General features: G+C 51.9%; 45 protein-coding genes, 1 tRNA gene and 1 pseudogene. 26 read left to right on the top strand and 21 right to left on the bottom strand.

The window, feature by feature from the left end:
* The first annotated feature begins 752 nt into the window (after positions 1-752).
* Positions 753-1298, top strand: a complete 546-nt coding sequence (locus VB741_RS03505) for a late competence development ComFB family protein (protein WP_323363757.1) — start codon at positions 753-755, stop codon at positions 1296-1298.
* Between the two features lie 96 nt (positions 1299-1394).
* Here the strand turns inward: VB741_RS03505 and VB741_RS03500 are convergent, their stop codons facing one another.
* The 3 genes from VB741_RS03500 to rlmD all read right to left on the bottom strand — a co-directional run bounded on the left by VB741_RS03500 (position 1395) and on the right by rlmD (position 5821).
* Positions 1395-2984, bottom strand: coding sequence for a glycoside hydrolase family 57 protein (locus tag VB741_RS03500; RefSeq protein ID WP_323363756.1), 1590 nt, complete (start codon positions 2982-2984; stop codon positions 1395-1397).
* Between the two features lie 301 nt (positions 2985-3285).
* A complete protein-coding gene (gene lpxD / locus VB741_RS03495) occupies positions 3286-4371 on the bottom strand; it encodes a UDP-3-O-(3-hydroxymyristoyl)glucosamine N-acyltransferase (RefSeq protein WP_323363755.1) in 1086 nt (361 codons plus the stop codon).
* A 43-nt stretch (positions 4372-4414) separates the two neighbouring features.
* A complete protein-coding gene (gene rlmD, locus VB741_RS03490; protein WP_323363754.1) occupies positions 4415-5821 on the bottom strand; it encodes a 23S rRNA (uracil(1939)-C(5))-methyltransferase RlmD in 1407 nt (468 codons plus the stop codon).
* Positions 5822-6157: 336 nt separating this feature from the next.
* On the opposite strand from rlmD, the gene VB741_RS03485 reads away from it, so the two are divergent.
* The 4 genes from VB741_RS03485 (at position 6158) to purF (ending at position 11870) form a co-directional block, all read left to right on the top strand.
* A complete protein-coding gene (locus VB741_RS03485) occupies positions 6158-6646 on the top strand; it encodes an allophycocyanin subunit alpha-B (RefSeq protein WP_323363753.1) in 489 nt (162 codons plus the stop codon).
* A 264-nt stretch (positions 6647-6910) separates the two neighbouring features.
* Positions 6911-7543, top strand: coding sequence for a hypothetical protein (locus tag VB741_RS03480; RefSeq protein ID WP_323363752.1), 633 nt, complete (start codon positions 6911-6913; stop codon positions 7541-7543).
* A gap of 309 nt (positions 7544-7852) precedes the next feature.
* Positions 7853-10192 (top strand): phosphoribosylformylglycinamidine synthase subunit PurL, encoded by a 2340-nt coding sequence (gene purL / locus VB741_RS03475; protein WP_323363751.1) that lies wholly within the window; start codon positions 7853-7855, stop codon positions 10190-10192.
* 187 nt (positions 10193-10379) lie between these two features.
* Positions 10380-11870, top strand: a complete 1491-nt coding sequence (purF, locus tag VB741_RS03470) for an amidophosphoribosyltransferase (RefSeq protein WP_323363750.1) — start codon at positions 10380-10382, stop codon at positions 11868-11870.
* A 108-nt stretch (positions 11871-11978) separates the two neighbouring features.
* Here the strand turns inward: purF and VB741_RS03465 are convergent, their stop codons facing one another.
* The 4 genes and pseudogenes from VB741_RS03465 to VB741_RS03445 all read right to left on the bottom strand — a co-directional run bounded on the left by VB741_RS03465 (position 11979) and on the right by VB741_RS03445 (position 16866).
* On the bottom strand, positions 11979-13349 hold the full coding sequence (locus VB741_RS03465) for an iron uptake porin (RefSeq protein WP_323363749.1): 1371 nt from the start codon (positions 13347-13349) through the stop codon (positions 11979-11981).
* A gap of 502 nt (positions 13350-13851) precedes the next feature.
* Positions 13852-15231 carry an iron uptake porin gene (locus VB741_RS03460; RefSeq protein ID WP_323363748.1) on the bottom strand — a complete coding sequence of 460 codons (1380 nt, stop codon included), beginning with the start codon at positions 15229-15231 and terminating at the stop codon, positions 13852-13854.
* An 894-nt stretch (positions 15232-16125) separates the two neighbouring features.
* Positions 16126-16277, bottom strand: a pseudogene (locus VB741_RS03450) (transposase); the annotation flags it as partial.
* A 304-nt stretch (positions 16278-16581) separates the two neighbouring features.
* Positions 16582-16866 (bottom strand): 4a-hydroxytetrahydrobiopterin dehydratase, encoded by a 285-nt coding sequence (locus tag VB741_RS03445; RefSeq protein ID WP_323363747.1) that lies wholly within the window; start codon positions 16864-16866, stop codon positions 16582-16584.
* Between the two features lie 708 nt (positions 16867-17574).
* Here VB741_RS03445 and VB741_RS03440 point away from each other — a divergent pair.
* The 5 genes from VB741_RS03440 to VB741_RS03420 all read left to right on the top strand — a co-directional run bounded on the left by VB741_RS03440 (position 17575) and on the right by VB741_RS03420 (position 20636).
* Entirely contained in the window at positions 17575-17847 is a 273-nt protein-coding gene (locus VB741_RS03440) for a hypothetical protein (RefSeq protein WP_323363746.1), read from the top strand.
* A gap of 76 nt (positions 17848-17923) precedes the next feature.
* Complete coding sequence (locus VB741_RS03435; RefSeq protein WP_323363745.1) at positions 17924-18598, top strand: energy-coupling factor ABC transporter ATP-binding protein; 675 nt, start codon at positions 17924-17926, stop codon at positions 18596-18598.
* Positions 18599-18713: 115 nt separating this feature from the next.
* Positions 18714-19265, top strand: a complete 552-nt coding sequence (locus VB741_RS03430; protein ID WP_323363744.1) for an NYN domain-containing protein — start codon at positions 18714-18716, stop codon at positions 19263-19265.
* 118 nt (positions 19266-19383) lie between these two features.
* Positions 19384-19455: transfer RNA gene (locus VB741_RS03425), tRNA-Asn, on the top strand.
* A 446-nt stretch (positions 19456-19901) separates the two neighbouring features.
* Entirely contained in the window at positions 19902-20636 is a 735-nt protein-coding gene (locus VB741_RS03420; protein WP_323363743.1) for a response regulator transcription factor, read from the top strand.
* Between the two features lie 315 nt (positions 20637-20951).
* Here the strand turns inward: VB741_RS03420 and chlP are convergent, their stop codons facing one another.
* Both chlP and VB741_RS03410 read right to left on the bottom strand, forming a co-directional pair.
* Positions 20952-22214, bottom strand: a complete 1263-nt coding sequence (gene chlP / locus VB741_RS03415; RefSeq protein ID WP_323363742.1) for a geranylgeranyl reductase — start codon at positions 22212-22214, stop codon at positions 20952-20954.
* Between the two features lie 257 nt (positions 22215-22471).
* A complete protein-coding gene (locus VB741_RS03410; RefSeq protein ID WP_323363741.1) occupies positions 22472-23695 on the bottom strand; it encodes an MFS transporter in 1224 nt (407 codons plus the stop codon).
* A gap of 194 nt (positions 23696-23889) precedes the next feature.
* Here VB741_RS03410 and ligA point away from each other — a divergent pair, with 194 nt between their 5' ends.
* The 4 genes from ligA to VB741_RS03390 all read left to right on the top strand — a co-directional run bounded on the left by ligA (position 23890) and on the right by VB741_RS03390 (position 30222).
* Complete coding sequence (ligA, locus tag VB741_RS03405; RefSeq protein WP_323363740.1) at positions 23890-25935, top strand: NAD-dependent DNA ligase LigA; 2046 nt, start codon at positions 23890-23892, stop codon at positions 25933-25935.
* Between the two features lie 52 nt (positions 25936-25987).
* Entirely contained in the window at positions 25988-27832 is a 1845-nt protein-coding gene (locus tag VB741_RS03400) for an alpha/beta hydrolase (RefSeq protein WP_323363739.1), read from the top strand.
* Between the two features lie 76 nt (positions 27833-27908).
* Positions 27909-28808 carry a tRNA pseudouridine(55) synthase TruB gene (truB, locus tag VB741_RS03395; RefSeq protein WP_323363738.1) on the top strand — a complete coding sequence of 300 codons (900 nt, stop codon included), beginning with the start codon at positions 27909-27911 and terminating at the stop codon, positions 28806-28808.
* Positions 28809-29004: 196 nt separating this feature from the next.
* The gene (locus VB741_RS03390) at positions 29005-30222 is read left to right on the top strand and encodes an EAL domain-containing protein (RefSeq protein ID WP_323363737.1); all 1218 of its coding nucleotides are present in this window, start codon (positions 29005-29007) and stop codon (positions 30220-30222) included.
* On the opposite strand, the gene VB741_RS03385 is transcribed toward VB741_RS03390, so the two are convergent.
* The 3 genes from VB741_RS03385 to VB741_RS03375 all read right to left on the bottom strand — a co-directional run bounded on the left by VB741_RS03385 (position 30201) and on the right by VB741_RS03375 (position 34785).
* Positions 30201-32450: a hypothetical protein gene (locus VB741_RS03385; protein WP_323363736.1), complete on the bottom strand. Its 2250-nt coding sequence runs from the start codon at positions 32448-32450 to the stop codon at positions 30201-30203. The genes VB741_RS03390 and VB741_RS03385 overlap by 22 nt on opposite strands.
* A 91-nt stretch (positions 32451-32541) precedes the next feature.
* A complete protein-coding gene (locus VB741_RS03380; protein WP_323363735.1) occupies positions 32542-33765 on the bottom strand; it encodes a glycosyltransferase family 4 protein in 1224 nt (407 codons plus the stop codon).
* Between the two features lie 21 nt (positions 33766-33786).
* Positions 33787-34785 (bottom strand): glycosyltransferase, encoded by a 999-nt coding sequence (locus tag VB741_RS03375; RefSeq protein WP_323363734.1) that lies wholly within the window; start codon positions 34783-34785, stop codon positions 33787-33789.
* Between the two features lie 530 nt (positions 34786-35315).
* Between VB741_RS03375 and VB741_RS03370 the strand changes: the two genes are divergently transcribed.
* Positions 35316-36308 (top strand): glycosyltransferase family 2 protein, encoded by a 993-nt coding sequence (locus tag VB741_RS03370; protein ID WP_442786280.1) that lies wholly within the window; start codon positions 35316-35318, stop codon positions 36306-36308.
* A gap of 138 nt (positions 36309-36446) precedes the next feature.
* Positions 36447-37403 (top strand): phosphodiester glycosidase family protein, encoded by a 957-nt coding sequence (locus VB741_RS03365; RefSeq protein WP_323363732.1) that lies wholly within the window; start codon positions 36447-36449, stop codon positions 37401-37403.
* A 33-nt stretch (positions 37404-37436) separates the two neighbouring features.
* On the opposite strand, the gene VB741_RS03360 is transcribed toward VB741_RS03365, so the two are convergent.
* Entirely contained in the window at positions 37437-37910 is a 474-nt protein-coding gene (locus tag VB741_RS03360; protein WP_323363731.1) for a hypothetical protein, read from the bottom strand.
* Between the two features lie 393 nt (positions 37911-38303).
* Complete coding sequence (locus VB741_RS03355; protein WP_323363730.1) at positions 38304-39752, bottom strand: site-2 protease family protein; 1449 nt, start codon at positions 39750-39752, stop codon at positions 38304-38306.
* Between the two features lie 116 nt (positions 39753-39868).
* Between VB741_RS03355 and VB741_RS03350 the strand changes: the two genes are divergently transcribed.
* The gene (locus tag VB741_RS03350; RefSeq protein WP_323363729.1) at positions 39869-40642 is read left to right on the top strand and encodes an MBL fold metallo-hydrolase; all 774 of its coding nucleotides are present in this window, start codon (positions 39869-39871) and stop codon (positions 40640-40642) included.
* A 198-nt stretch (positions 40643-40840) separates the two neighbouring features.
* Here VB741_RS03350 and VB741_RS03345 read toward each other — a convergent pair whose 3' ends face one another.
* On the bottom strand, positions 40841-42130 hold the full coding sequence (locus VB741_RS03345; RefSeq protein ID WP_323363728.1) for an HD domain-containing protein: 1290 nt from the start codon (positions 42128-42130) through the stop codon (positions 40841-40843).
* Between the two features lie 15 nt (positions 42131-42145).
* Positions 42146-43381, bottom strand: a complete 1236-nt coding sequence (gene ctpA, locus VB741_RS03340) for a carboxyl-terminal processing protease CtpA (RefSeq protein WP_442786279.1) — start codon at positions 43379-43381, stop codon at positions 42146-42148.
* A gap of 405 nt (positions 43382-43786) precedes the next feature.
* Here ctpA and petB point away from each other — a divergent pair, with 405 nt between their 5' ends.
* The 5 genes from petB (at position 43787) to VB741_RS03315 (ending at position 47540) form a co-directional block, all read left to right on the top strand.
* Positions 43787-44455: a cytochrome b6 gene (petB, locus tag VB741_RS03335; protein WP_323363726.1), complete on the top strand. Its 669-nt coding sequence runs from the start codon at positions 43787-43789 to the stop codon at positions 44453-44455.
* 163 nt (positions 44456-44618) lie between these two features.
* Positions 44619-45101, top strand: a complete 483-nt coding sequence (gene petD, locus VB741_RS03330) for a cytochrome b6-f complex subunit IV (RefSeq protein WP_323363725.1) — start codon at positions 44619-44621, stop codon at positions 45099-45101.
* Positions 45102-45289: 188 nt separating this feature from the next.
* Positions 45290-45712, top strand: a complete 423-nt coding sequence (locus VB741_RS03325; protein ID WP_323363724.1) for an ATP-binding protein — start codon at positions 45290-45292, stop codon at positions 45710-45712.
* Positions 45713-45858: 146 nt separating this feature from the next.
* Positions 45859-47043 carry a glycosyltransferase gene (locus VB741_RS03320; protein WP_323363723.1) on the top strand — a complete coding sequence of 395 codons (1185 nt, stop codon included), beginning with the start codon at positions 45859-45861 and terminating at the stop codon, positions 47041-47043.
* 59 nt (positions 47044-47102) lie between these two features.
* Positions 47103-47540 (top strand): hypothetical protein, encoded by a 438-nt coding sequence (locus VB741_RS03315; RefSeq protein WP_323363722.1) that lies wholly within the window; start codon positions 47103-47105, stop codon positions 47538-47540.
* 129 nt (positions 47541-47669) lie between these two features.
* Here the strand turns inward: VB741_RS03315 and VB741_RS03310 are convergent, their stop codons facing one another.
* The gene (locus VB741_RS03310) at positions 47670-48071 is read right to left on the bottom strand and encodes a hypothetical protein (RefSeq protein WP_323363721.1); all 402 of its coding nucleotides are present in this window, start codon (positions 48069-48071) and stop codon (positions 47670-47672) included.
* 275 nt (positions 48072-48346) lie between these two features.
* Between VB741_RS03310 and VB741_RS03305 the strand changes: the two genes are divergently transcribed.
* Both VB741_RS03305 and VB741_RS03300 read left to right on the top strand, forming a co-directional pair.
* Entirely contained in the window at positions 48347-50668 is a 2322-nt protein-coding gene (locus VB741_RS03305; RefSeq protein WP_323363720.1) for a pentapeptide repeat-containing protein, read from the top strand.
* Positions 50669-50744: 76 nt separating this feature from the next.
* Positions 50745-51077, top strand: a complete 333-nt coding sequence (locus VB741_RS03300; RefSeq protein ID WP_323363719.1) for a DUF565 domain-containing protein — start codon at positions 50745-50747, stop codon at positions 51075-51077.
* On the opposite strand, the gene VB741_RS03295 is transcribed toward VB741_RS03300, so the two are convergent.
* From VB741_RS03295 to cax, 4 genes are all read right to left on the bottom strand, one after another.
* Positions 51018-51767, bottom strand: coding sequence for a bifunctional 4-hydroxy-2-oxoglutarate aldolase/2-dehydro-3-deoxy-phosphogluconate aldolase (locus VB741_RS03295; protein ID WP_323363718.1), 750 nt, complete (start codon positions 51765-51767; stop codon positions 51018-51020). The two genes, VB741_RS03300 and VB741_RS03295, sit on opposite strands and share 60 nt — an antisense overlap.
* Positions 51768-52086: 319 nt before the next feature.
* Positions 52087-53931 carry an ATP-dependent zinc metalloprotease FtsH3 gene (gene ftsH3, locus VB741_RS03290; protein WP_323363717.1) on the bottom strand — a complete coding sequence of 615 codons (1845 nt, stop codon included), beginning with the start codon at positions 53929-53931 and terminating at the stop codon, positions 52087-52089.
* Between the two features lie 82 nt (positions 53932-54013).
* Entirely contained in the window at positions 54014-54868 is an 855-nt protein-coding gene (locus VB741_RS03285; protein ID WP_323363716.1) for an aminotransferase class IV, read from the bottom strand.
* Between the two features lie 130 nt (positions 54869-54998).
* Complete coding sequence (gene cax, locus VB741_RS03280) at positions 54999-56093, bottom strand: calcium/proton exchanger (RefSeq protein ID WP_323363715.1); 1095 nt, start codon at positions 56091-56093, stop codon at positions 54999-55001.
* A 175-nt stretch (positions 56094-56268) separates the two neighbouring features.
* On the opposite strand from cax, the gene VB741_RS03275 reads away from it, so the two are divergent.
* Both VB741_RS03275 and VB741_RS03270 read left to right on the top strand, forming a co-directional pair.
* Positions 56269-57270, top strand: a complete 1002-nt coding sequence (locus tag VB741_RS03275) for an endonuclease/exonuclease/phosphatase family protein (protein WP_323363714.1) — start codon at positions 56269-56271, stop codon at positions 57268-57270.
* A 74-nt stretch (positions 57271-57344) separates the two neighbouring features.
* A complete protein-coding gene (locus VB741_RS03270; protein ID WP_323363713.1) occupies positions 57345-57557 on the top strand; it encodes a hypothetical protein in 213 nt (70 codons plus the stop codon).
* Positions 57558-57671: the final 114 nt, after the last annotated feature.

Below are 57671 nucleotides of genomic sequence, written 5' to 3'. Positions count from 1 at the left end.
ATGGCATGAGCGCCATTATTCAGAGCATCCGGACATCCAGTCAGGACATCCAACAATATGCCTGCCCATGCCCCATCGGACAGGCGCTATATTCCTATTTCACCAAATATATTTCACCTACCCTAAAGTCATCTAAATACCGCTAAATACGGCCAGATATTCCTAAGAACCGGTTTTTCTAGCTACCAGTACAACAACATAAAATTGAGTTCTATATAGAGTTAAAAATCGAACATTTTTTAACCAACTAAACTATGCATTTTTATCCGAGCACAATACGCCATAGACCATACCAATCAATCATCTAAAAAGTATGGGTTTCATCATGAAACAAATTTATTAACCCCTTTAAATGCAGTACCTATACCCTTACTTACTAAGTTTAATCAATGGGTTACTCGTACTTTTATCCAGTTAGTGTGCTTGCTTCGTCACCTGCGGGAACAATAACACCAAGACAATCCCCGGAGACATTTTCCAGGGTTTAGTAAGGGTTGCGAGTCGCTGACAAAACAAATTTCCTAGTTAGTTAGGACATTTGTATAGTCCATTGTTGCTATAACCCATGGCTTCTGGAAATATGTTTTTCCAAAACAATGGAGCTAATGCGATAAAAGCTATCTTTTCATGGGTGAATAGGGCATTCATTGAACATATTCACCAGTTTCCTGAAAGTTAGCCAGCATTTTAACTAAGCAATCAGCAACATCTAAAACTGTTTACAGAGATATGCAACGGAGCCATTGGACAGGATGAGCAGTATTGAAAAAATTGTTGAACAAGCATTGCAGGATGGTTACTTAACCCCAGCAATGGAAGCAGAAGTTGGTCGCATCTGCGACACAGCATCGGAACTTTCTATTGAAGAATATATGGCCCTTGATCGACTCATGGGCTCGCTCTTAACTGGCGAAGTTGTTGCTGTTCCCCGCAAGCAATTTATCAATGTAATGGAAGAGTTGGTGCTCACTGAGGCCATTGCCCGGGTTGCTCAAATTGAAGCCAGTAATGACTGTAGCCTCGATCTAGGCGATATTGCAGCCTACGCGCTCAATCGGCTGCCCCCCCTCTATGCCACCTCCGAAGAAGGGGCTGCCTATCAACGGGAGAAGGCCCAAGAAGAACTCGCTGGGCTGATTTCCGACCAGGTTAAGGATGCCATCTCCCATAGCCTGGACCGCCCTGACTTCTTCCCTGAACGCCAAAGCATTAAGCGTTCTAGCGATAGCTTCCTAGGTCAAATGAACGAGCTACTCAACGACTATGCCCACAAGTTTGAGCCTGCCCAGGTCGCTTAGTATCCAAAAGATTCAAGCAAAAACTTAAGGACACAGACACAAAAAAGCGCCGTTGAATCCAGCGGCGCTTTTTCTTAAGTCATCCCCTGCCATGCCCTACATCGGGCGATATACCCGATAGTTAACGTTGGGGAAGATATTGTCAATTTCCTCAACCTTCTCTAACCAGCCAGAGTCAATTTTACCCGCCATAATATCCTCCCGCAGCTTGTCGAACCGCAGCAGATGAGAGCGCGTACGCCGCACAGCATAAGGCACCATGGTGCCCGTGCGCATAATAAATGCCCAGTCAGACGACTGCGCCAGTAACAGCTCCCTGGCCGCCTGGTTGAGGGCACGCCACTCTAACTCATCGGCCGGTTCACGCCGGGCCAACTCGATCATGCGCTCCGCTGCTTTATGCAGGTGCGGATAAATCCAGGCATTGGTCTCATTCAGCCAATACTCGTGGAAGCCCTTGTAGCCCCAACTCGACTGGGATGGGCGACAGACCTGCTGGGTGGGATTTTCCCGCAGATAATCGGCCAGATGGGTCATTTCGTAGGTGTCTTGGTCGAACCAAGTTTTTCGGAAGAGGTAGTCAATGAACCAAGGCCCCTCATACCACCAGTGGCCAAAGAGCTCAGCATCGTAGGGAGAGACCACAATGGGCTTACGCTGCATCATGCCGTGGAGGTTAGCAATCTGCTGACCTCGGTTGTGCATGAAATTACCCGCATGCTCTGCTGCTTTTTCCTTGGCCCAATAGGGATCGTACAAGTCCTTATCTGACAGACCTAAATTTTTACCCGTAATCTTGTGATACTTGATACCCACGTTCTTTCGCTGACCGTTGGGCATGATGTAGGGCTTGATGTATTCGTAGTCCGCATCCCAACCCAAGTCACGATAAAACTCACGATATTCTGAAGCGCCTGGATAACCGACCTTAGACGACCAAACCTGCTGGGAGGACTCATGGTCACGACCAAATGCCGCCGCACCGGTTTCGGTGTAGATCGGTGCATAGGCCCCAAAACGGGGACGGGGACGGGCGTAAAGAATGCCATGGCCATCGGTGAGGAAGTACCGTAGACCTACATCGGCCACCATCCGTTCTAAGCCTTCATAGTAGGCACATTCCGGTAGCCAAATGCCCGTGGGGGCACGGCCAAAGTTTTCTTCGTGGCTTTCCACCGCCACCTTTAGCTGGGCCCAGACAGCCTCTGGGTACATTTTCATCAGCGGCAGATAGCCATGGGTAGCACCGCAGGTGATGATGTCTAGATTATTGCTGTCGACATATTGCTTAAAGCCAGAGACCAGGTCCCCTTTCAGGTCCTCCCACACGTTACGGGTGTGGTTAAACTCGTTGGCGTAATATTCCGCTAAATACTTGACGTGACCGTTGTGTTCATTGCGTTCAATTTCCCGCTCGGTCAGTTCCTCCAGGTTGGTCAGATGTTCGTCGTAGCGTTCTTGTAGCAGCGGGTCCTTGAGCATCGACACCAGGGGAGGGGTCATGCTCATGGTCATTTTGAAATCCACCCCATCCTGCTTCAGACCCTTGAACATGGTCAACAGTGGAATGTAGGTTTCAGTAATAGCCTCAAACAGCCATTCTTCCTCTAGAACAAAGTCACTCTCTGGGTGCCGAACAAAAGGTAGGTGAGCGTGGAGAACCAGGGCAAGATATCCGAGAGACATAGGGCAACCTTTGTTGATGGAAAAGTGAGCTTCTTAGGGAGAATGGCTAGGACCGCACCAAACTGAAAACTTCGAACTTCGAAAAAATAACGCGGCAGACTACTAGCCTGACTTGCATGGTCTATGACTTCAGCAACAAAAAAACTGAAGGGACTACTCAACCCAGGGACTAAACCACCGCTGGGGAAAAGTCCTGGAGATGGATAAGGATGAAAACCCTGTCATCAATTCTAAACTGAATCTTTAGACTAATTTAAGCATTTCCTGAGCCCGGTAGAGCAAACGAAATCAAGCTAGGGGATCATTCTTGATGGTTGGACTGTTCTAGCTGGAGCAGCTGCTGTTCGAGGTCAGCCACTTGTTTTTGTAGCTGCTTGAGGGTGCGGTGCATCTCAGGCAGTCGATTATAGATGGCTGAGGATTTTAGATAGGTGCGATAGGGACTAGCAGGGCTCCCCATCATGACGCTCCCAGGGGGCACATTGCTGTGGAGACCGGCTTTAGAACCGGCCTGGGCCCCCCGGCCAATCTTGGCATTGTTCGCCACGCCCACTTGGCCTCCTAGCACTACCAGAGAGTCTAGCTCCACTCCACCGGCTAGGCCCACCTGGGCGGCGAGGACACAGTTGTCGGCCAGCTGACAGTTGTGGGCCACATGGACCAAGTTGTCCAGTTTGCTGTTGCGGCCAATGCGGGTTTCTCCCACAGCAGGGCGATCCACCGCTGCATTGCAGCCCACTTCCACATGGTCCTCTAGGACGACGATGCCCGACTGGTGCATTTTTTCCCAGCCTTGGGCGGTGGGAACAAAGCCAAATCCTTCGGAGCCAATCACGGCTCCGGCGTGAATCACGCAGTGGGCTCCCACTTGGGCCCGTTCGTGAATGACGCAGCTGGCGTGGAGGGTGGTGTGGGCCCCCACTTGGGCCCCAGGATAGACCACCACCTGGGGATGGATGCAGACGTTATTACCAATGGTGGCTCCGGCTTGGATGACGACGTGGGGACCAATGGCGACATGCTCGCCGATGGTGGCGGTGGGGTCAATGATGGCGGTGGGATGGATGCCAACGGCGAGGTGAAATGGTTGATAGAAAAGTGCGATCGCACGGGAAAACCCTAGCCTGGGCTCCCGCATACTCACCCAGGCCAGACCCCGCTCCCTGGCTTGGGCCTGCAGTGCTCCATCAACGGGCAAAATCAGAGCGGCATTGGCGGTGGTTTCGATGTGGTGAGCAAACTTTTTACCCTCCACATAGCTAATGGTGTCGGGCAGTGAGTCCTGGACAGCACTCACACCAACGATGTCAGGATCCAAGTCTGGCTGAGATGCCAGGCTCGATGTCTCAGCCATCCCGAGCTGCTCCACGATGTCGCTAAACTTCATACGGGTCTCCCTAGGTTTCCAGGGTCAGGCTATCAAAAAACATCTAGGGTTGCGGCTCCTTGACCCCGACCATGCCAGTCTGCTCCAAAAACGCCACACATTCAACATGGGCGGTCTGGGGAAAGAAATCCGCTGGTTGGACCATCGTCAGGGCATAGGCCTGGTCACATAGCACTTTCAAGTCTCGGGCCAGGGTGGCTGGGTTGCAACTCATGTAGACAATGCGGGCGGGGCTGATCTCTAGCAGGGCGTCTAGGACGGTGCGATCGCAACCCTTCCGAGGAGGGTCCAAAACCACCACATCCACAGGCTGCTGCCGACTAATTTCCAGCAACACATCCTCCACTGCCCCCACGAAAAATTCCGTATTTTGTAAACCATTCAGCGCCGCATTTTGCCTCGCCTGAGCCACCGCCTCCGCCTGGGATTCAATCCCTAAGCAACGGGCCGCATGGCGAGCCAAGGGTAACGACAGGGTGCCAATGCCACAATAGGCATCAATTACCGTTTCATTCCCCTGCAGATTCAGCTGCTCCAACAGGACGGACACCAGCGCTTCCGCCTGGGCCGTATTCACCTGAAAGAACGTAGCGGGCTGAATCCGTAACCGCAACCCCAAAAATGTCTCTTCCAAGTAGGGCTGCCCCGCCAGACAACGAGTCTCATCCCCAAACACCGCATTCGTCTTTTTCCCATTCACATTAAGGCACACCCCCACCAAATCGGGATGCTCCGATAGCCACTGCTCCGCCTGTTCGTCCACCCCAGGCAAAGGGCCCGTCGTCACCAGGGTGAGCAATGTCTGCCCCGTATGGTGACCCACACGTAAGGCCAGGTGCCGCAAACGTCCTTGGTGTTTTTTCTCGTCATATAGGCTCCATGCCCGGGCCTGAATCACCGCTTTAGCATCCACCAGTAAAGGGTTTAGGGCCTCATGCTGAATAGGACAACGATTCAAATTCACAATTTGGTGAGTCCCCTGCCGGTAGTAGCCCGCTTTCACTCCCCCTTCAGCCCCCCGCGCCAGGGGATAGGTGGCCTTATTGCGATAGGCCAAGGGCTGGGGTGCCCCCAAAATAGGCGCCATGGGAACCGATACAAAGCCCCCCAAACGCATCAGAGCCGACTGCACCTGATGTTCCTTAGCCTGTAGCTGACGAGCATAGGAGACCGGCTGCCACTGACAACCCCCACATTTATCCGCCACGATGCAAGCTGGACGTACCCGATGGGGGGAAGGCTCAAGTATCGTCAGCCATTGACCAAAGCCATGGGTGGGCTTAACCCGCGTCAGCCGGACCTGCAATTTATCCCCAGGGACGGCATTGGGCACAAACACCACCCGTTCTTGCCAACGCCCCACCCCATCGCCACTGCTACTCAAGTCATCAATGGTCAGGTCGATCACCTGTCCCTGCTGCCAATGGGGGGCATTTACGAGTGAAGTCATGGTGAAGTCTGCGATGGGGACCGCCTGGATAAGAGATCGAGGTAGTATGTGCTACCGGTGGGCTTCAATTCTAGGACAACAGCTTCAAGTCCGTAGTTTTTAAAATCCGCAGTTATCTTAAAAGTCCGCAGCATTTGAAAGCCATCAACATGCGCAGGCAGGGTAGTAGCTTTGTAAACTCTCTTAACATAGCTCTCAGACCCAGAACCATAACCAGTTATTATTCAGAAGATAAAAATCTCCAAGTCAGGACTAAGTAGGGCCAAGATATTCTTTCCTTCGGTGCCCTAGAGTCGTTACACTGAAGTTACTACGAGTCACCGAATTCACTAAGCTATGTCTGTCGTTAGCCAAGTAATCCTCAATGCCGATGATGAGCTGCGCTATCCTACCAGCGGCGAGCTCAAAGGCATCCAAGATTATCTCCAGACGGGCCCCCAGCGCCTGAGCATCGCCCAAAGTCTGGCAGAAAATGAGAAAAAGATTGTCGATCAGGCCAGTAAAGCCCTGTGGCGTCGCCGTCCAGACTTCATTGCCCCCGGAGGCAATGCCTTTGGCCAAAAGGAACGGGCCCTTTGCTTAAGGGACTATGGCTGGTATTTACGGCTAATTACCTACGGTATCATCGCTGGAAATCAGGACCCCATTGAAGATATTGGCATTCAAGGCGTAAGGGAAATGTATAACGCCCTTAACGTACCTGTACCTGGCATGGTGGCGGCCATTGAATGTCTCAAAGATGCGTCCCTGGCGCTATTGACTGAGTCCCAAGCGTTGGAAGCAGCCCCCTACTTCGACTACATCATTCAGGCCATGGCCAGTTAGCCATAGGTCCCTACCCACTGGCTATGGTCAATAACTAGTGGTCCATAACCAAGTAAGAACTAAACCTTAAAGACATTGAGTCCAGGATGAATTTAGTTTAAAAATAGGGCAAAGGGAGTACATTTGATCTTACTCCCTTTGCCCTATTTTTTATCCTTAAACCGAAACCCCATCCAGAACGGTCATTTTACCGTGGGAGAACTGACCAGTTTCAACTGGAACATGGTTTAGGTCTGCTCAATTCGCCCTTTACCCAGGTTAGGTATGGTGTCCCCTAAACAAAGTCACCGAGGCTGCAAACTAGGCACGGTGGTGAAATCTAATTCCCACTGCGACTATGTGATTCAGTTGGATACGGAGCGGGATGTAATTGCGCCGCCCGCCGTCAACGATTACGGCTTTGGGCAGTTTGTCACCCTCGACACCGATCAGCAACATTGGGCCGTGGGCATCATCTACAACTCCCAGCTGTTCAACCCAGCCTTTTTAAACAGCGGCCCCCAACTCACCAGTGCCCCCGACCCCCTGTTTACCCCCGACCTCATTCAAGAAACTAAAACCCTTTTGAATGTGGTGCTGGTGGGCAATTTAGAGTACCAGGGCAGTCACATCTACGGTCACCATGGAATTCCCCGGCATGTCGTACCTGTCAACACGCCAGTGTATGCCATGGATACCCAAAGCCGTCATCACTTCCACCTGGACTCTGAGCACCGGCCTCAGTTTAAATACTACGGACATCTGCTGAACGGCGGCGGCACCTTTGCCAACCAGCTGACCCAGCAAGTCCTGACTGAGCTGGGGACCTCTGACCTATTCAACGACAATGAGCAACGGGCATTACAGGTGCTCTGCAAAGAACTCACCTGGAAAAATACCTTGGGAGTCATGGGATAGGGGCCAGGGTTCCCCCCTGTAGCCACTTGTCACCATTCACGGCCAACGGCCAGCAGTGATCCACATCAAGCAAAATGTGATCAAATGTGATCAGAATCACAGGTTAACCATGATTTGGATCGCTATCCCCCCTGGGTAAATTCAGCATACTAAGGATGACTCAACTCTAGCCGAGTCATCTACAGGGAACACACAACCAGCCGATAGAACTCGCGGGAGTTCTGTCGGTTTTTTTTTACAAGATGAGTGATGCGCAGTGGGAGGGTTTAAAATCAAGCCTTGTCCACCCCCGCCAACTCATCCCTATTAATGTCTACGACTGCATCCACCCAAATTCCGTGTTCTGAGGAAGAAATTTCTTCTGAGGGGCTAAAACCAGGCGAATATGCTGAAATTGTTCAGCGATTAGGGCGTCATCCCAACCGAGCTGAGCTAGGCATGTTCGGGGTGATGTGGTCAGAACATTGCTGTTATAAGAATTCTCGACCATTGCTCAAACAGTTTCCCACCGAGGGACCACGCATTTTAGTGGGGCCGGGGGAAAATGCTGGCGTGGTCGACGTGGGCCACGGCCAGCGGCTGGTGTTTAAGATTGAATCCCACAATCACCCGTCGGCGGTTGAACCGTTTCAAGGGGCTGCCACCGGGGTGGGGGGCATTCTGCGCGACATCTTTACCATGGGGGCACGGCCCATTGCTGCATTGAACGCATTGCGGTTTGGCCCCCTGGATGACCCCAACACGCGGCGAATTTTCTCAGGTGTCGTCTCCGGGATTTCCCACTATGGCAACTGTTTTGGGGTGCCCACCGTAGGGGGGGAAATTTATTTTGATGCCGCCTATGCGGGCAACCCCCTGGTGAATGCCATGGCCATTGGCCTGATGGAAACCACAGACATCGTCAAGTCTGGCGCGGCGGGCATTGGCAATCCGGTGCTCTATGTGGGCTCCACCACCGGGCGGGATGGCATGGGGGGAGCCAGCTTTGCCAGTGCCGAACTGACCGATAAGTCGGAGGCTGATCGCCCGGCGGTCCAAGTGGGGGATCCGTTTTTAGAAAAATCCCTGGTGGAGGCCTGTCTAGAAGCGTTTAAAACCGGGGCAGTGGTGGCAGCTCAGGATATGGGGGCCGCAGGTATCACCTGTTCCACCTCTGAAATGGCTGTGAATGGAGGGGTGGGGATTGAACTAGACCTAGATAAGGTACCGGTACGGGAAACGGGCATGGTGCCCTATGAGTATCTGTTGTCAGAGTCCCAGGAACGCATGCTGTTTGTGGGGCACAAGGGCCGCGAGCAGGAATTAATTGATATTTTTGAGCGCTGGGGCCTACATGCCGTGGTAGCTGGGGAAGTGATCCAAGAGCCCGTTGTGCGGATTTTATTCCAGGGGGAAGTGGCGGCGGAGGTACCAGCGGCGGCCTTGGCGGATAATACACCGCTGTATGAGCGGGAGGTGTTGGCAGAGCCCCCGGCCTATGTGCAAACGGCCTGGGCCTGGCAGGAGAGCAGCCTAGGGGATTGTTCGACGGCGGGGATTAACCAGCAGTCATGGAATGAGGTGATGTTGGCCCTGCTAAGCACACCGACCATTGCGTCCAAACAGTGGGTCTATCACCAATATGACCACCAGGTGCAAAACAATACGGTGATGCTGCCGGGGGGGGCGGATGCGGCAATTTTACGATTGCGTCCCCTAGAAGGAGATGACGGTAGCAGTAGTAATTCTGGGGTGGCGGCCACCACGGACTGCAATCCCCGTTACGTGTATCTCAATCCCTATGAGGGGGGACTGGCGGCGGTGGCAGAGGCCGCCCGCAACCTGAGCTGCGTCGGAGCAGAACCGATTGCGGTGACGGATAACTTGAATTTTGGTAGTCCTGAAAAGCCTGTGGGTTACTGGCAGCTGGCAGAGGCTTGTCGGGGGCTAGCTGACGGCTGCCGGCGGTTTGATACGCCGGTAACCGGTGGCAATGTGTCGCTCTATAACGAAACTGTTGATAGTGAGGGCAACCCTCAGCCGATCTATCCCACCCCTGTGGTGGGAATGGTGGGTGTGATTGACGACCTGGATCAGATTTGTGGTCAAAGCTGGCAAAATCCCGGCGATCAGATTTACCTGCTGGGGACACCCCTGGGGGAGGGGGCTGACGGGACGGTGACCCTGGGGGCATCGGAATATCTGAAGGTGATCCATGGTCAGGTGGCAGGCAAGCCGCCCCAGGTGAACATTGACCTGGAGCTAGCGGTGCAGGCTGCTTGTCGCTATGGGATTCGTCAGGGTTGGATTACGGCGGCCCATGACTGTGCTGAGGGTGGAGTTGCGATCGCACTAGCCGAGTCCGCCATCGGCGGCAACCTTGGAGCCACCATCACAGTGCCCAATACCACAGACCAACGCTATGACACCCTACTCTTCGGTGAAGGGGGCGCTCGCATTATTGTCACCGTAGCCCCCACCCACAAAACCGCTTGGGAAAGCTACCTCAGTCACCAGCTCAAGCTCCCATGGAGCCAAATCGGCACCGTCAACACAGCCGAGAGTCAGCTCATCCTCCAACTATCCCCCCATGAAACCTTAATCAATTTAGACATTGCCACCATGGCCGATGGTTGGCACTACGCTATAGAAAGAGCCCTAGTTGCCTAAACAACTCTGCTTAATCTCATAGAGCAATGGCTTAGCATCCTGCTTAGGATGCTAGGATCATACTGATTAAGAAAATATTAAGCCCCTTTTTCCCAGCCCCCTATCAAGTTACACAAGCCGCTAGCGTCTTAAGCCCATAGACCTTAGTCACCTCTTTTTGCCGTTATTAACGCTAAGTGGACTCACGATGCCTCTTCCCCCCAAGACTTTTTCCCACCCTTCTGCCGTGGATGTTCGCCCTGATAAGCCAGAAGAAGCCTGTGGCGTATTCGCTGTCTTTTCCCCTACCGACGATGTCGCCACTCTGAGCTACTTTGGCCTCTACGCCTTACAACACCGGGGCCAAGAATCCGCTGGCATTGCCACCTTCGACCATGGCTCCATTAACGTCCACAAAGACATGGGACTGGTGTCCCAAGTCTTTGACGAAGAAGTGTTGCAGCGTCTGCCTGGGCAGTGGGCCATCGGCCATAACCGCTACTCCACCACAGGGTCTAGCCGTGTTGCCAATGCCCAGCCAGCCATTGTAAACACCCGTCTTGGGGACATGGCCCTGGCCCACAACGGCAATGTGGTCAATGCTAGTACGCTGCGTGAAGAACTGCTTAAACGCAACCATACGCTGCTCACCACCACCGACACCGAACTCATTGCCCTATTTATGGCAGATGCCGTAAATGAAGGCAAAGACTGGATAGCTGCAGCTATCGATGCCTGTAAGCGCTGTGAAGGAGCCTTTAGCCTCACCATTGCCACCCCAGAAGGCATCTTAGCCATCCGCGATCCCAACGGCATCCGCCCCCTGGTCCTGGGCTACTTTGGGGGCGATGACCCCCACAATGGTCCCGGTCAATATGCCGTAGCCTCTGAAACCTGTGGCCTAGACATTGTCAATGCCCACCATATTCGTGACGTTCAGCCCGGTGAACTGATCTGGATCAGTGAAGCGGGTCTTAAATCAGTTCAGTGGGCCCAGCCCGAACGCCGCCTCTGTATTTTTGAGATGGTGTACTTTGCCCGGCCTGACAGCATCTACCACGGGGAAAGCCTCTATAGCTATCGCAAGCGTTTGGGCAATATTTTGGCCCAAGAATCATCGGCGGATGTGGACCTGATCATGCCCGTCCCTGACTCAGGCATTCCTGCCGCCATCGGCTTTGCCGAAACCTCCGGCATTCCCTATGCAGAAGGTCTGATCAAAAACCGCTACGTGGGCCGCACCTTTATTCAACCCACCCAAATAATGCGGGAAGCAGGCATTCGCATTAAACTAAATCCCCTGCGGGATGTGCTGCAAGGTAAGCGAATTTTGCTAGTGGATGATTCCATTGTGCGAGGCACCACCAGCGGCAAAATCGTCAAAGCCCTCCGGGATGCCGGAGCCACCGAAGTCCATATGCGAATTTCATCGCCACCGGTTACCCATCCCTGCTTTTACGGCATTGATACAGACAGTCAAGACCAGCTGATTGCCGCTACCAAATCGGTGAAGGAAATTGAAGCCCACATCGGAGTAGATTCCCTAGCCTACTTAAGTTGGGAAGGGATGTTGACAGCCACCCAGCAAGACACCAGCACATTTTGCTCCGCCTGTTTTACTGGCCAATATCCTGTAGACATTCCTGAAATGTTCAAACGGTCCAAACTAATGCTAGAAAAAACACCGGTGGAAGCTTAGACAGCGGAACAACCACACGGGATGGCCCCCAAAGGGTCGCCCTTGTCACAACAACAAAAAGGCCCCGCTAATGCGGGGCCTTTTTGTTAAAACCCTAAGCGATGAAACTTAGAAGTTGAAAGTGGAACGGATAACACCATAGAGGCTATCGTTGTCATCACCATCAAGATCACCGTAGATCACAGCAGGAGTCAGAGTCCAGTACTTGTTGATTTCGGCAGAATAGTAACCTTCAATCACACTGTCGTTATCGAAGTCCTCGGCATAGTACACACCAGCAGCACTACCACCCAGGAAGCTAGGAACAGCCGCACCAAACTGGAAGCTGCTATCGCCATCTTGGTCAGCATAGTAACCACCCAGGACGAAGCCGCCGAAATCTAGGCTCAACAGACCTGCGATGATGGCTTCTTCGCCATTACCATCGCCGCTCTCACCGTCAATGTAGGTGACAGCCGCATCAATCAGACCATCGGTTAGGAAGTTCAACTGAGCAATGTACTCATACTCGTCGAAGATACCCTTGGTAGCATCTTGACCGCGACCAGTGGCATAGCCCAGGTCAAGGATAATGTTGTCAGTGAAGGCGACGTTGAAACCAACACCCAAAGAATCTCCACCGACGCTAAGCTGATCGTAGAACTGAGGACCGCCGTAATCAGCCACACTAGAACCATCGAAAGGAACGATAGTGCTGGTTACGAAGTCATCGGAAACGGTGCTGTTAGCAGAAACGATAGCGGAGATTCGGCTACCGATGGGGAAGCTGTAGTAAAGGTCATTAATGACAACATTATCATCAGTACCAGCAGAGTTGGCGAATCCACCGGGAACGCCGCCAAGGGCGTTGATGTTATCACCAAACTGCAGACGAGTACGCAAACGGTCTTCGCCAGTAAAGCTAGTGTCTAGGTTTAGACGACCACGATACTCAAACGTAACTTCGTCGTCGTCACCGTCTGCATCAAAAGGAACGACCAAGTGAGCGTCTAACTGACCCTTCAACTTAGTGGTGGTAGAGAACTGGTTAGCTTCTAGTTCAGCTACGTCAGCTTCTAGGGTGTCAACACGACCACGGATGGTAGCCAGCTCAGCAGCAAACTCTTCCTGCAGGCGACGGATAGTGTCGAGGTCGTCACCACCACCGATAAGCTGAACGATTACGTCCAAACAAGCGTTCAAACCAGCGGCAAACTCATAACGAGTCAGGGCACGGTTGCCACGGAAGGAACGGTCGGGGTAGCCCTCAAGACAACCGTACTCTTCTACCAGACGCTGCAGGGCAGTGTAGGCCCAGTCAGAAGGCAGAACGTCAGATAACTCGGAAACACTAGTCACCTGAGCCAGCTGGATGGACTCAGGGTTGCTCAGGGCATCAACACTGACAGTCTCTACAGTCTCAGCCGCTACAGCGGAACCAGCAAAAGCAGCGCCCAATAGGATGGGGCTAGCCAGAAAAGCTTTCCAAAGATTAGACATTTTTAATTTTCTCCTCACACCTTAGTAAACCGAGACGAACACCAGCAAAATCGCTGAAATCTATACGGTTAAACACGTAAACGAAGCAGTATTACGTAGCAAATTACGCAACAAACGCTTCTAGATAAATATGCTAGCAGATCATTCCAGGAAGAACCAGTAAACTCAGCTACCTTAATGTTCAAAAAAATGAATCAATTAGGACCGAGTTACTCTGCTGGCATCTTGTATGGTCTGCTATTTTTTTTTGAAAATAGTTTCAGCTGTGACAGCTGTAATGTTGGTACATCCCAGAAGACCATCTAAGGGGGTTACTAGGGTTTATGGACAGCTACTGAGGTTTGAAAAGAAAAAAGTAGAAACGAGGAACCTGGGGTTTCATTGCCTACTAAGGTCAAGTACCTAAGAACCCAATCCAATGGATTGGGTTCTTAGGATGAAAGGGGTTTGTCCATGGGCTCTAGATTTTCATAGAGTCCATGGACTGTTCTAAGACTGGGGCTTAGAAATTGAAAGTGGAACGGATAACACCATAGAGGCTATCGTTGCCACCGCCATCAGGATCACCGTAGATCACCGCAGGAGTCAGAGTCCAGTACTTGTTGATCTTGGCAGAATAGTAGCCTTCAATCACGCTGTCGTCATCGAAGTCCTCGGCGTAGTAGACACCAGCAGCACCACCACCTAGCAAGCTAGGAATAGCCGCACCGAACTGGTAGCTGTCATCGCCATCTTGGTCAGCATAGTAACCACCCAGGACGAAGCCGCCGAAATCTAGGCTCAACAGACCCGCGATGATGGCTTCTTCGCCATTACCATCGCCGCTCTCACCGTCCATGTAGGTGACAGCCGCATCAATCAGACCATCGGTTAGGAAGTTCAACTGGGCAATGTACTCATACTCGTCGAAGACACCCTTGGTAGCATCTTGACCGCGACCAGTGGCATAGCCCAGGTCAAGAATAATGTTGTCAGTTAGGGAAATGTTAAGACCAACACCCAAAGAATCTCCACCGACGCCAAGCTGATCGTAGAACTGAGGACCGCCGTAATCAGCTACAGCAGGACCATCGAAAGGAACGATAGTGCTGGTTACAAAGTCGTCAGAAACAATGTCGTTGGCAGCAACAATAGCGGAGACGCGGCTACCGATGGGGAAGCTGTAGTAAAGGTCATTAATGACAACATTATTACCACCACCACCATCACGAGCCAGGTTTCCAGGAATGCCGTTAGCACTATTAATGCTGTCACCAAACTGCAAACGAGTCCTTAGACGATCTTCGCCAGTAAAACTAGTGTCTAGGTTTAGACGACCACGATACTCAAACGTAACTTCGTCTTGGTCTTCTAGTTCACCTTCTACATCAAAAGGAATGACCAAGTGAGCGTCCAACTGACCCTTCAACTTAGTAGTGGTAGAGAACTGGTTAGCTTCTAGCTCAGCTACGTCAGCTTCTAGAGTGTCAACGCGACCACGGATGGTAGCCAGCTCAGCTGCAAACTCTTCCTGCAAGCGACGGATAGTGTCGAGGTCATCACCACCACCGATAAGCTGAACGATCACGTCCAAACAAGCGTTCAAACCAGCGGCAAACTCATAACGAGTCAGGGCACGGTTGCCACGGAAGGAACGGTCGGGGTAGCCCTCAAGACAACCGTACTCTTCTACCAGACGCTGCAGGGCAGTGTAGGCCCAGTCAGAAGGCAGAACGTCAGATAGCTCGGAAACACTAGTCACCTGAGCCAGCTGGATGGACTCAGGGTTGCTCAGGGCATCAACACTGAAAGTCTCAGTAGTCTCAGCCGCTACAGCGGAACCAGCAAAAGCAGCACCCAGCAGGATGGGGCTAGCCAGAAAAGCTTTCAAAAAATTAGCCATAACTTATTTATTTCTCACACCTAATACAGGGGCATCAACAGTGCTCTTTTAGAAAAACAAACTGTTGGTTAAAACCCTTGGATCGGATGACATCAAAATATCTTAGCTATGACTATAGCTAGTGATAGAAATTCGCCAAGCTTTTCGCAGAAGTCATACGTATTATGTGGGTTATATTTCTGACCACAAAAACCACTAAAACACTTACGAACAAAGATTATTAAGTGTTTCGAGGCACCCTACAAATTGACGAAAATAAGGCTAGATGCACCCAAAGTGACAAAAATAAGGCTAGATGCGCTCAAAGTGACTCCATTCTCAATTAAGTAAAATAAGAACCAAGCCTACGGTTAACGAGCTGCAAACCCCATCTTTATGAAAAATTCTGTTAGATAATTTCCTGACCAAGATTTACCCTTTTAAGTTTCTTTATTCTTAACTCACATAGGAGGCATATCTAAATCAAAAAAGTAATGTCTGTTTCTATTTAAACAACGATTAATCATTAATTAAAATAATGTTAATTGAGGGTTAATAAAACTAGTTTTATGGCTTCAATTTTATGGAATATTGATTTTTTGTCAGCAAGTGATAAAGGAAATGAGTTTTATATATTCAAATTCAATTAAATATGTAAGGCCTAGATATATAAGAGGCTGTTTTAAAAGGTAAAGGGGTGTATAGAATTACGCCAGTCTCATCAGCATGAATCGAATCATGACGATGTAAATCATGCATGGCCTCGGATGACTCGGGTAAATGCTCATAGTCCTTACTCAGTCGTCGGTACCAGTTCCAACCAACCAAAGGTACATTCGACGACCCATCGCTTTTTGAGTATGTAAGACCTAGATATATAAGAGGCTGTTTTAAAAGGTAAAGGGGTGTATAAAATTACGCCAGTCTCATCAGCATGAATCGAATCATGACGATGTAAATCATGCATGGCCTCGGATAACTCGGGTAAATGCTCATAGTCCTTACTCAGTCGTCGATACCAGTTCCAACCAACCAAAGGTACGTTCGACGACCCATCGCTTTTTGAGCAGGACAATCCTTTGGCTTCTTTGGGGCGTAAAACTTGATTGAATAACCCATCGGAATGAATCCATGGCCCATTCAATAAAGTTTGCTCCCCGATAGTCTCCATTAAATGGCCACACTTTGACTATCCAGAATTGTCGATGCTGGACTTTCACGACGTCTAGCATCGGCTCGAACCCATCCCCGTAATCATTCACTGGATTCTGGATTCTGGCCCCTGATTCCCCACCTAGTCAGGATTTTTCGGCTTAAGTTGATACCCGCTTGAAGCGTTGAGCAATTGTGTAGCGATCGCACGTCACCTTACTACTTCATCAAAGCTGATAAAGTCTGAGCCATATCAAAATCTTTCCGTGTTAGCCCGCCTGCGTCATGGGTAGTCAGACTAATGGTGACCTTGTTGTAGGAGATAGCGAGGTCAGGGTGGTGTCCTGTGGCCTCTGCAGGTTGCACAACCCGATTGATAAACTCCACGGCTTCGATAAAATTTTTGAAGCTCAGCGTGGTTTGAATAGTTTTGCCTTCAAGCATCCAGTCGGGTAATGCAGCGAGTTTCGACTGGATTTCAGCAGCAGAAAGGAGGCCGGACATAGATGCAATGAAGAAAGTGGTTACTAAGATGATTACTATGGATGCCCCTTTAAAAAACTATCCGCTCCTATCGGGAAAGCGCCTCAGCAACTTCAAAGATAGGAGCGGTCTAGTGGGGTCTTAGGTTGAAACCAGACTGCCGGAAGGAACTCTAGCGGGTCAGTTTCAAAAGAATGAAGCTGTCTCTAAAGAACAGCCCCGGCACACAGCCGGTTTGCATCAACCTGAAGACCCATGCGCATACAACTACTGTCACTCATGGGCATCACCTCCTTATCCCTAAACGGTTTTAGTACCAGGAGCACTTAGTGCTGACTGAAATATAGCATAGGTATTAGGAAAAAGAGGCCCGCCCTAGGTAACGACAGCAATTCTCATTTTGAAACATTTGTACTGAAATCAGGGCTTTCAAAGACTTTTACTCCTGATCGTTTGGACGACAGAATGCAGGGTCTAGCCATTTGAAGCCACTGAAATCAGACATTTGAGTGAGAATCATTCTCATAATGAGAATTGCTGAGGTAACGAATAAAAAAGCCCAGGGCTAATATCAGCGAGGTTAAAAACCATGGGCCCAAAGCTATAGCCACCGTTAAGATTTGGCGGTTGGTCGACCGATCTAAACCCTATCTACAGTATTGATGCCTGAACTTGTGGGTCATTTTTGACATACTAGAGACCGGACTCCTCAGAAAGATAATTTTTCCCATGTATATAGTTGAGCTTTCGCTGAAGCATACGGCCCTACCCATGTCGGTGCAAAAGAAAACCCTGGAGGCCGCCGACGAGGCCTATGGAACTATTATGAATGCGTTGAAAACAGGACAACCGACCGTCATTGAACTGAGCTGTGACAAGCAAGAGGGGAAAAAGCTATCGGTATTGGTAAGCGAACTGGCCACCGTACAGATGTATGAAAAGTCTGGTGGCGCGTCGTCATCGGGTAAGGCAGCTGGCTTTTTTTCCATGGGCAATGACTAGGACTGGTCTAGTTTTTGCTGGACCACTTGGCTGGTCTGCTGGACTGGTTTGATGTGTACTGGGCTATTTTGCAGTGATGGAACAGCCTTGCGCGATCGCAATTGACGATTTGCACTTTAGCTGGGATTCAGGGGCATCGGTGCTGGCTGGATGTTCCCTAGAGGTGCAACGGGGGGAGTTTTGTATGCTGCTGGGTACCAACGGCAGCGGTAAATCCACCCTACTGAAGCTCTTGGCCGGACTGCTGAATGCACCCCAGGGCACAATTCATTTGCAGGGACCGGTGGGGTTTGTCTTTCAAAACCCCGATCACCAGCTGGTGATGCCGACGGTGGGGGCAGATGTGGCCTTTGGCCTAGTGGATGAAAACATGGCCTATGAAGCGGTGCGAAAGCGGGTGGATGAGGCCCTCACCATGGTCAATCTGCTACACCTCAAGCGACGGCCCATCTATGCCCTCAGCGGGGGGCAGAAGCAGCGGGTTGCGATCGCAGGGGCCCTCGCTCAGCAATGTCGGGTGCTGCTATTTGACGAACCCACCGCCCTGCTCGACCCAGACAGCCAACTGGAACTGGTGGCCCAGGTGCGTGATCTCGTTAAAAAACAAGGCATTACGGCCCTGTGGGTGACCCATCGATTGCTGGAGTTGGACTATTGCGATCGCGCCATTTTGCTAGAACAGGGGCGCGTCACCAGCCAAGGTGCCCCCGAACAAGTCAAACAAGCCCTGAAAAATCTCCATTTAACCTAAGCAAAATTCCCCAAAAAATCCCTAAAAAAGTCCTTGGGCAGCTTGTTACACAGGTAGCGAACGTTAAGCTAAAGGAAACCTAAACTTAGCTTATACATTACCCAGGCACCCGAAGATGACCGGTTCTACCTCCCAGGCAATTTTATTCGTCGATGGGTATAACATTATCGGTGCCTGGCCAGAATTAATCGAGCTTCGCGACCACCAGGGTTTGGACATAGCCCGCAATCAGCTAGCGGAGGCCCTAGCCAACTACAGTGCCTATCAAGGGTTTGAAACCCTGCTCGTGTTTGACGCCTACGGTCAGCCCCAAACTCATCGCAGCGAGAGGTTTACCCAACATCTCGCCATTCACTACACCAACTTTGGCCAAACCGCCGATAGCTATATAGAAATCTCCTGCGCCAAGTTTCGTAACGATATTCGTAAATTTGAGAAACGGCTGATCGTAGCGACCTCTGATCGAGCCCAACAGCTGACTGTAATTGGGTACGGTGCCGAATGGATGTCAGCTGCCCAGCTGGGCATGGACGTACACCTATCAGAGCAAGCAGTAAAACATCGGCAGAAGCCCCAAAAACAGTCCAAGCAGCGATTCCTATCAAAATCCCTCAATCCAGACATGCAAGCAAAACTAGCTAAGCTCAGATCCAACCTGATGGAATGACGCGTTCATCCAGGTGGCAGACCCACCGCCCCTAGGGATTCAAACGCTTTACCGAGAAAGATTCAGAATCCCCTTGCATAACTGCTATACAATTACCTATATTGGTAAAACTGAACAATCCTCAGTAGCTCAGTGGTAGAGCGGTCGACTGTTAATCGATTGGTCGTAGGTTCGAATCCTACCTGGGGAGTTAGAAATCAAACCCTAAAATCAAACTAGATTGCTAGCAGTGGATACATCAGCTTTGGGCAATCCATAGACAGATATCCATTAATTAACTGCTAACTGCCCTGTTAACTGCTTAGATAGCCGTTTAGAATTACGGCTATTTTTTTATGGTCATCTTTTCACAATATTTCATTAAATAAAATTCTTTATCCAGAGGTTAAAATTTCATGCATCTCCCTCCAGCAGAGGCTTGACGGCCCTGACAAGGACCAGACAGCCGCTACAGCCTCAGCCATAACGTGAATTAAACCTTAAGGTATCGTTTGAGTAACGGATTGTAGCGATAGTATAGATTTGGGATAAAATTTGTCTCCCCTTCTTAACGTATGTTTTTGGGCGGAGCGGGTTATTGGGCCATATCTAGCATGTGAGTTCTAAGTTCCGTATAGCAAAATATCTGTTTTTAAGATGCCTCGTATACTTGTCGTAGATGATGATCCGGCTATTTCAGAACTGGTAGCAGTTAACCTGGAAATGGCTGGATATGATGTCAGTCAAGCTGAGGACGGGATCAAGGGTCAAGCACTCGCTGTGCAGCTCTTACCCGATCTAATTATGCTTGACTTGATGTTGCCTAAGGTAGACGGCCTCACCGTTTGCCAGCGTGTTCGCCGCGATGAGCGAACAGCGGATATCCCGGTCTTGATGTTAACCGCCTTGGGCCAAACCCAAGATAAAGTTGACGGGTTTAATGCGGGTGCCGATGATTACCTGACTAAACCCTTTGAATTAGAAGAAATGCTGGCCCGGGTTAGGGCACTCCTGCGACGCACTGACCGTATTCCCCAGGCTGCAAAGCATAGCGAAATCCTTAACCATGGTCCATTAACCTTGGTTCCGGAGCGGTTTGAAGCCATCTGGTTTGAGCGCACTGTCAAATTGACCCACTTGGAATTTGAGCTACTGCACTGTCTTCTCCAGCGTCATGGTCAGACTGTTGCCCCGAGTGAAATTCTGAAGGAAGTTTGGGGCTATGACCCGAACGACGACATTGAAACTATTCGGGTACATATTCGCCATCTGCGAACCAAATTGGAACCGGACCCACGCCATCCCAAGTTTATTAAGACTGTCTATGGTGCGGGCTATTGTCTAGAGCTGCCCCAGGATGAGCAACTTTATGCTAACCGTGCAGCTAGCTAGGGTTTGATTAATTCAAGCGGACATTAGGAGAAAACATCTCAGTGTTTAAGTTTCATTGCCGCTGTACATGTGGAGGTATGGCATTTCAGCGTCGCCAATATACAAAAAAAGGGAGCCCATGGCGGCTCCTTTTTTAATAGCTTTTTTATGGGTTAATGATTAGAGAAATAGGGTCAATGGACTTTTGTTTCCCAAAGGTCCTGCCGTAATCACAGTCAGCCCAACTCAAGTCAGATCGGCTATTAGGACCGACAAGTAAAGCCGCCAGTAGAAATAACTTTCTACTGGCGGCTTTACTTGTTTTGGATTGAAATTCTACTTCCTGGATCCCACCGGTTCAACGGGGAAGTATTCAGCCGGGGCTAGGGCATTGCCGCGAATCAAACTGCCAATGGTCTTGGCGGTAATCTTCATTTGGGTAATGGGGTTAGCAGGGACAACGGTTTTGTACAGATAGCTATCAAAGGTCAGCTTCTGAACATCTATGTCGGAACACATCTCAACGAAGGCTTCGCGAGTAGCATCGGAGCGATAGAACACCCGCTGCAGAATATCCAATACCAGATAGGTAATGCCGTACTGCTTGTCCCAACGCTGGATGTAGGTCTTGAGTTCTGCCTCGGTAAGGGCGCGCTCACCATGGTTGGATAGTTCAACGATGGTTTCGGCACACATGCGGCCAGACTTGGCGGCGAAGTAAATACCTTCACCGGAGGACTTGGTGACGGTACCGGCGGCATCACCCACTAGGGCAACCCGGCCCACAACGCGACGAGGTCTGGGGTGCTCAGGAATCGGATGGGCTTCTACCTTGATAATTGTCCCACCTTCAAGGCGTTTGGCCGCCCGCTTGCGAATGCCCTTTTGTAGCTGCTTAATTTTTGCTTGGTTCACTCGCATGGTGCCAGTACCCACAGCTACGTGGTCATACTTGGGAAATACCCAGGCATAGAAGTCAGGGGAGACGTCATCACCGACGTACATTTCCGCTAGTTCTTCGTAGTAGGCCATCTTGTCATCGGGAATGCGGATGCGCTCTTGGAATGCGATCGCATAGTTATAGTCCCCCGCATCAATCGCCCGAGCCACGCGGGAGTTGGCACCATCGGCACCAATCACCATATCTACCTGAAGAGTCTTGGCTTCACCTTGGATCGTGCCATTGGCATGATCGGCGTAGTGCAGGGTGTAGGGATCCTTATCGTTGCTAGGGAGCTCCAGTTTGTGAACGGTGCCGTTAATCACCTTAGCGCCTAGTTTTTCAGCCCGTTCACGCAAAAAGCCATCCAAGACCTCACGACGGCACATGCCAATGTACTCATCATCCTTGAGGGTGCTACCAATATTCACCTCAACGTTTGAGGGGGAGATCATTTTCATCTTGCGCACGCGGCGGTCAATGATCTCAGGGGGCAAATCGAACTCATCCACCATACAGAGGGGAATGGCTCCGCCACAGGGCTTAGCATTGTCTAACTTTCGCTCAAAGAGATAGGTATCAATACCTGCTTTTACTAATGTCTCAGCAGCAGAAGAGCCTGCCGGACCGCCTCCAACAACCGCAACCCGAAGTGCCAAGGTGTTTTTCTCCAATTCGATTAAAAGCTATGTTTCGTATGCTATCACGCAGATTTGAGACCTCTGGAAACACTCCTATGGATGTAACAAAAATGAAACAGACAAAGGCGTTTGTCTAACGTTTAGTGACTTCACAGAGAATGCAGAATTGGCTCAACCAGCTTGAAATTTAAGCGGTGATGGCGCCTGAAACGAGTCTTTCCCTTGATTCCTATTTAAGGGTTTCCTAGGGTCTCAAGGCTCCAGGCAATCTCTCCTTACGGGTCAGGAATTCTGGTCGGTTGGAATTGGAACTGGGCTTGGAGCAAGCCTAGGATCATTCCTCCGCCTAGGGTGCTGGCAATTAACCACAGCCAAAATTGATGGGCAACACCCTGATCTAAGGCCCAGCCGCCCAGGGGAGGACCGATCAAATAGCCCACGGCCCAACACATGGAATTAATCGATAAATAGACCCCTCGTAGGGCGGGGGGTGAGATGCCCACCACCAAAGCAGAAGCAATGGGCGTGTAGGCCACGGTCCCCAGGGCCATGGCGGTCAGACCAACCAGAACAAACAGAGTAGGGCTGATCAGCTGCTGCCCCACCAGCCAAGTACTGAAAAAGGTGATGGCCCAAAAGACGAGGGAAATCATCAGGGCATGGGGCTGGGCAAAGCGACTCAGCCAGCGGGCCATGGGTAGCTGACATAGGACGGTGAGCACAATGGCCCAGGTGAAGATGCCCCCTACTGCAGCGTGATTATCGAGGGTGGTAAAACGGTTGAGGTAGAGGGGCAGGGTGCTGTGGGACTGGGAGATATAGAGGGTAAACAGACAGTTGACGACAACGTAAATTTGTAGGGTGCGATCGCAAACCGCCCTGCGCCAACCCTGCCAAAAAGTCCCCACAGGATTCGTTGTACCCAGGGTCTCCCCAATGGCCACCGCCACGATGGCATAAAACACCATAAACGTCAGGCCATCCAGGGCAAAAAGCACTCGATAGGCTTGAAACACCGCAATCACCGCCCCCCCTAGCACCACCCCCAGGCTCAGGCCGAGGTTATCCGCCAAACGGGTCAGGGCAAAGGCTTCATTGCGATTTGCCCCAGTGGTGAGATCGGCCACTACGGCCTCACTAGCGGGCCAGTACAGACCCACCCCCAGGCCCATGCACAAATTAGCCAACACAAAGCCCCCAAAGTCATGGGTGACCACAAAACACCCATCGGCCACGGCGGAAATGGCGGCAGATAGCAACAGGGTGCGCCGTCGGCCCCAGCGAGGTGAATCCGCCATGGAGCCCCCGGCAAAACGACCCACCATCCCCGACAAGGACTGGCTGCCCAATCCCAACCCAATGGCCGTGGCCGAAAGACCCACATCATCCGCAAAAAAAAGCGGCGCATAGAACAGGGTAAACCCAATCCCCAGATGGGATAGCAAGCGGCCCGCCGCCAAAATCCAGAGGCGGGCATCCAGTTTCGGAAAAATGATCACAAACTACCTTGTATACCCATGGTTATATAACCACCGTATAACCATGCTTGTATAAGTCCATAGGCGATCGCCGAAAGCCTTCAGGAGATTGCGCCGCCCATGGCTGCTGAAGGCTTTCCTCGGGTAGAATTCAATGTGCCCATCCAGGCCCACCCCAGTTTCTTAAATCAATATCAATTCAGCATCCTAACGGTATGGCAGAAACAGTTCCAGAAAATTTGCGCCAGCGGGCAAAAGAGCTGCGATCTCAACTGCAAAAAGCTAGCTATGCCTACCACGTGCTGGATGCCCCTGACCTACCTGACGAAGTTTACGACCGGCTCTATCGCGAACTGCAAGATTTAGAGGAACAGCATCCCGCCCTTGTTACCCCCGATAGCCCTACCCAGCGGGTGGGGGAACAACCGGCCAGTCAGTTCACGGCCCTAGAGCACAATATTCCGCTCTACAGTTTGGAAAATGCCTTTGATATTGACGAATATCGCCAGTGGGAAACTCGCTGGCAGCGACAAACACCTGATATAGAATCGGCCCCGGTTGTGGCTGAACTAAAGATTGATGGCAATGCCCTAGCCCTGACCTATGAAAATGGTCTCCTCACTCGCGGGGTGACTCGCGGCGACGGCATCAGCGGCGAAGACATCACCCCCAATGTGCGCACCATTCGCTCCATTCCCCTACGGCTCCAAATCGAGCCTCCTCCCCCACGGGTGGAAGTGAGGGGGGAGGCCTTTATCCCCAACGATGTGTTTAAGCGCATTAACGCTGAACGCCAAGCAAAGGAGGAAGCCCCCTTTGCCAACCCCCGAAACGCAGCGGCTGGCACCCTGCGCCAGCTGGACTCTAAGGTGGTGGCCCAGCGCCGCCTCGACTTTTTTGCCTATACGCTCCTTTTACCCGAAGGCACGGGTGGTCTGTCCTCCCCCCAAACCCAGGAAGATTCCCTAAAGACCCTACAAACCCTTGGATTTAAGGTCAATCCCAATTGCCAACTTTGTCCCAAAACAGAAGATGTGGCCCAGTTTTACAACTATTGGGACCAAGCCCGCACCCAGCTCCCCTACCTCACCGATGGGGTGGTGGTTAAACTGAACGATCTGGCTTTACAGGAGCGCCTAGGGTTTACCCAAAAATTTCCTCGCTGGGCCATTGCCCTGAAATATCCGGCCGAAGAAGCCCCGACCATTTTGCGGGACATGACGGTACAAATTGGCCGCACGGGGGCGGTCACACCAGTGGCCGAATTAGCCCCCGTGCAGCTGGCGGGAACGACCGTTTCGCGGGCCACCCTGCACAACGCCGATCGGATCGCTGAACTCAACCTCCACAAGGGGGACACCGTCATCGTCCGCAAAGCCGGGGAAATTATTCCTGAGATAGTGCGGGTATTAACGGACCTCAGACCCCAGGGAGCCGAACCCTGTCAGCTGCCCACCCACTGCCCTGAATGTGGTGCAGCCTTAGTCAGACCGGCAGATGAGGCGGTGACCCGATGTATCAATCCCACCTGCCCGGCCATTGTGCGAGGGGATCTCATCCACTGGACCAGTCGTCAAGCCCTGGACATCGGTGGGCTGGGGGAAAAATGGGTGCAGCAGCTCTTAGCACAACGGCTAGTTAGCTCCGTGGCCGATCTATATGATTTGACCGTCGAGGACCTCCTGCCCCTGGAACGCATGGGGCAGCAACTGGCCCAGAAATTGATCGATGCCATCCAAGCCTCTAAGTCACAACCTTGGTCTCGGGTACTCTTTGGTCTGGGCATTCGCCATGTGGGGGTGGTCAATGCCCAGCTGCTGACCCAGGAATTCTATACAGCAGACCGTTTGGCAGCGGCAGAACCAAAGGATATTGAAGCGGTGTATGGCATTGGTCCAGAAATTGCCTACTCCGTCCATGAATGGTTTCAAGCATCGGCTAACCAGCGCCTAATTGAGCGCTTAAACATAGCAGGGGTGCAGTTAGCCGGTGCACCTCCGGTGGTCGCCTCCACGGAGCTGCCCATGGCGAACAAAACATTTGTACTCACCGGCACCCTACCCACCCTCAGCCGCCGGGAGGCTAAGGCCAAAATTGAGGCCAGTGGAGGCAAAGTGACTGGGTCAGTCAGCGCAAAAACAAGCTATGTTGTGGTCGGTATAGATGCCGGATCAAAGCTGGCTAAGGCTGAAAAGCTGGGTATTCAACAGCTGAGCGAAGAAGAGTTGCTAGCGTTGTTGGAAGAAACGGCATCCCCTTAGGTTTTGTTTTCTGGACATTTTCTGGGCATTTTCTGGCTGCGAATATAAGGTTATGAAACGATTGTGCTTATCGGCTGCAAGCAAGGATATTCAACGGCTAGCCCGGTCAGTAGGGACAGTCTTGGGGACAGTTTTAGGGACAATCTTGACCACGGCCGCAGCTAGCCAGGGGGCAGAACGCGTCACGTTTGCCTTTGGTCCGGTGGAACGCTCCATCGAACTGGCTGATTTAGAACAGCTGGCTGAGAATGGGGTACTCAGTGAAGATCTGGCCTACTATGCTCAGTTCTTACCCGATGACTACGATGTTGATGTGCTCAGACAGGCCCTCACGTGGCGTTTAGATCAAGATATCGACACCATTGATGTGGATGTGGTGCTGTTAGATCGATTTTTCCATACCAAACAGGGGGAATACCTCCTGAATATTGCCGCTGACTTTATTCGCACAGAGGCCCGGCGCAGCGATTTGCGAGCACTGCGAGGGGCACTGTTGGTGGCGGTATCCGATCAGGATGAAGGTCTGACCCTGTTGAATACATTGCGTAATTTTCCCTCCTCGGAAATGCGGATTGAGTTAGATCGAGGTTTGGGGCTGCTGCGCGAGATTAACCGGGCCATCTATGAAACAGAAGCATCGATTGATTTACTAGAGCGGCTAGGTGCTCCGACAGTGGCATTATCCGAGATGGAGCAAGCAAGGCTACGGGCCTTAGCCCTTCAAGCTCAACGGCCTGGACGTTTTCAGGTAGAGCGCCAAACATTGGCTAGCAATGCTCCCATCCCAGCTGATGTCTATCTGCCAACGCTGCAGGGCCAGCGCCAACCCAACCGCCCCACGGTGATTATTTCCCATGGCTTAGGTAGTGACCGCACGTCCTATGCCTATCTGGGCGAGCATTTGGCCTCCCATGGTTTTTTGGTGCTGAATGTGGAACACCCCGGGAGTAACGCGGCGCAAATTAACGCCCTACTGGTGGGCAAGTCGGCTGATGTGATCCCTAACGAAGAATTTCTTGAGCGGCCCCAGGGGATTTCGGCCCTGCTTAACTATTTAGAGCGGGAGGCCACCCAGTATCGTAATTTGATTAATTTTGCCCAAGTCGGCATCGTAGGTCAGTCATTTGGGGGCTATACGGCCTTGGCCTTAGCCGGTGCCAGCCTGGATTTTGAGGTGCTGCAGGCAAGCTGTCCTCCCGGGTCCCTATCGTTGAATGCGTCATTGCTACTGCAATGTCAGGCCAGTCAGTTGGCTGAATCCCCTGAGACGACCCTGTCATTACAGGATGGGCGGGTGAGGGCTGCGATCGCAATCAATCCCATCACCAGCGTGATCTTTGGCGAAGAAAGCCTGGGCCAAGTGACCACACCAACCATGCTGGTATCCAGCGGCGCTGATACCGTCGCTCCCGCCCTCCAAGAACAGCTGGTGCCCTTTACCTGGCTCACCCATCCCGAGCGCTACCTCCTGCTCATGCGCCAGGGCACCCACTTTTCCACCATTGCCATGACAGCAACCGGTAGCGAATCCTTTGACCTCCCCCCAGAAATTATTGGCCCGGCTCCCGAGCTAGCCCAAACTTACCTCGCCGCATCCAGCCTGGCATTCTTAACCCAGCACTTGACAGGAAACAGTACCTATGGGGCACTGCTGACCGCCGACGGCATCGCCCAGCTCAACCAAGACCCGATCAAACTCAGCCTCGTCCAAAGCCTCACCGGTCCCGCCTTAGCAGATCAGCTCGGTGGACCACCCCGGGCAGCAGCCGACGAAATTATCTCCCCCGAGGCTCTAACCGGAGCAGAGCTCGCCAATCCAGCACCTGTTACTCCAGAGGTGCTGCTAGATGAAACCCGCCCCCCCGCATTTTCGGCCCCGCCCCCCCCATCGCCCTGATAGGATGACTTTGATTAATCCTATTTCTTAATCCGGTTCCCTCATCCTGCCCCCCAGCCATTCCCTGCGACCAACCATGCCTGATGGTTTTGTAAACCTCCATAAACCTGCTGGCTGGACATCCCATGACTGTGTAGCCAAACTACGCCGCCTACTCAACACCAAAAAAATTGGCCATGCTGGCACCCTAGACCCGGCAGCCACTGGTGTCCTGCCCATGGCGGTGGGTCGCGCCACTCGCCTGTTGCCTTATCTCCCTAGCGATAAGGCCTATCGTGCCGTGGTGCAGCTGGGCACCACCACAGATACGGACGACCTCGACGGCACTATCCTCACCCACACCCCGGCAGCCCATCTGACCCCGGCGGCCATCACCAAGCATTTAGAGCAGTTCCAAGGCACCATTCAGCAAATCCCCCCACTCTACAGCGCGGTACATGTTGACGGTCGGCGGCTTTATGACTTGGCCCGTCAGGGCATGACTAAAGCAGTGGATATTCCAAGCCGCCAGGTCGTTATTCACCAAATTGATGTGGTCCATTGGCAACCGGGGGATACGCCCCAAATCACCCTAGATATTACCTGTGGAGCCGGTACCTACATCCGCTCCATTGCCAGGGATCTGGGCGCGCTCCTGGAGGTAGGCGGCACCTTAGCCTCCCTAATTCGCACCCAAAGCAGCGGATTTACATTAGACACCAGTATTTCTCTGGAGACATTATCTGAGCAGCCAGAACAGGTTGAACTGATTGCCCCGACTGTAGCCATGGCACATTTACCCCAAATAGTGCTCTCCCCTGAAGTCGGCCGTCGCTGGTGTCAGGGACAGCGTTTGCCCATGGTTCCCACCCTTGAACTGGAACAGCCCCTGCGGGTGATGACCGACACCTGCCCATTTCTAGGCATTGGGGTATTTCGGATTAAAGAGGGTCAATCCCACCTGGTGCCCAAGATGGCGTTTGTCCAATCGTTTTAACGATGCTTGGTCAAGATCTTGAGCCAGATCTAGGCTTTCTAAACATCTATTCCCTAAAACTTCAGTAGTTTCCCGTAGTCACTAGACAGAACATGTAGATATCAGGGAAACCAATTGAGGATGAGATGTGTCTTTTGACTGTGCATCCCCGTGATTTTTACTAGTTAATTTTGTTGTTCACTGGGTTAAGACACCAATGTCTAACTGGAGTTCTGCCTCTGCGCTGAAGCGCTTTCAAACAGGTGAGACTATTTTCTCTGAGGGAGACCCCGGAGATTCAGCCTACATCATTGAGTCAGGGAGGGTAGAAATTGCCATCACCATCGATGGTCAACCCTTCCCCCTACGTATATTGACCAGTGGCGATGTGCTGGGAGAAATGGCCGTGATGGATACAGCCCCCCGCTCAGCATCGGCTAGGGCCCTCGAAGAGACCGTCTGTGTTGCCATTTCTAGTCGACAAATTTCGGAACGAGTGCAGGATGCGGACCCCGTAGTGCAGCTGTTGGTGAAGACCTTGCTCCATCGGATCCGTAGCACCCCCCAGGTGACCTCATCCACAGCCGCCAATATCCCCACCGGACTACCCTCCCAGTCGGTGGCCGACAATGACCAAGTGCTCGATAAAATGCGCCTTGAATCGGAACTGCAGGCAGCCCTGGTCAATCAGCAACTCCGGCCCCACTATCAGCCCCTGGTGAACATTCAAACCCGACAAATCCTCGGCTTTGAAGCGTTAATCCGATGGTTTAGCCCTACCCGAGGCCATGTGTCCCCAGGGGAGTTTACGAGTCTGGCCGAAGAAACATCCTTGATTATCCCCATTGGTCAACAGACGATTCAGCAATCCTGCCGGGATTTGGCTCAGTTCCAGACTATCTGCCCCGACAGGTGCCTGTTTGTCAGCATCAACGTTGCCCCTCGGCAACTAGCTGAAAATAATTTCTTAGCGGAATTGCAAACGGTCATCGAGCAACACAGTCTACAACCATCGCAAATCAAACTGGAAATCACTGAACGGGTCTTTATGGAGAATCCGGTCGCATTAGAAACGTTACAGTGCTGTCGTCAGGCCGGTTTCAAAATATCCCTAGATGACTTTGGCACAGGGTTCTCCAGCCTCAACTATCTGACTCGGTTTGAGGTGGATGGGTTCAAAATTGACCGGGCGTTTGTCCAGGACATTCTGACCAATCCCCGCACCCAGGTACTACTAAAAAGCCTGTTGGCCATGGCCGACGGACTGAATATGCAAACGGTGGTGGAAGGGATTGAAACCCTTGAACAGCTAGAAGTCCTGCAAAAGTCTGGCTGTGACATTGGCCAGGGCTATCTCTTTGGTAAAGCGCTGCCCTTTGTCGAGGTGCAGCAGCTACTGGCCCAGGAACTAGCTCACAAGCCCGTCAGCGTATAGCGGCCCGCCTGTTCCACCAATAGCGTGGCCGGTCGATCGGCACTCTTTGCCGCTAGGGCTAACAATGACTGTTGCTGGCCGACATCACTGTAGAGCAGCTCTCCAGCCCCAGAAAATATCATGGTTTTACCTGGGGCAATCGCTAACCCTGGGGGTACATGGGAGCCCAGGTGGAATAGTTTTTCCGCAGTCGGATCCCCCATCAGGTCCAAGCTGGCATATTGCAAATGGGGATAGAGTTCAGACATTTGCCCAGGTGTGAGACCCAGTTGGGAGCCAATGGTATGGACCATTAACGTGATCGCATCAGGAATCGGGTCAGCCGGGGAGGCCATAGTTTGGGCTGTCGTCTCCCCGGCGTTCGCTTGGGCGGAAATAGCATTGGGGAGGCTAGCCACAGGGGGAGTCGCTTGCCATGGCAGGGTGGGCAACCACTGCAGACCATGGCCCGTGGTCACCAGGACAGGTCCGGCATTCTGGGGTTCAGTCCCGGATTCGAGCTTAGGGCCAATGGCCAATAGGGCTAAGCCAGAGCCCATGGTTTTCACCCCATGAACAGTCAGTCCGGCAACGGGGAGATGGCCATTAAAAAGTTGCAGCTGCCGCCGCAGGGATAGGGACTCGGCCCAAAAATTAGCGGCGGTAATGGTGTTGGGAGGCCGCCCCCAGCCAGCACTGTCTTGGAGTAATTGGATGTCAATGTGATACCAGGTTTGTCCTGGCAATGGGGTGGGTAGGGATTGCGATCGCAACCAACCAACCTCCGGTGCCACCACCGCAGTAGCCTGCCCCACCAGGCCCAGATAACGCCCCGGATGGGTAGCAGCCGCCAACGGGGCTGACGCGGCCTGGGTCCCAGCCTGGCCAAGGTTTTTCCCAGACGTGATCGTTTCACCCGCGCTCTCCAACGGACTGCGGCCCAACGCCTGCAACCGTTCCAACGTGATCTTCCCAGGAGCTTTTTTCATCAACCAGTCCTTACCCACCTCCGGTGACTGGCGGGCCGTCACCAGTAACGTCCCCCAGATCTGGGAGGCCACATCCTTAGGATGCACCTGTAGATGTACGGTCACCGAACGCCACAGGGCATCAAAATCCGTTTCTAACCGTTTGAGCGTAGCGCCATAGAGCTCAGGATTGCTTTCCAGAATAGTCAGGGCCTGCTCCCACTGACCATCAATTAAATAAGCCCAAATATGTTGCTGTTGACTGGACCAGGTCTGTTTAGTTTGCTCTTGGGTACGTTTAGCATGTAACCCAATTAAATGCAGCTGGTTTTGGGCAGCGGGGGACCAGTCTGGGCCCAATTCCACTTTGGCCGACTGCATCATTTGCAAACTATGGGACCACACTGCCCCCTGGGCCAACTGCAGCGCTTTTTCATAGAGAGATGTGGCCACGTCTGATGCATAGACCGACTGGTAAAGAGACACCTCCTGGAGCCGGGGCGGATCGTTAGAAATGATTTGATACAGCAAAAAACTAGGCCGCAGCCCAACAGTTTGATCGATCAGGAGCTGATCTCCAGTCTCCGCCGTTTGCAACTGGGGCAATTTCCCTGCCGGGCTCGACCAATTGAGCAATCGATGTATCCGTTGGGAACTCGGCTGATAGCTCAGAATCTGCCCGTAGCGAATGACGGTATTGCCATAGCGCCCCTGCCCCTCCAGCAGCAGCCAGGGTACATCGGCTGACTTAATCGGCATCAGTTTGACCGATGTCAGAGTGGCATCACTCTCGATACTGACCACCTGGGAGGCGCTGCCCACCAGGGGATTCGTAATAAAGGATTCCTTCAGGGGCCGAATCGCCACCTGATCCACCCGCTGGAGCTGATCCCCCTGCACCCGATAGACCCAAAGTTCCGTAATGGACCGATCATCCGTGCTGAGAATCGGATAGAACCAGGCTTGGGGCTGGTCCACTCGGGGCCAGGCGATGGGCTCCCCAGGGGTAATACCTTGGGACTTCATCTCCGCTAGAATTTCAGCCGATGTCTGGGGAACAGCTTCAAAATTATTCGCTAATCCAGGAAACGCCTGCTTTAACCAATTGGGACTATGGGGATCAACAATCAGCTTGGCCCCTGATAGGATGACCACCGCCATCAAAACGACCCCACCCCCCAAGGTTAAGCCGCTCAGAACCCGCCAGGGAACACGACCTGACGATGAGCTCACCAAGAGTTTTACCGAGTGGGTAGCTGGATTTGATTTGCTCAGACCCATGGGAATGCTGCAACAGAGACATCAACCATCCTGACTAGCAGAACTAAGCTAAAGGGACTAGACTGGCTGGACTCTAGCCTGATGATAGTGCCTAGGAGGATAGCACCTGGGCGTAACGTTGACCGAGGTACTCCCAAGTAAATTCAGCTTCAATCATTTGACGGGCATTTTCGGAGAGCTGCTGCCGCAGGGCTGTATCTTCAAACAACCGACCAATGGCCTTTACATAATCCTCAGGTTGATTGGCCCGCAATGCCCGCAGGGGCACCCCCTCGATATCCACCTCCATCCCCTCAAGACCGCGATCGCTAGCCACCACCGGCACCCCCACCGCCATGGACTCCAGGGTTTTGGTTTTAATGCCCAGGCCCGCCCGGAGTGGCACCACACTGATGGTTGAGCGCTGTAAACAGTCCGTAATCGAAGGCACCCGCCCGGTGACGGTCACACCGGGGATATCATCCAGCGCCTTCACCGCTGGTACCGGGCGAGTCCCCACCAGACTCAACGTCGCCTCTGGATAGCGCTGTTTCACCAGAGGAAAAATTTCCCGTGCCAGGTAGCAAGCCGCATCAATGTTGTGGGACGAATCCATGGCCCCAATAAAAATTAGGGACTGACCGCCGGGGTCATGGGAGCGATAGGGAGAGGTGTCTAGATCCACCCCTGTGGACACGATGGTGATATTGGCATCGGGCACCAGCCGCCGTAGATGGGCTCGATCGTCCGGGGTGGTGGCCACAATATGGGTGAATTTGGCGCAATATCGCTTTTCGTAGCGGGCCAACAGGGGCAGGTACAGCCGATCGCGCCATGGATTTTCTGAGGCTCCAGCCTCTAGATGATCAAACACCCAGCCATAGACAGAGCTATGGATATCCGCCACAGTTTTTACCTGCTGGCGCAACTTAGGGTGGACGTACATCTCATTGACACCGTGCTCACATATCACCGCATCGTAGTTACCAGCGTCCACCTGCTGCGTGACCCAGGTATACACCTCCGGGGAAAACCGAAAGGTGACACTAGGGGGGGTGCCGGTAATCACAAACTGGGCCAGACGCAAGGCCTGCTTTAGGGGATTTCGATCCTGATGCGTTTTTTGCTGGTCAGGTACGGGAAAGATTTTAATTTCCTTGACCCAGGTTTTCAACGTCTGGATATTTTCCTCAGTGGCATTGGGGGTAGCATGGGCCACCAGGGTAATGTCGTGGAGCGGACCAATCTGCCTCAGGAGGTTAAAGGTGCGGACCTCAGCAGCGCCGTGGCTCGGGGGATAAGGAAACGTATTGAGGGAAAGAACAAGCAGACGCATGGGGATTCAGGGGATGGGAACTTAATCGTTGTCTAACCGGGCGATTTCCTTGGCGTTTTCTGGCAATTGGGATTCTCGCTGGCCTCGGGTGCGGGCGCGAAAGCAGTAAAGACTAATGGGGGTCATGGCTAAATCAATCGGCTCAGCTTTACCCGTCAATACTTTAATGAATTCGACTGGCAGTTCCTTCACTAGCCAGCGGGCTAGGGAATAGCGGATCTCGCGGGGCATCAGGGGACGGGTTAGCTTGATGCCATGGATCTGGTGCAGATAGCGGTTGGACCGTCCGTAGCGATACCACTGTTTGTAGAGTTCTTTGAAGGAGGTGCGGTGGTGGTGCTGCACCGTGGCAGTTTCAGCATAGTGCAGCTGCCAGCCCCCATCGCGCTGTAACCGCCAGCAAATGTCGGCGTCGCCGCCAGTGGTCAGATAGGGACGAAAAAGACCGATTTTTTCAAAGGCGCAGGCCCGAATGGCAATATTGGCGGTTTGACCGTAGGGACAAAATGGATGGGCCAGGGTGTCCCGCTGGGACATGATGTTTTTGCGCTCGGCATAGCGCTCCAGCCAGGTGTTGCCAGGTAGCGCCGTCACTTCTCCCACACATAATCCCACCTCGCTGTCTTGAAAGCCCTGCACTAGGGACTCCAGCCAGGTAGCGGCGGGATAACAGTCGGCATCGGTAAAGGCTAAAATTTCCCCCGTCGCGGCGCGGATGCCGGTATTGCGGGCGGCATAAGCACTTTGGATGTGGGTTTCACTCAGGTGCTTGAAGGTGAGTCCAGCGGACTGGGCCTGGACGACGGACTCCTGGAGGATGTGGGGGGTGCGATCGCAACTACCATTATCCACCAGCAAATATTCCACCCGTTCCGCCGGATAGGTTTGACCTAGGAGACACTGAATCAGTCCAGGCAAATCAGTTTCGCCATTATAGATCGGCACAATTACCGACACCGTCGGGAAAAATGTTGTGGCCTGGGGAGGTATTTCGTTGGCAACCATAGAAGCTTGGGGCATCGGCACTCAACTCAATCTACAGCGACATCTACAGGTAGTTTTGCCACCAATCCGTCGAGAACTAACATATAAACCAGGTCCAAGTTGAAACCTATAGTTTCACATCCAGTAAAACGACCGTTCTTGACAACGACCGTTCTTGACAACGACCATTCTGAACAACGACCAGGGTTCATCCCCCTATCGATCCAACTACCCATCGAACCATGGGTTCTCCAGTAACCCATCAATTTTGGCAGTTCCAATCAAGCCAACACCCTGGAGGTAGAGATCTTTATGCAATCCTTACCTACAGTCAAACGAGTTCTAAATCCCCCTTAAACTTTGGATTAGGGAGATCACTCGTTTACCCAACCGACACAGAACCGAGCTACAGATTATACCGTTGCTGATTCATGAGATGCCTCCATCGGCAAGAAACAGCTGATACCAAGAGCCTTCAGATTAAATCAGAGGCCACATCAGCAACATCCAGATTATTCATACCCCATACATAATCCATATAAACCCTATAGATAATGAATAGTGCCGTGCCTAAAGTCAGTATTTGTATTCCTACCTACAATCGGGCCCACATTCTGCCCTATGCCGTCAATAGTGTCCTAAATCAAACCTTTGGCGACTTTGAGCTCCTGATCTGTGACGACGCCTCTCCTGACAATACAGCCGAGGTTGTCGCCCAGTGGGACGATCCACGCATTAACTACATCCGCCATCCCCAAAATATTCAACGCAGTCGCAACATGCGTTCAGGCTATGACGCCGCCAAGGGAGACTATTTCATCAAATTCGATGACGATGATGCCTTGACCGCTACATTTTTAGAGCGCACGGTGGCCATTATGGCAGCCCAACCCCAGATAGATTTTGTCTGTACCGATCACTGGGTAATCAATGCCCGCAACGAACGGGATGAAATGGCCACCGCCGCCAACTCTGCTAAATGGGGCAAAGACCGGTTAGCAGAGGCCATGATCCAGGATTTACTCCAGGAAACCTTTGTCCACCAAAGTTTACAGGTCGGGTCCACCCTGTTTCGCAAAGCTTGCCTGAAAGACGTAGACTTCATGCGATTTGAAGCCGACGGTTGTGAAGACTTTGACCTATTGGTGCGCCTAGCCACCGCTGGCAAAACCGGCTACTTTATCCCTGAGCGGCTGATGGAATATCGTTTCCATGGGGGACAAACCAGTCTGAAACAAGATATTCATTTTCTATCCGCCAAGATTTTTTGCCTAGAAAGCTATCACTTCCCCCAGCGCCCTGAACTAGAACGCATCCGCCAAGTAAAACTCAGCACCCTCAAGCAGGTTCTGGCGATGCGTCTGATTGAAAAAGGTGAAGCCCAGCGGGGACGTCAACTGATTCAAGAACTCGCAGCCAGCGGCCCCATATCGTCTAAAACACAGCTAGGTAAGGTGTTATCCTACTTACCCCTAGGGCTACGGCAGATAGCCTTTCAAGGGTTTCGACAACTGCGCCCTCAAGACTACAGCGAACGCGTGCGCAATGCAGCCGGATAAAAACGTGATTAAACCAGCACGGCGGGCGTAATGCAGCCGGATAAAGACAGTGATTAAACCAGCACGGCGGGCGTAATGCAGCCGGATAAAGACAGTGATTAAACCAGCACGGCGGGCGTAATGCAGCCGGATAAAAGCGTGATTAAAGCAAGCACGGCGGGCGTAATGCAGCCGGATAAAAAAAGCCTGGGGCTCCAGCTATTGGTGCTGATAGGACTAGGCTTCAGTCTGACCCAATGTTCAACCCAACCAGAACCTACCGGGCCAAAGGCTATAGATTTAGCAACCCCTAAGCCCACGGTAGCCATATATAACTGGCCTAACGACGGTGCCACCGTTGCTCAGGCCCATGTGGTGACGATTCCACCTAATTATCCGGTAGAGGTGGCTGTAAGTGAGGAGCTAAAAACGGTGGCAGCCTTTGCCACTGAAACAGACGCATTGGCCATCCTCAATGGAGGCTTTTTTGATCCCAATAATGGTCAAACCACTTCGTTCGTCATGATTAATGGCACCTTAGTGGCAGATCCCCAGGACAACCAACGGTTAATGGATAATCCGGATCTAGCTATTTATTTGGAGCAAATTCTCAACCGCTCTGAGTTTCGACGCTATAGCTGTGCCGATCACATTAGCTACGACATCACCTTTCATAACGCGCCGATTCCCCAGGGCTGCAATCTCCACAGTGCCCTAGGGGCAGGGCCACAGCTGCTACCCAATGACACCTCACAAAGGGAGGGATTTACCGACTATGACAACGGCACCCTAATCCGGGACGCGATTGGTAGTCAGCAGCGAAACGCCCGTAGCGCCATTGGAATTCAGTCGGACGGCACCCTAATTGGAGTCATGGTGGCTCAGTCTAATCCAGCCGGAGGAATGACCTTAGCGGAACTAGCAGAATTTATGCACAGTCTAGGTGCGCAAAAAGTATTGAACTTAGATGGCGGCAGCTCATCATCAATACACGCTCCAGGGTTGGCCAATGGGGAGGAGGCCCGGACGTACTATGGACGATTGGATCAACAGGGTCAAAAAATACAACGCCCGGTTAAATCCGTATTGTTAATACCTCAATCAGCGGATGAATAAACCGGGCACCTTTCCAGACCTGTAGCAGGACAGTTAATCTGTGGGATAACCATCCCCATACTGCAAATAACCTAGCTGAATTAGGGCCCAGCAGATGATGCCGTATATCGTCCCACCGGTAATGAGCATTTTGTAACCTGGATCAACCACAACTTGCATGGCAGGTGGGGTAAGAATTAGCCCCGACAACATCGATACCAGCACCGATGTCAGCACAAACGCAAAGGAACTAATGGCTCCTCGAAAACGCCCAGGGGCCTTTTTTTGAGAGTGCCTCGCCTTAGTGACGAATGACCGACAATCCTCTATCCGAAGATCAACCCAGAGCCACAGTCGCATACCCGTTAGAAAGGCAATGGGAAACATTAGGAAACCCACAAGGCCACTGAACTGAGAATAGGGGGCAACTACTGCAGTTAGGTGAGTACCGCCAAAGCTACCAATAAAGAGTAGTATCGCTGACGTGAAAAAATTGACGGTCGGTTTTGGCACTGGGGAGAATGTCATGGGGGGGCTGCTCAACGCTATCTCTTACGTTTACAGCCATCTCCAAGCGAAGTACGGACAACCATCATGAACTTACGGACAAATGTTCTTCACAAATGGATGGCTAGACAGATGCCGAGAAACCTAGTGAAACCGCATTAGGGTACCCATGGAAAACCTTCATGACGGTGTAATTCAGCCTATATTTAGGCTTACTGGGGGTAACGGCTGCCCAGATATCCTTTTGCAGAGATTAGGGAAAAAATTGACGAATTCATACTTGATTCCTAGCCCTTAGTCTAATTTTGACTATCCATAACCATGGCTGCATGCCTTTAGGATAGGCCCTCGTTCCATTGGTTTTGGTATACAAGGCTTTCACAAAACTGAATCTTTTAAAGTAGGCCCTAAAGTTCAGGTTGAAAATAACAGCGCACTCAGGGTCTGGGGCATGGGCAGAATAATCAACACCAAAAGAGCCATGGCCATTAGCCCCAAAACATCGCGGACACCGTCTAGCTCACTGATATCATCCAGGGCAGGGTCGTCTCGGCTCGGCATGAAGATCAGTAACAGCGCCCACAGCAAATACGCTGATTGAATAAAGGCCATCGCAGCCACTAAAACTCGGGCAATGTTGCCAATGGCTGCGCCACCCCAGCGGCCATACATGGCATGGACAATGTGGCCGCCATCTAGCTGGCCGACAGGCATAAGATTCAGGGCCGTCAATACCAACCCTAAACATCCTGCGATCGCAACCGAATGTAAATCAAGCGCCTGATCCAGTTGTAAGCTACCCCCCAAGACCCATTTACTCAATAGCGCCAGTAAAATTGAGCCCTTGGGATCTAGGGACTGAAAATTAAACAGCCCAGACTCTGCTGTCAGAGGCACCACCTGGGAATGGGCCACCCCCCAGATCAAAATGGGTAGGGACACCATGAATCCTGCCAATGGCCCCGTTAACCCCAGATCAAACAACGCCCGACGGTTAGGGGCCGGTGATTTGATGCTCACAAAGGCACCGACAGTCCCCAGAAAATAGGGCACTGGAATAAACACTGGGGCCGCCGCTGCAATGTTGTAATGGCGGGCCGTGGCGTAGTGCATCAGCTCCCGCACCGACAAAATCAGCATCACGGTCAGACTGTAGCCCAGCCCTTTGACCAAAATGATCGGCTGCGCTCTCAAAGCCGAGAAGGATAAATCACCCACCAATAACAACCCGGCTAGGGTGGTCGTCCCCAGGGTCAGGACAAATAACACCAAGGACAACAGCCAACCGCTTCCCTGGGATGGGTTTGACGGGGGTCGATTAGGCACCAGGGTAAAAACGGGATGACCATTCCGCTCTGTCTGCAACACCACTAAAAACTGTTCGCCAAATTGCGATCGCACATTTTGCTGGACCGTACTATGGGCCACCGCCGCCGTTGCCTTCAGCCGTCCCCGACAAACCATCACCTGCTGACGGCACTCAATCGTTTGCAGAAAGTAAACAGACCATGGGAAACAGGCCCGCAGGCGAGCCTCCTCTTCCCGCTCCATTAATGGCGGCGGCGGTGGCGGGGCCTGACGGAGAGGTTTTTCCACCGCCGCCCCTATCTCCGCCGGGGAACGCCGTCCCAACAGCACCACCCAGGTATAAACCAAGGGACAAATAACAAATAGCCCTAAAATCGAAAGGTTAGGGGGAGTATTCCGACCATACCGTAGCACCCATACCGTTAGCGCTAAAATCGGCGTCATGACTATCAGCCACAACAGCCAAACAGGCGAACGAGTCATGGTGGACACACCACGGCTAATCACCCAGTAGGTCAAGATTCCCAGTAAAATCGATAACAGTACAAATGTCATAAGGCCCCAATGCTACCCCCGTTAGCATCCTGATTCACCATACCAGGCGGATCCATCGGCTAGGAACAACGAGCTAGGGGCAATGGGCAGGCGCAATGACGTCTTCGGAGATATTGGTGTCTACCTCAGAAACAACCCCGGACAGCAGCAGCCCCGCAACTAGCGGAACTACTCCAGCCAACCCAGCCAACCCATCGGCTCCAAAATTACCCCAGCCAGTCTTTGATATCGATCCAACACTCTATGCCTTTTCACCCAATCGCGAAACCTTAGGCGGCACCGCTTATTTAATAACGTATATAGCAGCATCAGCTGATAATGCGCTGGAAAGACATAATATTTTGGTCGATTGTCCGGCCTGGACTGATACCAATTTAGACTTTATTGCCCAGCAGGGCGGAATACGGTGGCTAGTGATCACCCATCGCGGTGGCAGCAGTCGTGTCCGCGACTGGCAATCACGGTTTGACTGTGATGTCGTTGTGCAAGAACAAGAAGCCTACTTACTGCCCCAAATTAAGACCCACCCATTTCATCGGGAGCTAGTTTTAACCCCCCATCATCGACTGCTCTGGGCCCCTGGCCACTCCCCTGGAGCAACCTGTCTCTACAGCTCAACCCATGGGGGCATCCTGTTCACGGGCCGCCATATTTTGCCCACCCGCCAGGGAGGAGCAGCACCGTTACGGGTTTCCAAAACCTTTCACTGGCCCCGTCAACTCCAACAGATCCAACGCCTATTAGATGAATTCACCCCCCAGACCCTGGGCTACATCTGCCCAGGGGCCAATACGGGCTTCCTCAGAGGTAAACGCTATATCGAGCAGGCCTACGAAAAACTGACTCACCTAGACCTGCAGGTCATGGCTAAGAGCCAAGCGCTGCTTTAACCATGGTTGAATTTTGAGTTAACCAGTTTAACTACGGACTCAGACCAAGAAAATCCACTCAAAATTGGGTATCAACTTAAGCCGGGAAATCCTGGCTAGGTGGGGAATCAGGGGCCAGAAGCCAGTGACGCCCTGATTCCTGACTCCTGACTCCTGAATACTATCCTTAGGAAAACGTCCCGCTTTGAGTTAGTCCCCTCAAAATTCATCAGCTATCTCACTGTCCCCAGCCCCTAACTTAAATTCTGCCAAAATTTTAGCTACCGGTAGCTCCGCTGGATGCAATAACCAGGTGCGATGGCAGGGTTGAATCAGGGTTCGGACCAAGGGCGACAGCTGACTGATGGCCACTAGCTCCCCAGGCATTTTGAGCTTAATACCTCGCTGGTAAAGGGTATAGCCTCGATTGCGAGTGTGGCGCAGGCCCAGGTAAATGTCGGTGTCCGGCACCAAACCATAGGCTTGGCGACGGGCGGCCGCTAAAATATCGGTTTGCTGGGCATAGGTATAGTGGCTAATTTCCGTTGCCTTGGGTAGCCGACGGTTAACAAACCGCTGACACAGGTCTGCTAATACCCCATCGCCATGGGTTTGCCATCGCTGGAGGTGATAGTGCAAAACATAGTCATCTTGAGCCAAATACTTGTCTAGGGGCAGTTCGTCAATGCTGTGGCTGAGCCAGGCAGCCATGGTGTCATCGGCTTCTAGGGCACCCTCCGCCATCAGTTTTCGGGCTCGGTGGATCGTCTGCTCCAATACCCAGGTGGCCACCAGATTTTTGGGGTGGTTATAAATTTGAGCGTACATAAAGTAACGCACCACTAAATAATGCTCAATGGCCCCCAGTCCTTTCTTGGCCACAATCAGCTGCTGACTGGCGAGGTCATAGTCTAGGGCGAGGAGAATGCGATCGAGATCTAACTGACCATAGGACGCCCCCGTAAAATAGCTGTCCCGCATCAGGTAGTCGATGCGATCGCAATCCAGCTGACTCGACACCAACTGCCACACACAGGGCACCGGATGCTGATGTTGGTAAATTTGGGCAATTTCAAGCCACAAATCCGAAGAAAACCCATCCAACAGCCTCCGCACCTCCGGAGCACTCTCCAGAATCCGCCGAGTCCAATGCTCATGGTGTCCCCCAAACACCTCCTCCGCCGTGTGGCTAAAGGGGCCATGACCCACATCATGGAGTAAAGCCGCACACAGGACAGCCGCCCGATATTGATCCAGCACGGGATAGAGCGCCGCTAATCGGTCAAAGGCCCGCCTAGCAATGGCCATCACCCCCAAGGAATGGGTAAAGCGGGACCCTTCCGCACCATGAAATGTCAAGCTAGCTGGCCCCAGCTGACGAATCCGTCTGAGCCGCTGAAACACTGACGTATCAATCAGTTCAATCAGCAAAGCCTCCACCCGATTAGCACTATCTAGGGTGATAGCACCATGGAGCGGATCGTGATACGTACGAGTTTTCGGCAGCACAGCTTATGGCATGGGTTACATCAACGATTGCATTAACACCTCAACCGCCGCCACATATTGCCCATCCTCGCTAGTGGCAAACTGCTCACGGGCAAGGGGCGCAGTCTCCACCACCCGATCAGGAGTGATCCCCAACTTATTAATGTCATGGTGATCCGGCGTCTCATACTTAGCCACCGTTACCGCCAGACCAGACCCATGAGGCAAATCAAATAAAGATTGAATCAATCCCTTACCAAATGTGGTTTCCCCCACCAGTTGGGCACGACCATTGTCCTGGAGGGCTCCAGCTAAAATTTCACTGGCACTGGCCGTCCCCCCATTGACCAGCAACACCAACGGGTCCTGGGTCAGGGCTCCGGGGCCAGCCTCAAAGCTATCCAAAACACCTTGGCGATTGACGGTGTATACGATGGTGCCCTGATCCAGCCAGAGTCTAGCGATTTCGATGCCCGCCTGCAACAATCCACCCGGATTATTCCGCAGATCCAGAATATAACCAGCCGCATCCTGCCGCTCTAGGGTGGCGATCGCCGCTCGAATATCCTCTACCGCATTGCCATTAAACTGCCCAAGTCGAATATAACCAATCGACTGATTCCCCTCAGAACGCAATTCAGAAAACACAGGATTGAGATTAATCCGCTCACGGGTCAGATTCACCTCAAATGACTCCTCCTCGCCCCGTTCAATCTTGAGGGTGACAATAGTACCCGCTGGCCCGCGCATGCGGGCGGCCGCTTCATCCAATGAAAAAGATTGGGTAGCCACCCCATTAATGGCAACAATTTCATCCTTGGGGGATACCCCCGCCCGCTCTGCCGGAGAACCGGCAATGGGGGCAATCACCCTTAAATGCTGATTATTATCATCCTTGGCAATTTGCAAACCCACCCCCAGCAGCTCTCCAGACGTATTAGTCTGCAAACTTTGATACTGCTCCGGGGGCAAAAACCGGGTGTAAGGATCCTCCAGCTTCTGCAACATTGCCTGGGCTTCTTGATAGGTATCTTCCCAGGTATTCAGACGACGCTTAAGCGCCTTTTCACGGACAAACCACCAGTTCTGATGGTTAAAGGTCTCGTCCACATAGGCCCGATTAACAATGCGCCAAACTTCCATCACCAACTTTTGCTGCTCTGTAAAAGCAAACGCTGGCGGATTTGCCAGTCCCAAACTCAGAACCGTCGCGATACATATCGCACAGATACCTCTCAAAATAACTACGCGTAGCCGCCCAGTTTTTCTCATTCTTCGCCACAGTTCCAACATCATCGCTGCTCAAGCAAAAGCATCCCCTTCTGCCCAACCAGATAGGACAACCAAAATCATCCTTATCTAGCCAGCATATCGATTTCCTCAGAATACTGTGATCACCACCCCGTCGTAACTAGAATTCAATTACCCCTTATCATCAACGAGCAAAAGGTAAAGTTTTGTAACCAACTCTCAGCGAAAGATTAACTCGAAGCTGAGATATTTAGCCGCCGTCAAAATGTCCGATAATTCTAGGCGATTCGTTGATTCACAGGGCTTTAAGCCATCTGAAATGGGGTCCTAGTCGACGAGGAAAGTTTCTAAATGGGAAGTTTCTCAAAGGCCACTGTGTTACATTTTTTAGTAACGGCATAGATCTATTTTATATATCCGCGCTTCATGTTTACTAAGCAAGTCACAGACTCTAAGGCTTATCAGTGGTTTAACGAGCGGCTTGAGATTCAGGCTCTCGCCGACGATATTTCCAGTAAGTATGTCCCCCCCCATGTCAATATCTTCTATTGCTTGGGTGGCATTACCCTGGTTTGCTTCGTCATCCAGTTTGCCACTGGATTTGCCATGACCTTCTATTACAAGCCCACCGTAGTAGAAGCTTTCAATTCCGTTCAGTATCTAATGACCGATGTCAGCTTTGGTTGGCTGATTCGCTCTATCCATCGTTGGTCCGCCAGCATGATGGTTCTGATGATGATCCTGCACGTCTTTAGGGTTTACCTCACAGGTGGTTTCAAAAACCCCCGTGAGTTGACCTGGGTTACGGGTGTAATCATGGCTGTCGTTACCGTGTCCTTTGGTGTCACCGGCTATTCCCTCCCCTGGGATCAGGTTGGCTACTGGGCGGTCAAGATTGTATCGGGTGTTCCTAGTGCTATCCCCGTTGTGGGTGGCTTGATGGTTGAGTTTATTCGTGGCGGTGAAAGCGTTGGCCAAGCTACGCTGACTCGCTTCTACAGCCTGCACACCTTTGTGCTGCCATGGCTGATGGCTGTGTTTATGTTGACTCACTTCTTGATGATTCGTAAGCAAGGCATCTCCGGTCCTTTGTAAGCAATTGCATCAGCTTAGCTCTGGCCCAATTACTCATGGGTCTTGACCATGCCAAAGTATTTTGGTTGATTGCCCAATGTGGCTTCCAATTGGTTTCAGAGTTAAGCTGGTCTTACCGGACCGACCATTTTGTTTAAAGGTAAATTAGGAGACAGTTTGAGCTATGTCAACGATCAAAAAGCCTGACCTCAGTGATCCTCAACTAAGAGAGAAACTGAAGCAAGGCATGGGCCACAACTACTATGGTGAGCCCGCATGGCCAAATGATTTGCTTTACATCTTTCCCGTCGTGATTTTGGGCACCATTGCCTGCTGTGTGTCACTAGCGGTTTTAGATCCGGCCCTGATCGGGGAGCCAGCCAATCCATTTGCCACCCCTCTTGAGATTCTGCCCGAGTGGTATCTCTATCCCGCATTTCAAATTCTTCGGGTTGTACCTAACAAGCTTTTGGGAATCGCATTGCAGACCGCTATTCCCCTTGGCCTGATGCTGATTCCCTTCATTGAAAGTGTGAATAAGTTTCAGAATCCTTTCCGCCGCCCGGTAGCAACAGCGGTATTTTTGTTTGGTACTCTAGCCACCCTATGGCTAGGTATTGGCGCAGCTCTTCCAATTGACACGTCCCTAACCCTAGGTCTTTTCTAGACGTTAGTTATTTTGTCTAAGGGCAGTCCTGATTAGCTTCTTGAAAGTTCGTTTTATGTATGCGAACCTTCAAGAAGCTTTTTGATGTGTCAAGATACCACTAAGATAGTCATCATCCTGGGTCTACCTATCGATTTTTCACTTGATTTCGGGCAAACTAATGGTGCGAACGTGCCGGTTAGTCGGACATGTTAAAGCAAGATCAGTTGATAGTTCAAAGTAAACTAGAAGACTTAACTCAAGTGCAGCAATGGTTTGATGGTTTTTGTGCCGCGTCAAAACTGCCCTGGCTTGAGTCCGTTTTTGATCAGGTTAATTTAGCCTTGGCTGAAGGGTTTACCAATGCTGTTAGACATGCCCATTCCCATCTACCAACAGACACTCCCATTGAAATAGATCTGCTACTTTGGCAGGAAAAGTTGGAAGTGCAAATATGGGATATGGGCGGCCCGTTTGATCCCAGTCAGCTAACTGAGCCAAAACCTGGCACCCTTAAGGAAGGCGGCTATGGTTGGTTTTTGATGCGTCGGCTGGCTGACAATGTTGACTATGAACGGAATGACTTAGGGCGAAATTGTCTGCGCATCGTTAAATGCCCCACACCCTCGTAAAGTTGGCTAGCTCTCCTTTGGAATTGGCAAAGTATATTAGTTAGAAAGCTCTAAACCTGCTGGGTTTAGAGCTTTCTAATATGGGGATGGTGGGCATTCTGAGTACCATACATAACTGACATACTTATTAAACTGGAGCATTGCTGATGCAATTAGCTCATGACCCATGGAAAAGCAATACATTTGTTTTTATTGAAGTATTTGGTTGTGAGGGGGGGATTCAATCCTATATCAAGGACATCCTGACCGCATATGCCGATCGAAGCGGAAGCCAGGCAGCAGATATTTTTTTGCTGCGCGATCGCCCCAGGGATATCCCTCCCGAATTCTTTGCCCTCTTTAGGTTTCACTGTTTCCAGTCGGGTCACCCCATGGCCGATAGAATTCGTCTGACCTTGGCTTTAGCATGGCACCTACTGTTGAAACGCCCCCGCCGCCTATTTTGTGGTCATATTAATCTGGTGACCATGGTGAGCCAGCTGGCAAGGTTAGCCCAGGTGCCCTATACCGTGCTTACCTATGGCAAAGAAGTTTGGTTTCCCTTAAAACCCTCGGAAAGGAATGCCCTCAGGAACGCAGAGAGCATTTGGACCATTAGTCGGTATAGTCGCACCCTAGCCTGTAAGGCAAATCAATTGGACGCTGAACGGATTGATATTCTGCCGTGCACCGTTGATGGCCAGGGGTTTACCCCTGCGATCGCAAACCCCGAACTACAGCAGCGCTATGGCCTCACCGACGCCCAGGTATTGATGACTGTGGCCCGACTATGGCGAGGCGATCCCTACAAGGGTGTAGATGTCACGATCCGAGCACTGCCCGAGATCGTCAAAACCTGTCCCAACATCAAGTATCTGGTCATTGGCCGGGGGGACGATCAGCCCCGGTTAGCCCAGTTAGCCCAAGACTTGGGAGTAGCCGAGCGGGTGATATTTGCAGGCTTTGTCCCCAACGCAGAACTCGTCGACCACTATCGTCTCGCCAATGTGTATGTTATGCCCTCCCAGGAAGGCTTTGGCATTGTGTACCTAGAGGCAATGGCCTGCGGTATTTCAGTAATTTCGGGGGACGACGATGGATCAGCGGATCCGCTACAGGATGGCCGTCTGGGCTGGCGTGTCCCCCATCGAGATCCGGATGCAGTAGCAACAGCCTGTATTGAGGCGTTACAGGGCAAGGATCGCCGTTGCGATGGTCCCTGGTTGCGGGAACAAACCTTAGCTAAATTCAGCAAAACGGCTTTGGCCCACCAGCTACAGCTGCTATTAGAAAACGCTTCCACAGTTAAAACCGAGGATCTTCATCAATCCCAAAGTAAACTGCGAACATAGGATAGGACAACGGGCCAACACTATAAGATATAGATCTAACGGCCATAGGAGGCGGTGGTATGGCTCCCAACGGGTTTAGACAGTTACAGTTAAACTTTTCTGGCATGGGATGCTGGCTCGCCCTAGCCATCGGTTTCGGACTCGTGACCACCGTAGGCGTTGGTTGGCTATTAAAGTCTTTGTTAATCCTAGTTGTCCTGCTAATTGCCGTGCCAATCGTCTTGGTGGTAGGCGTACAATTTTGGCTGAGACGCAATCTGGTCGAAGGTCCCTGCCCCTCCTGCGCCCAGCCCCTGACCGGATTCCGCACCATACCTATGGTCTGCCCTAGCTGTGGCGTAGAGCTGCAGGCAAAGGATGGTATCTTTGCCCGGGCGGCTGCCGAAGGGACCATTGATGTCAATGTGATCAATGTTGAGTCCGTCAGGACTGATGCTGAGGATACGGACGAGGTCACCATTGTGGATGTCGACGTTCTGCCACCCGCAGACCCTTAAAAACACCCCCCAAAATTGAAACTATTGACCCAAAGCAGGGAATTAATTCGACAAAAAGCCCCTGACAGATGACGGAGCATTGTCAGGGGCTTTTTGTGGAGAATCAACCATCAACCTTGAGATTCGAAATTACTGCTGGACAGTCAGGGTAAACGGCGCACTGGCACCATCTATATCACCCACATAAAGACGATAGGTACCGGACTTATAGAGGCCTCGGGATTGAATGGCACCACCATCAAAATCATGGGCTAGGATGCACTCACGGGAGTTGTTATCAGGCCCGACCATGAGCAGCGTGTAATCATTGGAGCCGGAAACCTCAATCGAGACCGAAGCCGTGGGCTGGGTAATGGTGAACGAGTAATGGGGCTGAGCGGGCACAAAACCGCATTCTGCAGAGGTTTGAGCACCACCGCTCATGCCGCTAATTGCCGTGGCTGACTGACCATAAACAGCAGCAGTGGGGGCAGCTACCACAGTGGCAGCAATTAAAAAGGAAGCAATGTTCTTAGGAGCAATGTTTTTCATGGATAGCGCCTCGGCAACTTAATAGGGTAGCCTTACGAGAAAACTGGTATTTGTCTGAAGCACATTCACTGAGAATGTATAAGCCAATACTAGTGGCAGCAGACAGCTAACCTAATTAGCAATGTGCCAGTTTATCAATATTTAATCAACTGGAATTGCTGTATAGCCTGTATTATCTAGACCAGACGATTTAATAGACAGTGACAATTAACGGGTTTAGCCCCGCCAGATTAGGATAAGACTCTTGGAGTTGTTGGAAATAGCAAGGTTGCTAAATGGCGCAGCAGATCATGAATGCTCAAAACTCAATGGTGCTGGTCCCAAAAACACGGTCAGCCTGGCTGGGCTGTAGACGTTTGGCGGCTTGGAGCCTAGAAGTCGGTCTGGTGGCCATGGGTGCTGCTTTGCCTTGGGCAGCAGGGCAATATGCCTTGATGAATCCCCATTTGCCCCCGATCGTTGAAGAAATCGCTGAAGACACTGCCCATCAGCAAACCTCGGGGGTAAACCAAGCCGATGGGTTAGTAGCCCTCAATCCCCTCGTCAGCAATGCCCAAAAGGGCTGGGCTCGCATCGCCCAGGTACCGCCCCATCAACTGCATCGTACCGTACCCTACGCCACCAATATTCTCTGGACCGTGGCGCTGATAACACCTGTGGTAATCGCCGGCGGACAGCTGGTACAGATGGGCCGTACAGGTCAGACTTGGCCCAGGCGATGGTTAGGGATTCGGGTGATTTCAACGGCCAGTGGACCGCTTAAGCTGCCCCAGGTTTTGTTCCGAGAGCTGGGGCGCTGGGGTGCACCCCTAATTATCGTCGGGGGGATTAGTCTGGCCACTAATTTTTCCTTGGGCCTGCTGACTCCAGTCATGGTGGGTCTACTGGCCCTGGTTGAGGGCGCAACGGCAGTCTCAACCAGTAAACGATCATGGCATGATCGTCTAGCCAAAACCCAGGTAGAGATAGCAACGGCTGGATACCTACCCATGTACAACAACACCCTAGTGAATGAGCCACCGTGGGTCGCGTCTCCGGCTCGGGGGGAGTCCTTGGTGTATTCTCCGCCCTGGAGCGATGCGCTCTTATCTGAAGGCAACGAGGCGGTTCAACTCTACGGTGAAACCGCCAATGACGATGACTGGTGGCTGACGGAAGCCGAGGGAAATCTAACTTCCATCGTTTTAGCCCCTCGGGCTTTACCAGCCCAGCAAAATGGCGGCGGTAGATTAGTTTTGGTCAATCAACCAGCTAAACCGGAAAGACGTTCATGGTTGCTCTTGACCTGTGGCATGGTGGCGGCCTGTGCTGCTGGCTTTGGTCTGGGTCGAGTGACTCAATCACCGGCTAAAGCCCAGGCTGAGGAGGATGTTTTTTTACAAACGGCCCAGGCCCTCTCGGCCCAGGCTCAATCTGGGGGAGACTATAGCGCGGCCATCTTGATGCTGGGCCAGGTGGAAAACCCCCGTACTGCCCAATATTTGACCGATCTATTGAGTCAAACCTCTCAACCAGAAACCCTAGCCACTATTCAACAGGCCCTGGTAAGCCAAGGGCTGGATAGCCTGTCACCGCTGTTGGCGTTGAGCCGCGCCCTCGAGCATGATCTACAACAACCCTTAGATGCCGACACTCGCCACAGCCGTCTAGAACAGCGCCATGTGGTGCAGGGTGCGATCGCAAAGCTCCTAGCCATCCACAGCAATGAGCTGGTCGGCACCCGCTTAGATCGCATTAACCTGGGCCATTACCATGACGCGCACCGGACCTTTCGTCTCATTCAGCCGGGGTTACTGGCAGCGGGTACCAGCTGGCAGGGGGCCAACCTCAGCCAGGCTAACCTAGCGGGAGCCAGCTTTTTTGATGTGGGGGCAGATGGCAGAGCTGACTCCTATGACGACAGGATCAGCGACTTCACGGGCAGCATCTTAGTGGCCGCCAGCCTGGAGGAAGCCAATTTACAGGGCGCACAGCTAACCAATGCCAACCTCAGGCAAGCTGACCTTAAGGATGCCAATTTAGCCTATGGCAATCTTGAGCGCTCCCAACTGACCAATGCGCAACTAGTCCATGTCCATGCCCCCCAAAGTCATTGGCAAGGAAGCAACTTGGTGGGAGCGGATCTGACCCAGGCAGTCTTTAACGGAGCCGACTTTACCCAAGCCAGACTCAATCGAGTTGAAGCGGCCCACAGCAGTTGGACTGAAGCAACCCTACCCCAGTCAGACTGGGTGGGGGCCAACTTGATTGGCGCAGATTTTAGCCAAACCAGCCTGACCAGGGCTAATTTTCAAGGGGCGAACCTGGACAGTGTCAACTTTAGTCAGGCGGATTTGAGACAGGCGAATTTGCGAGATACTGATCTGAGGCAGGCCCAGCTGACCGGGGTAAACCTGACCGATGCCGACTTGGCTGGTGCCATCTTCCATGACGGCGCCAATGTTAATAACAGTTTTATTACCCCCAACGCCCAGTTGAGTTCAGGCAACCATCTGCGGGGCGTCAATTTTAGCCGGGCGCGCAACTTGGATAGCCGCCAGTTAAACTACATTTGTACCCAGGGGGGCATTCATCCCAACTGTCAGGACAGCCTGTAAATAGTGCCTATGGTCTACGTACGGCTGTGAGGGCGGATCTATAGGCCGGGTTTGGATTAAAGGATCATTAGCGCCTATGCAACGGACTCGGTTAAACACGTTAGTGGAGCAAGCAAGCCGCCGCTTTAGCCAATGGGTTTTTAACCCTTGGCGACGGATTTCTTTAGCCGTCATCAGTTTACTGTTTGGCAATTTTTTTGCCACGGCCATTGCATCTACGTCGGGTCAAACAGCCGAAGTGGATATTGTGATCGCCGCCATTTTAGTGGCTATGGTGGAGCTGATTAGCTGGGTCCATCACCGGTCACGAGTCCAAGATCAGCGCACGGTGCTACCTGAAATGCTCAACTCATTTAAATTGGGCATGATCTACGGGCTCTTTGTTGAAGCTTTTAAACTCGGCAGCTAGGGTCATCGAATCAATGGATTTGAGGAGTTGGACCGCCCGCTGCTGAATCCCTCGCCAGTCTTGGTGACGCACATGTCCATCTTCAAATAAGCCACTGGAAATACCCACGGCCGTGGCCCCAGCTGCTAATAAATCCGCTGCATTTTCAACGGTGACTCCCCCTGAAGGAATGAGGGGAATATGTCCCATGGGACCCTGTAAACATTCGAGATAGGTGGCTCCGCCAAAGGCCTTGATGGGGAATACCTTAACGCTGGTGGCACCGGCCTCCCAAGCGGTTAATATTTCCGTTGGGGTCATGGCTCCCGACACGGTGGGGATGTGAACCGTTCGGCCATGGTTTAACAAATCGAGGGAGGTGTGGGGGCTAAAGCAGAACTGGGCCCCGGTTGCGATCGCAACCCGCAAATTCTCTTCCGTCAGAATCGTCCCCACACCCACGGTGCAATGGGGCAAAGCCTTTTGAATCGCCTGCAGTAAAGCAACCGGCTGATAGCTATTCCAAGTAATTTCTAGTAAATGAATACCCCCTTCCGCCGCCGCTACGGCCATATTTAAGCCGATCTCCACTGTCTCTGCGCGAATGACGGCAATCACCCGATGACTGCGTAACGTACGGAGCCACCGCTGCTGATATTCGACGGGCTGTCGCGACTTAACCCGCTGGGGGACCGAATGTAGTGCTGTCATAAATTACTAAAGGGGGCATTTGAAGTGGGCATTTAAAGTGGATCTGGTGTTACGCCCATTGTGCAACTGCCAATCATATTTAAGTGCACCTCTTAGGCTTTTAGACCAATTTGCAATACAGAAGTTGTTACTTGTGTAATCAGTGGTAAAGATTCACCAACCCATGTAACGAAATATAGGGTGCCCAGGACAGATGGAAACACCCGTAACCAAAACAAAAGCCGCAGGAAAACCTGCGGCTTTGAATGTCAAACTCTTTAGGAATAAGACTGAGAAACGCCTATTGGATGGATATACCACCCATACGGATAGACATTACCTAAGCAATGCTCGCCATGCTGACGTTGTTGTCAATGAGCAAGCGCTGCAGTTCATCGGAATCCACTGTCTCCTTATCCACTAGCATGGCCGCTAGTTGATCCAGAACATTGCGGTTTTCCACCAGAACCTGCTTAGCCCGATCGTAGGCAACATCAACCAAGCTACGGACTTCTGCATCAATCACAGCCGCCGTTTCCTCGGAGAAGTCTCGCTCTGAAGCAATGTCACGGCCGAGGAAAGGATTTCCCTGCTGCCGTCCTAAGGCCACTGGACCGAGCTTTTCGCTCATGCCAAAACGAGTCACCATTTGACGAGCCACACGAGCCACTTGCTGTAGGTCGTTGGAAGCACCCGTGGTAACTTCCTCATCCCCAAATATAATTTCCTCAGCCAAACGACCGCCCAGGGCGACAGCCATTTGATTTTTCAGATAGGAGCGGGAATACAGACCGGATTCCAAACGCTCTTCACTGGGGGTAAACCAGGTTAGACCACCCGCTTGACCACGGGGAATAATACTGATTTTCTGTACAGGATCGTAGTCTGGCATTAGCGCACCCACAAGGGCATGGCCCGCTTCATGGTAAGCCACCAAAGACTTACGCTTCTCACTCATCACCCGATCTTTCTTCTCAGGCCCCGCCAAGACGCGATCAATCGCATCGTTGACTTCGTCCATGGAGATTTCAGTCAAATTACGACGAGCCGCCAAAATAGCTGATTCGTTCAGTAGGTTAGACAGATCAGCACCGGTGAACCCAGGAGTGCGACGGGCAATCTTCTCTAGGTCGACATCCTTACTAAAGGTCTTACCGCGAGAATGGACGCTCAAAATCTCCAGACGACCGGAGTAGTCAGGACGATCCACCACCACTTGGCGATCAAAACGACCTGGACGTAGGAGAGCGGCATCCAGCACATCGGGACGGTTAGTGGCGGCGATGATGATGATGCCAGTGTTACCCTCAAAACCATCCATCTCGGTCAGCAACTGGTTCAGGGTCTGCTCACGCTCATCGTTGCCACCCCCAAGACCTGCGCCCCGCTGACGGCCTACGGCGTCAATCTCGTCAATAAAAACAATGCAGGGAGCATTGGTCTTAGCCTGCTCAAACAGATCGCGGACGCGGGAAGCACCCACACCCACAAACATTTCTACAAATTCAGAACCCGAGATGGAAAAGAAAGGTACGCCTGCTTCACCGGCCACGGCCTTAGCTAACAGGGTTTTACCCGTACCTGGAGGTCCCACCAGCAGGACACCCTTGGGAATCTTGGCACCAACGGCGGTGAAGCGATCGGCATTCTTCAAGAAGTCGACGACCTCAGTTAGCTCCAGCTTGGCCTGGTCAATCCCAGCCACATCGCCAAAGGTAACCTTGGTCTGGGGCTCCATCTGCACCCGAGCTTTGGACTTACCAAAGTTCATGGCCTGACTACCAGGGCCGTTTTGGGCTCTGCGCAGGACAAAGAACAGCACCACCAGCAGCAAAATGGGAATCAGCAAGGTACTAAGTACCTGCAGCAGCCGGTTTTCTTCAGCCTGACGCTGAACTTCAATATCGACCGAGTTCTCGGTAAGGATATCGACTAGGCCGGGGTCGCTGGGCAGGTTAACCACAACCCGCCGCTCTTCACCAGTCGGGTCGGGAAAGCGCGCCTGGCTACGGTCGGCACTAATATAAACCTTCTCAATAGAGCCATTTTCAACTTCATTAATGAAGCGGCTATAGCGCCATGATTCGGTTTCAATGCGGGGTTGTTCGAAAAATGCGGTTGCCAGTGCAATGACGACAACCACTAGCAATACGTAAAGTCCAGCGTTTCTCCAGCGCTTATTCACAGGGAGTAAGCCTCCTAAAGTTTGTAATTTTCAGCAATTTTAGCGAGCTTGCCTATGCTGATTGGAAAGTTGTTAACTTATGTTAACGCATTTCAGGATTTTGCACGGCCGGCTCAGTTAAGCAAGTCTGTTCGCGCATCGAAGGCCGGTAAAACATCTGTCTGAGGGCGTTTAGACCTGCATGGGTAGAACTATAGTTTAGTTTAATATTCCCCAGCAGGACTGTGTGAATTGGCATCAGACCCACGACACAGTTGCTGTAGGCTAAACATTCGAATTGCCCAACCAGGTCCGGGGCCCAAGGGGTTTCAGCAACGGTTTGATTAGCTAATAAGGCTTTGATTAATCGGGCACGGCTAATGCCGGGGAGTAAACCGCTTGCCAAGGGGGGAGTCCACCATTGCCCCTGAGCATAGCCCCAAAGATTACCGGTGCTGGTTTCTAGCCATTCTCCAGCGGGGGTACTCAAGATGGCATCACGGGCTCCATGGGTTTGGGCCCCTTGCATGGCTAACCAGCAGGGAAGATAGTTGCCGGTTTTGTGGTGGGGTAAACTGCGTTGGTACTGGGGGCCTTGGGCCACCCAAACGGTTACCCCGTCAGCTTGTTGCTGCGCTAGGTTGAGGGGTAGGGGACGACCGCTGATCAGCTCAGTGCCATCGGCCAGGATGGCGAGCCGCAACACTGGGTAGTCAGCCAGCATTGTCCGACAGCCTTCGGTAACGCGTGGCCAGTTGGGCTGGGGCCAGTGAAATAGGTGTAGGGATTGGGAGATGCGATCGCAATGCGCCCCCCAATCCGTCAACGGATGCTCCAGGCTATTCTCATAAACCCGCATCGTTGTGAATACACTGGCCCCATAGGCCAAGGCTGGATGACTAGGAGCAATCGATAGTTGCCCATGCCCATATCGTTTTCCTGCAAACCAAACTGGCATTCTGCAACCTAGTGTGAGGGGTCACCGGAGGCAACTTTTAAGGTCTTGCTCAAGGCAAATCATAATCTGCCTTAGCTCCCATCTGGATCAATCGGTCGGGTGGGCTGATTGAACAGTAGTTACTGCGAATTTAACCAATGCCTTCGATCATGGGATGGAAGAAAAAGGCCAGACCAATGATGATGTAAGTCGCCAGCAATAGCGTCCCTTCTAACCAGTTAGAGCTACCGTCACTACTAATGGAGTTGGCAATCAAAATCGATACGGCCACGGCAATCAGCTGAAAATTATTAAAGTCCAGATCCATCGGCTTACCCATCAGCCAACCCGCAATCACCAGCACCGGAGCCACAAACAGGGCAATCTGCATACTGGACCCCACTGCCACAGACAAGGAAAGATCCATTTTGTTTTTCAGCGCTACGGTGACCGCCGTGGCATGCTCGGCAGCGTTACCGATGATGGGCAATAAAATTACCCCGGTAAATAGCTCCGACAGTCCCAATTGTTTTGTGGCCACTTCTAAGGAGCCCACCAGCCACTCGGACTCCACAGCCACCACCAGGGTGGCCGCTAATAGAACCCCAATCCACAGGAACAAATTTGGAGCTTCACCATGATCCTCTTCCACCCCTTCTTCCTCTGCCGTGCCTACATCGAAAAGATAGGCATGGGTTTTCATGGAAAACAGCAGGGTGAGGCCATAAACCATAATCAGGACTATAGCTACAGCCACGGACAACCGCTGTAGGGTGGGCTCCGTAATAGACGGAGACGTAAAATCCACCGCCGTTGGGAGCAAAATCGCAATCACCGCCAGATTCATAGACGACGCATTCATGCGGGCAATCACCGGCTGAAAGGTTTGCTCCTTGAACTTGATGCCCCCCAACAGCATGGATAGGCCCATGACCAGCAGTAGATTCCCAATGATCGAGCCGGTAAGACTGGATTTCACCACGTTGATTAACCCTGCATTAAGGGCAACCAGGGCAATAATCAATTCGGTGGCGTTGCCAAAGGTGGCATTGAGCAAGCCCCCCAGGGACGGCCCCACAACCACCGCAATTTCCTCGGTAGCTTGGCCCATCCAGCCGGCTAACGGAATAATGGCAATAGCGGCTGTGGCAAAGACAGCCAGTTCACCCCAACCGAGGAAATGAGCTGCCCCAGAAATGGGTACAAATACCAGCAAACCAAAGAAAATCAGATTTTTGACAGGCATGGAAGCACTAAAGCATCATTGAGCATCATCAGATTAACCAAAGTATGGACAACTGGGGGAATAATTCCAACGATTCTTGGGATGAACTTTACAAGTTATGCCGGTATCTGAAGACCATCAGCGCTAGAGCCTTAGATTGATTACTAGGAACAGTAACGGAGCGAGGAAGGGCGGCATGATTTTGAAGGTGACTCTAGCTTTATCAGGTGCTCTGGTCCTGACCCTGGCAGTGTTTTATGCCTGGGCAACATCCGGTAGCTATCCGCGCGAAAACTATACGGATATCCTGACCTACAGCGCTGATAGCGCTGATGTTGATGGCTCTGCGTCTGAAGGTAAGCCACTGACCCTGGTGTCCTATAACATTGGCTACCTATCAGGATTAACTAATCAAGAGGCAGTGGCTAGACCTAAAACATTGTTTGATGACAATTTGGCCGCTGTGATTGCCACCCTCCGCGCCATCAATCCTGACATCATTGCTTACCAAGAAATTGACCTTAACTCCAAACGTTCCTATAACGTCAATCAGCTAGAGGCATTGGCCAATGCCTTGGGATTAGCCAATGCCGGTCTGGCAATAAACTGGAACAAAAACTACGTTCCTTTTCCCTATTGGCCCATATCAGCTCACTTTGGAAAAATCGTCTCGGGTCAGGCGGTGCTTAGCCGTTATCCAATTACAGAAAATCAGCGGACTGTCCTGGAAAAGGTGGCAAGCCGTCCATTTTTCTACAATGCCGTTTACCTGGATCGGTTAGCCCAAGTAACCAAAATCGACATTAACAATCGGCCGTTAGTGGTAATCAATGTCCATTTAGAAGCCTTTGATAACCCGACACGGTTTCAGCAAACCCGCACCGTGAGAGGGATAGCTGAGACCTATGCCAAAGACTATCCAGTGCTGGTGGTGGGCGACTTTAATAGTGCGATCAATCGTCCCGAGGAGGGAGACCGATCGATTGAAATCATGGCCGAGTCGGCTCTATTTACAACAGCCCTAGCCAAAGACCAATGGACTAACCAGCCCACATTCCCCTCTGAATCGCCCGAACATAAATTGGATTATCTATTTTATACGCCAGCAACCATCGAGCTCAAGGACACCCGCGTAGTGGCGGAAATAGGCACCGCCTCGGATCACCTACCGCTGATGATGACCTTTACCCTGAAATGAGTTGAATTGTGGGCTCATCGGAAAGACAACGTTCTCTGATGAAGCCATAACTGTCCAGATATGCATCACATCCCATGGAGCAGCTAAAGTATTCCCTTGGTCCCTTTGAACTGTTTGCCGCGATTATCGGCGGTTCGCCATTTGTTTTGGCCGCTATTTTGCTCTACACCCCCGTGGCGAGTCTGGCGGATTTGGTGCCGGTGATTCAGGGAAATGGGTCCAGCGGTGGAGCGGTTGCGATCGCCTTAACCCTAGTCTTACTGAGCTATATCATTCAGCAATTATAAATTCAAATCGTATCAGTTGATACAGAAGCTTTCAACTTCTTGAAGGTGAGCATATGAGGGTATCATCAGCTTAGGAGGAATTAGGCCGCCGCCGTGAGCGTCGAGGCGGTAACG

Origin of the sequence: Leptothoe sp. PORK10 BA2 (assembly GCF_034932105.1) — a bacterium.
Taxonomy (GTDB): Bacteria; Cyanobacteriota; Cyanobacteriia; order Phormidesmidales; family Phormidesmidaceae; genus Leptothoe.
This window is presented reverse-complemented; position numbering and strand designations above follow the sequence as displayed.

Bases quoted from the DNA above. Each gene is read 5' to 3' on its own strand.
- VB741_RS03505 (WP_323363757.1), top strand. From the start codon at position 753: ATGAGCAGTATTGAAAAAATTGTTGAACAAGCATTGCAGGATGGTTAC.
- VB741_RS03500 (WP_323363756.1), bottom strand. From the start codon at position 2,984: ATGTCTCTCGGATATCTTGCCCTGGTTCTCCACGCTCACCTACCTTTT.
- lpxD (WP_323363755.1), bottom strand. From the start codon at position 4,371: ATGAAGTTTAGCGACATCGTGGAGCAGCTCGGGATGGCTGAGACATCG.
- rlmD (WP_323363754.1), bottom strand. From the start codon at position 5,821: ATGACTTCACTCGTAAATGCCCCCCATTGGCAGCAGGGACAGGTGATC.
- VB741_RS03485 (WP_323363753.1), top strand. From the start codon at position 6,158: ATGTCTGTCGTTAGCCAAGTAATCCTCAATGCCGATGATGAGCTGCGC.
- VB741_RS03480 (WP_323363752.1), top strand. From the start codon at position 6,911: ATGGTGTCCCCTAAACAAAGTCACCGAGGCTGCAAACTAGGCACGGTG.
- purL (WP_323363751.1), top strand. From the start codon at position 7,853: ATGTCTACGACTGCATCCACCCAAATTCCGTGTTCTGAGGAAGAAATT.
- purF (WP_323363750.1), top strand. From the start codon at position 10,380: ATGCCTCTTCCCCCCAAGACTTTTTCCCACCCTTCTGCCGTGGATGTT.
- VB741_RS03465 (WP_323363749.1), bottom strand. From the start codon at position 13,349: ATGTCTAATCTTTGGAAAGCTTTTCTGGCTAGCCCCATCCTATTGGGC.
- VB741_RS03460 (WP_323363748.1), bottom strand. From the start codon at position 15,231: ATGGCTAATTTTTTGAAAGCTTTTCTGGCTAGCCCCATCCTGCTGGGT.
- VB741_RS03445 (WP_323363747.1), bottom strand. From the start codon at position 16,866: ATGTCCGGCCTCCTTTCTGCTGCTGAAATCCAGTCGAAACTCGCTGCA.
- VB741_RS03440 (WP_323363746.1), top strand. From the start codon at position 17,575: ATGTATATAGTTGAGCTTTCGCTGAAGCATACGGCCCTACCCATGTCG.
- VB741_RS03435 (WP_323363745.1), top strand. From the start codon at position 17,924: ATGGAACAGCCTTGCGCGATCGCAATTGACGATTTGCACTTTAGCTGG.
- VB741_RS03430 (WP_323363744.1), top strand. From the start codon at position 18,714: ATGACCGGTTCTACCTCCCAGGCAATTTTATTCGTCGATGGGTATAAC.
- VB741_RS03420 (WP_323363743.1), top strand. From the start codon at position 19,902: ATGCCTCGTATACTTGTCGTAGATGATGATCCGGCTATTTCAGAACTG.
- ligA (WP_323363740.1), top strand. From the start codon at position 23,890: ATGGCAGAAACAGTTCCAGAAAATTTGCGCCAGCGGGCAAAAGAGCTG.
- VB741_RS03400 (WP_323363739.1), top strand. From the start codon at position 25,988: ATGAAACGATTGTGCTTATCGGCTGCAAGCAAGGATATTCAACGGCTA.
- truB (WP_323363738.1), top strand. From the start codon at position 27,909: ATGCCTGATGGTTTTGTAAACCTCCATAAACCTGCTGGCTGGACATCC.
- VB741_RS03390 (WP_323363737.1), top strand. From the start codon at position 29,005: ATGTCTAACTGGAGTTCTGCCTCTGCGCTGAAGCGCTTTCAAACAGGT.
- VB741_RS03385 (WP_323363736.1), bottom strand. From the start codon at position 32,450: ATGGGTCTGAGCAAATCAAATCCAGCTACCCACTCGGTAAAACTCTTG.
- VB741_RS03380 (WP_323363735.1), bottom strand. From the start codon at position 33,765: ATGCGTCTGCTTGTTCTTTCCCTCAATACGTTTCCTTATCCCCCGAGC.
- VB741_RS03375 (WP_323363734.1), bottom strand. From the start codon at position 34,785: ATGCCCCAAGCTTCTATGGTTGCCAACGAAATACCTCCCCAGGCCACA.
- VB741_RS03360 (WP_323363731.1), bottom strand. From the start codon at position 37,910: ATGACATTCTCCCCAGTGCCAAAACCGACCGTCAATTTTTTCACGTCA.
- VB741_RS03355 (WP_323363730.1), bottom strand. From the start codon at position 39,752: ATGACATTTGTACTGTTATCGATTTTACTGGGAATCTTGACCTACTGG.
- ctpA (WP_442786279.1), bottom strand. From the start codon at position 43,381: ATGAGAAAAACTGGGCGGCTACGCGTAGTTATTTTGAGAGGTATCTGT.
- petB (WP_323363726.1), top strand. From the start codon at position 43,787: ATGTTTACTAAGCAAGTCACAGACTCTAAGGCTTATCAGTGGTTTAAC.
- petD (WP_323363725.1), top strand. From the start codon at position 44,619: ATGTCAACGATCAAAAAGCCTGACCTCAGTGATCCTCAACTAAGAGAG.
- VB741_RS03325 (WP_323363724.1), top strand. From the start codon at position 45,290: ATGTTAAAGCAAGATCAGTTGATAGTTCAAAGTAAACTAGAAGACTTA.
- VB741_RS03320 (WP_323363723.1), top strand. From the start codon at position 45,859: ATGCAATTAGCTCATGACCCATGGAAAAGCAATACATTTGTTTTTATT.
- VB741_RS03315 (WP_323363722.1), top strand. From the start codon at position 47,103: ATGGCTCCCAACGGGTTTAGACAGTTACAGTTAAACTTTTCTGGCATG.
- VB741_RS03310 (WP_323363721.1), bottom strand. From the start codon at position 48,071: ATGAAAAACATTGCTCCTAAGAACATTGCTTCCTTTTTAATTGCTGCC.
- VB741_RS03305 (WP_323363720.1), top strand. From the start codon at position 48,347: ATGGCGCAGCAGATCATGAATGCTCAAAACTCAATGGTGCTGGTCCCA.
- VB741_RS03300 (WP_323363719.1), top strand. From the start codon at position 50,745: ATGCAACGGACTCGGTTAAACACGTTAGTGGAGCAAGCAAGCCGCCGC.
- VB741_RS03295 (WP_323363718.1), bottom strand. From the start codon at position 51,767: ATGACAGCACTACATTCGGTCCCCCAGCGGGTTAAGTCGCGACAGCCC.
- VB741_RS03285 (WP_323363716.1), bottom strand. From the start codon at position 54,868: ATGCCAGTTTGGTTTGCAGGAAAACGATATGGGCATGGGCAACTATCG.
- cax (WP_323363715.1), bottom strand. From the start codon at position 56,093: ATGCCTGTCAAAAATCTGATTTTCTTTGGTTTGCTGGTATTTGTACCC.
- VB741_RS03275 (WP_323363714.1), top strand. From the start codon at position 56,269: ATGATTTTGAAGGTGACTCTAGCTTTATCAGGTGCTCTGGTCCTGACC.
- VB741_RS03270 (WP_323363713.1), top strand. From the start codon at position 57,345: ATGGAGCAGCTAAAGTATTCCCTTGGTCCCTTTGAACTGTTTGCCGCG.